The organism is Cystobacter fuscus (assembly GCF_002305875.1).
Lineage (GTDB): Bacteria > Myxococcota > Myxococcia > Myxococcales > Myxococcaceae > Cystobacter > Cystobacter fuscus_A.
Genome location: NZ_CP022098.1, coordinates 11,396,201 through 11,453,228, shown reverse-complemented (window position 1 = coordinate 11,453,228; position 57,028 = coordinate 11,396,201). Strand labels below are relative to the sequence as shown.

Genomic DNA, 57,028 nt, shown 5'->3' with positions numbered 1-57,028 from the left:
GTGCGCTCGCGAGGTTCTCGAGCAACTGTGGCCCGCGCCTTTCAGCATCGAGCAGCGCTACCGCTACTATAAGTATGCCGAGATCCTCGAGACGGTCAGTCGGGAGGAGGAGGCGCGCCTCCTCGCCGAGGGCTGCACCCGCGCGCTGTGGCGCACCATCAAACCGGACATCGTCCTTCATGCCGATCGCAACCTTCTGCGGTCGGTGCTCACCCTGGACTACAAGTTTCCTTGCCCCGACACCAACGAGCCGCGGTGGACGCGTTATGGAGAGAGCAGCGCCTATGCCGGCTTCAATCAAGGCGAGATCTACAGGCAAGCACTGGGGGGAGAGGTGTTTCTCATCTCTCCGATGACAGGGGTGATTCAATGAGGGAGAACATTCCCGTCATCCGCTTGCGGACGAAGGACGGGAGGAAGGTGGTGGCCCGCGACGGCGTCATCCTCTGTTTCTTCATGCGCCGTTCCCACAAAGAGGTAGCCCCCGCCGTGTGGCGGGCCTTGCAGAACTACCTTCGCGCCATCCCTCCCCAGTCTCTGAACTGGTATGTCTCGGATGATGGAGACATGGTCCCGCTCGATGACAAGGGCTGGGAGGTCATCCGCAAGCAAATACTCGAACGCCCCTGGGGACTGGAGTGGCTCGTTGATCTCTCCGAGGATCCTGGCGAAGCGGGCGGCTATCACTTCAATTATGACGGCCGGAAGCTCGAGGATCTCATCTTCACTCGCGACGAGGGGGCCACTAGTGCGGTGAGCTTCACCTTTCCCACCGAGTACCTCCTGGAGCACGGCCCTGCCCATCTGCGTGCCCTGGCCCTCGAACTCGCCCGCGAGCTGCCCTTCAGCTTTGGGTATGCCAGCCTCGCCTTCGTCGGTCATCAGGGGTCCTGGTACGCCGGTCGTCGGGAGCTCTCCGACCTCCTCGAGCGTTATCCGGGTCTGGATCTCTATCACCTGGGTGACACCAGCCGGATCATCGGTACCCGTGCCCGAGGTGCCTACTGGCTCACCTTCCTGGGTCAGCCCCTGCTTGGCGAACTCGGAGGTATCGAGCGTCTTCGCCACGAACTCTCCTTTCCTGGTGTCTCCTTCCATCCCCTGGAGGGCGAGCGCCTGCTGCTCTCCCTCGGCGAGTGGCCTGATGCCATCGATACCGCGAAGGAGCACCACCTGCCCCAGTACCTGGCGCTGGCGCACCTGCTGGAGCCGTTCCTCTACGAGCAGCACACCAACAGGTTCTCCGTGGACAGGGACATCATGCGCCACTGGGTTCGCCATCTGTCCCGGATTGTTGGCGAAACCTGAAGGATGACCAGCCAGGGGCCTCCCGGACAGTCACGTCAGATGACGTAGTCGCCGACGAACACCTTGGCCATGCGCACGTCGGCATGCACGAGGTCTCCCTCGACGACGCCCAGCTTGTCGAACTCGGCGCGCGGCACCTCGACGGCCATGCTCTCCCCGGTGGGCAGCTTGAGCAGCACCTTCACGTAACCGCCCACGGGCTTGAGTCGCTTCACCAGGCTCGTCGCGGGCTCCTCCGCGCCCTGCGCCGGTTTGACGAGCTTGATGTCATGCGGGCGGACGAAGGCCTGAACCGTCTCTCCCTCGCGCGCGCTCTGGGGCGCCTCCACCTCCAGCGAGCCCACCCGAGCCCGGCCCGACCGCACCTGTCCGCGCAGCACGCTCGTGCCCCCCACGAAGGAGGCCACGAAGGGCGTGGCGGGGCGATCATAGATTTCCTCCGGCGGCCCCTCCTGCGCCACCCGCCCCTCGCTCAGCACCACCACGTGCTGGGAGATCTCCAGCGCCTCCTCCTGGTCGTGCGTGACGAGCAGCGTGGTGACACCCGTGCGCTCGTGCAGGGACTGGAGCCACTCGCGCAGCTCCACGCGTACGCGGCTGTCCAGCGCGCCGAAGGGCTCGTCCAACAGCAGCAGCTTGGGCCGGATGGCGAGCGCCCGTGCGAACGCCACGCGCTGGCGCTGTCCTCCCGAGAGCTGCCCGGGGTAGCGCTCGCCCAGCTCCTCCAATTGCACGAGCTTGAGCATCTCCTCCACGCGCGCCTCCACCTCGGCGCGCGGCAGCCGGCGCGTCTCCAGCCCGAAGGCCAGGTTCTTGCGCACCGTCATGTGCTTGAAGAGCGCGTAGCTCTGGAAGACGACCCCGATGCCGCGCTGCTGCACGGGCATGTTCGTGCAATCCACGCCCTCGATGAGCACGCGCCCAGCGTCCGGCAGCTCCAGCCCCGCGATGATCCGCAGCAGCGTGCTCTTGCCCGCCCCCGAGGGGCCCAGCAGCGTGGTGATGGCCCCCGAGGGCGCTTGGAAGGACACGTCCGACACGGCGGGTGTCCCACCTTGCGTGAACTGCCGGGTCAGGTGCTCGACGATGACACTCATGGGGACTCGGCCCTCCACTCGACGTACTTCTTGATGGCCAGGGTGATCAGCGCGAGCAGCGTGAGCAGCGAGGCCACGGAGAACGCTCCCGCGAGGTTGTATTCGTTGTAGAGGATCTCCGCGTGCAGCGGCAGGGTGTTGGTCACCCCGCGCACGTGTCCGGAGACGACCGACACCGCGCCGAACTCGCCCATCGCGCGCGCGTTGCACAGCAGCACGCCGTAGAGCACGCCCCACTTCACCTTGGGCAGCGTCACGTGCCAGAAGGTGCGCCAGCCACTGGCCCCCAGCGACAGCGCCGCCTCCTCCTCGTCCTGCCCCTGTGCCTGCATGACGGGCAGCACCTCGCGCACCACGAAGGGGAAGGTGACGAACACCGTGGCCAGCACGATGCCGGGCACCGCGAAGATGATTTGAAGTCCCCGCTCGGCCAGCCACGGGCCGAACCAGCCCTGCCGGCCGAAGAGCAGCACGAAGATGAGCCCCGCGATGACGGGCGACACGCTGAAGGGCAGGTCGATGAGCGTGAGCAGCACGTCCCGCCCCCGGAAGCGGAAGTGCGCGATGAGCCACGCGGCGGCCAGCCCGAACACCAGGTTGAGCGGCACGGCGATGGCGGCGGCCAGGAGCGTGAGGCGGATGGCGGACACCGTCTCGGGATCGCCCAGGGCCGCCAGGTACGCGCCTACGCCCTTCTGCAGGGCGTAGGTGAACACGGCCACCAGCGGCACGACGAGGAAGACGCCCAGGAAGGCGAGCGCCCCGCCGATGAGCAGCCAGCGCGTCAGCGCGGGAGCCGCGAGGGTGCGCCGGGCGCGCTGCGGAATGACGGTGGCCGGGTGCATGGGCGCGGCGCTCCTCCTACTCGGGCCGGGCCTCGAGCCGGCGATGGCTCCAGCGCTGGAGCAGGTTGACGACCAGCAGCAGCGCGAACGACACGAGGAGCATGACCCCGGCGATGGCCGTGGCGCCCGCGTAGTCGTACTGCTCCAGCCGGGTGATGATGAGTAGCGGCGCGATTTCCGTCTTCAAGGGCATGTTGCCGGAAATGAAGACGACCGAGCCGTACTCACCGATGGCCCGGGCGAAGGCGAGCGTGAAGCCGCTGAGCAGCGCGGGGAAGACGGCCGGCAGCAGCACGTGCGTGAACGTCCTCCACGGCGAGGCGCCGAGCGTGGCGGCCGCCTCCTCCACGTCCGCGTCGAGCTCCTCGAGCACGGGCTGCACCGTGCGCACCACGAAGGGCAGGCCGATGAAGGTGAGGGCCACGCCCACGCCCAGCGGGGTGAAGGCCACCTTGATGCCCCAGGCCTCCAGGTAGCGCCCGTACCAGCCGTTGTGCGAGTAGAGCGTGGTGAGCGTGAGCCCGGCCACGGCGGTGGGCAGGGCGAAGGGCAGGTCCACCAGCGCGTCCACGAGCGCGCGGCCCGGGAAGCGGTAGCGCACGAGCACCCACGCCACGAGCAGTCCGAAGACGGTGTTGACGAGCGCGGCGAAGAAGGCCGCGCCGAAGCTCAGCCGGTAGGCGGCGAGCACGCGGGGCGAGGCCACGGTGGCCCAGAACTGCTCCCACGTCAGGCTGAACGTCTTGAGGAAGAGGGCCGACAGCGGAATGAGGACGATGAGGCCCAGGTAGAACCAGCTCAGGCCCAACGTCAGGCCAAAGCCCGGCAGGACGCGGCGGCGCGCGGAGGCTTGCATGGGCGCGCTCACTGGGCCTGGGGTACGTAGAGTTGATCGAACGTGCCGCCGTCCTCGAAGTGTTGCTTCTGCGCCTGCTTCCAGCCGCCCGCCACTTCCTCGAGCGTGAAGAGCTTCACCGGAGCGAGGCTCTTGCCGGCCTTCTGGGCGGCCTGGGCCGAGCGCGGCCGGTAGTGGTGCTTCGCGGCGATCTCCTGTCCCTCCTCGGTGTAGAGGAAGCGCAGGTAGGCCTCGGCCAGGGCGCGCGTGCCCTTGCGGTCCACGTTCTTGTCCACGATCGCCACGGGCGGCTCGGCGAGGATGCTGTCGGTGGGGGTGATGATCTCGAAGCGCTCGGGGCCCACCTCCTGGGTGAGCAGGTAGGCCTCGTTCTCCCAGGCGATCAGCACGTCCCCGAGCCCGCGCTCGGCGAAGGTGGTGGTGGCGCCGCGCGCGCCCGAGTCCAGCACGGGCACGTTCTTGAACAGGGCGGTGATGTACTGACGCGCCTGGGCCTCGTCCCCGCCGGACTTGCGCAGCGCATGACCCCAGGCGGCGAGGTAGTTCCAGCGCGCGCCCCCGGACGTCTTGGGATTGGGGGTGATGACGGACACGCCCGGGCGCACCAGGTCCTCCCAGTCATGGATGCCCTGGGGGTTGCCCTTGCGCACCACGAAGACGATGGTGGACGTGTACGGCGCGCTGTGCTCGGGCAGGCGCGACTGCCAGTCGGCTGGCAACAGCTGCGCCTTGTCGTGCAGCATGTCGATGTCGTACGCGAGCGCGAGCGTCACGACATCCGCGTCCAGCCCATCGATGACGGCGCGCGCCTGCTTGCCCGAGCCGCCATGGGACTGCTTGATGGTGGGCTTCGCCCCCGTCTTCGCCTCCCACTGCCTGGTGAAGGCGGCGTTGATGTCCGCGTACAGCTCGCGCGTGGGATCGTACGAGACGTTGAGCAGGGTGGGGGCGTCGGACGACGCGGCGCCCGGCTTCGAGCAGCCCGTCCAGACGGACAGGGCGGCCAGGAGCACGGTCAGCAGGGACGCGGTGAGGGGCGGATGATGAGTCTTCATGTGGTGGCCTCGGTCGGGTGACCGCGAGTTCCCGGGTGCATTCGAGGCCCGACAAGAGCCATGAAAGTCGAAGGCCCACCGTCCCTCGCGGGCGTGGGCTCTTCCTTGCTCGCCTCCGTCAGCCTCCACGCTGACGGCGGACGAGCGCCCACCGCCGGGACCGACAGCAACAGCAGACTTCCTGACGGGACGGGGTGGACATTGATGGGCCTAACGTGCCCGGCACATGTCCGTTTGTCAAGACGACTCTCCGTTATAGCGGAAGGCGGTGGATGGGGGCCTCTCTCCGTGTGGGCAGGCGGCGCGGCCGGGTGGTTCCGGAGCGCTCCGGGCGGGTCGGCTAGAGTGGACGTCATGCAAGCCGCCGCACCGCGCGCCGCGCGCTCATCCCAGTTGCTGCAGGAGTACCTGGCCCAGGACGTCGTCCCCCGGGAGGTGGCCATCGCCCGCTTCATGCGCGGCATGGTGTCGTTCAGTTGCGTGGCGGCGCTGCTGCTCTCCGGGCCGATCGGCTGGAAGCTGTCGCTGTGCCTCGCGGCGCTGACGGGCGCGTTGAGCCTCTATTACACGCTCATGCTGCGCGCCCTGGAGCAGGGCGGCTTCCACCCGGCGATGCAATGGGTGGACAGTGCCCTCACGGTGTCCATTCCGGCCGTGGTGTTCCTCGCCGACGTGTACTTCAACGGGGCCGTGTACGCGCTCACCACGCCGCCGGCGTATGCCTGGGGCACGCTCATCGTCGTGTGCGCGCTGCGCACCAACCGCAACCTGGCGTACTTCGCCGCGGCGCTCGCGGCGCTGGAGTACCTGCTGCTCTACCTGTTGGTGGCCTGGCCCCGGCTGCCCCCCGACTCGCCGGACACCCTGGAGCTGCCCATGGTGTTCCTGCGCTGCGTGTTCCTCTTCTCCTATGGCCCGCTCACGGCGACGCTCGGCACGCTCATCATGAACAAGGCCGGCGAGGCGCTGCGCGCCATCCGGGAGAAGGACGTGATGGGCAAGTACTTCCTCCACGAGCGGCTGGGCGTGGGCGGAATGGCCGAGGTGTTCCGTGCCACCTACAGCCCCGAGGGCGGCTTCGAGAAGCAGGTGGCCATCAAGCGCGTGTTGCCCGCGTACGCGGACAACGAGGAGTTCCTCGCCCTGTTCCGGCGCGAGGCGGAGCTGGGCTCGCTGCTCAACCACCCCAACATCGTCCAGGTGCTCGACCTGGGCCGGCACCAGGGCACGGTCTTCCTCGCCCTGGAGTACGTGGATGGTCTGCCCTTGAGCACGCTCCTGCAGCGCGTGCGGCGGCTGCCCCCGGCGGCGGTGGCCTACATCGGCGCGGAGATGGCCCTGGCGCTCGCGTACATGCATGGGCGCACGGGCCGCCGTGGCGAACCGCTTGGCCTCGTGCACCGCGACCTCAATCCCCCCAACATCCTCCTGTCGCGCATCGGCGAGGTGAAGCTGTCGGATTTCGGCGTCGCGCGCGCGGCCAAGCAGCTCGCCCTCACCCGGGCCCAGACGGTGCGCGGCAAGGCGGGCTACATGGCACCCGAGCAGGCCCACGGCCTGGCGCTGGATGGCCGCGCGGACCTCTTCGCCCTGGGCCTCACCTTGTACGAGGCCCTCACCGGCCAGCCCGCCCTTCACGGACAGAACGACGCCGAGCTGATGATCGCCTCCACCCAGCAGGACGTGCCTCCGCCCTCGCACCTCGTGCCGGACATCTCGCCCGCCCTGGACGCCATCATCGCGGGCCTGCTGCGCAGGGATCTGGCGCAGCGTACGCGCTCGGCGGAGGTGCTGGGGCGGCAGTTCCTGGCGCTCCCGGGCGCCGAGGCTCCGTATGTCCATGGTCAGCGGCAGTTGATCGACGCCCTGCGCGAGGCCACCACGCAGAACGCCACGCCCGTGCAGCCCCTGCAACTCACGCCCGACCTGGCCCTGACCGAGGCGGCCGAGGCGCTGCCCGCGCCCCATGTGAACCGACGCTGAGGCGCGCTCGGTCCCTGGCGCGTCCATGAAAGAAAACTCCCGAATCGACCATGAGCGCCTTCGGGCAACGGGGGGCGGCGGCCCCCCGTCTCACGCCGCTTCCTGCTTCTCCTGCTTGGGCTGGGGCGGAGCGGCCTCCTCCGGCGAGAGCTCGACGGACTTGGGGTAGGGAATCTCCAGGTGGTTGGCGTTGAAGCTCTCCACCAACAGCAGGTGCAGCATGCGCTTCACCTCGTAGTGGCACCCGGGCGACACCTTCGTCTCGATGCGCACCCGCAGGCAGCTCTCGTCGATGGCCTCGATGCCCATGACCTTGGGCGTCTCGACGGCCTTGCCGGGCAGCAGTTCCGGCAACCGGGCGCTGGCCTCGCCGATGACGTGAAGCGCCTTGCGCAGGTCCGACTCGTACGCGACGTTCATCTCCACCACGGCCAGCGTCCAGCCGCGGCTGTAGTTGATGACGTTCTTGATCTCTCCGTTGCGCATGATGTGCAGGCGCCCGAAGCGATCCCGGATGCGCGTGACGCGGGGGGTGATCTCCTCCACCACGCCCTCGGTGTCGCCGATGCGGATGTAGTCACCGTTGAGGATCTGATCCTCGAACAGCAGGAAGATGCCGTTGATGAGATCCGTCACGATGGTCTGGGAGCCCAGGCCCACCGTGAGGCCCACGATGCCGGCGCCCGCGAGGATGGGCGTGGGATCCACGCCCAGGTCGCTGAGCACCATCATGCAGACGCAGAAGTAGATGGCGTACTTGATGATGCTCTGCAGCAGGTTGACGAACGTCTGGCGGCGGCGCTGCACGTCATCGGCGCCCGAGGTGAAGGAGGCCAGCACCCGGGTGACCATGACGCGGCTGAGCTCGACGAGCACGCTGGCGGCGAAGAACATCGAGACGACGCGGATGAGGATGGGCCCATAGGGCGCGATGGGCTCGAGCGCCTGGAACCTGTGGACGATGAGGGTCGCCACGGAGATGTAGGTGATGGCCTCGAGGCTCTTCTGGCCCACCGGCAGCAGCCGGCGCAGGGCTCCATAATACTCCTCGAGCGGCGTGCCCCGGCTCTTCTCCTCCCAGGAGGCCACCACGCGCTCGGACAGGAAGTAGAGCAGGAACACGAGCGCCCGCGAGCCGGTGACGAGCAGCAGGATGTAGAGCGTGGTGGAGATGAGCCACTCGAGCCCCTCGGGCAGCTCCATGGCCGAGAGCGCCAGGCGCACCACGGTGTAGGCCAGCGCGAGGTTGACGACCGAGGGGAGGATGGGCAGCAACTTCTCCACGTGGATGCGCTGGGCGTCGGGCAGGGGGCGCTCGACGAGCGTCCGCTCGACCCGGGCCACCAGACGCCGGCCGCTGCGCTGCAGCGCGTAGAATCCGATGACCATGAGCACGGCCAGACCCAAGCCGCGGCCCAGCGCCTTGAGCATCTCCGGAGTGATCTCCTGCAGGGTCCGGTCGAACCAGGGCTGCAGATCGGTGCCACTCCAGACCGCGTAGCCGAGCAGGGAGATGCCCAGGAGAACGACCGGAACGGAGAGCAGGGCGGCGAGCACCCGTCCCCGCTTGTAGAGACCCTCGGACAAGGAGGCCAGGGTATGGATACCGCTCGCCCGGAGGCCCTGGTGGAGCAGGAAGCTGGACGTGACGAGCACGCTCCAGATGGCGAGCAGCGAGAACAGCACGGCGGAGCCAACGAGCAAGGCGTTGTTGAGTTCGGAGGTTTCCGCGAAACGGGGAATCAACATTGTCCTGGGACCTGCGTGGGGTTGAGAAAGAGACGGCGGGCCTCACTCTAGCGCCCCACCGCCGCGGATTCACCCGCCCCCCCGGGGCCCCCTTGGGCCGCGGGTCCTGACATGTCAGTATGACAAGTCGCGCTCCATCTGCAGCTGGCGATTCTCCTTACGCAGCCCCACCAGCTCTTCCCGCTCGGCGCCAGTCAGCGCACCAGCCGGCTCCGCACCAGGTCCAGGTCCTTGGCGAGCTGGGGCGGGTTCTTGCTGCCCTCGCGCCTTTCATCCTGTTCTATTCATGTAATTCAGGTATATAGCCATTTCTCATGAAAACCTATAATAAGTGGGCTGCATCCCTCACGCTGGTGGGGGCGACGATGGCGGTGGTGCCGGGCTGTGGAAACGGTGAGGGCGAGGAGGGGACGGTGCAAGAGGCGGTCACCTCCGCCCCCGCGGAGCTCGCGGAGTGTACGACCCGCATCACCTACGGCGACACGTGGATCCACCCGGGCCGCACGAGCATGGTGGACACGGTGGATGGGCCGGTGACGTGGGATGGCACCTGCGTCAACGAGGGCAGCAATTCCTATGCGGTGCTCTCCAATGGCTGGAAGCCGTACTTCACCGGCAAGAACGCGTGCGTGATGGCCTTCGACACGACGTGCGCGGGCGCGTCCGCGTGCACCACGCGCATCACCTACGACGCGTCGTGGATCCACTCCGGCTCGAACCAGTATGACAACGTGGGCGGGCGGGTGTTCTGGGACCGGTCGTGCACCAACCAGAGCCCCAACTCCTACGCGGTGCTCTCCAATGGCTGGAAGCCCTTCTTCACGGGCTCGAACGCGTGCGGCATGTCGTTCATGTACTCGGGCTGTGGCGGCCTCTACCAGAACCCGGTGGTGGACAGCAGCTGTCCGGACCCGGGCGTCCTCCAGGACGGCAACCGGTACATCGCCGCCTGTACGGGCGGAAACTATGCGCTGCGCACCTCGACGGACCTCGTGACGTGGACGTCCGCGGGCTCCATCTTCTCGTCCACGACCAAACCCACGTGGGCCACGGGAGACTTCTGGGCGCCGGAGATCCACAAGGTGGGCTCGCGCTACATCGCCTACTTCACCGCGCGCCACACCAATGGCGCGCTGTCGATCGGCGCCGCCACGGCGACCAACCCCCTCGGCCCCTACACCGACCTGGGCCGCCCGCTCATCAACGACACGAGCATGGGGATGATCGACGCCACGGTCATGAAGGCCAGCAATGGCACGCCCTACCTCGTGTGGAAGGCGGATGGGAACGCGGTGGGCAAGAAGACGCCCATCTACGGCCAGCAGCTCTCGGCGGATGGCCTGTCGCTCGTGGGCAGCCGCGTGCAACTCATCACCAATGACCTGTCGTGGGAGGGCGGCGTCGTCGAGGCACCGTGGGTGGTGACGCGCGACGGCTATTACTACCTCTTCTACAGCGGCAACGCCTACTACAACGGCACGTATGCCATTGGCGTGGCGCGCGCGACGAGCCCCCTGGGCCCCTACACGAAGCTCGGCGCCCCCATTCTCAAGACGGTGCCGGGATGGGAGGGCCCCGGACACGGCTCGGTGGTGACCACGCCCGCGGGTGGCTCGGCCATGGTCTATCACGCGTGGAACCAGGGCCACACGTCGCGCGTGATGCTCGTGGACAACATCATCTGGAGCGGCGGCTGGCCGTCCATGCCCGCGGCTCCCTCGGTGGGCTCGCGTCCCCGCTTCTAATGGGCTTCACCGCCCCGTGGCACCCACGGTGTGGTGCCACGCGGCGGTGTCCGTATCGCCACCCCAACAGGGCGCCTGTCCTTCCCATACGTATACGTTTCGGGCGCCTTCGATGGGCGCTCCTCCAGGAGAACTCTCGTGCTGCTCTCCCCGCCCCCCCAAGCCACCCCATGGAAGGCCGCTGCGCTGCTGCGCGTGATGGTGTGCGGCCTCTTCGTGCTCATCGCGCCGCGTGCCCACGCATCGGGGACGTTCGTCAACCCGCTGAACACCAGCGCGGACCCGTGGATGCAGTACTACAACGGCTCCTACTACCTGGCCACCACCCAGGGGAGTTCGATCAAGATCTGGAAGGCGGCGTCGATCTCGGGCCTGCTGACAGCCACGCCGACGACCGTGTGGACCGGCTGCTGCAACGTCTGGGCATCCGAGTTCCACCTGCTTGACGGCCCGAACGGCCCGCGCTGGTACCTCTACTACACCAAGGACGACGGGACCGACGTCAACCACCGCATGTACGTCTTGGAAAGCAGCGGCACGGATCCGCTGGGCCCCTACACGGACAAGGGCCGGCTCGCGACCGATCCCAACAACCAGTACTACGCCATCGACGGCAGCATCCTGCGCAAGAGCGACGGCTCGCTGTACTTCCTCTGGGCCGGGCACCCGGGGCACCTGCTCTACATCGCGCCGATGAGCAACCCGTGGACCATCAGCGGCGCCCGGGTCAACCTCCCCGCGTCGGGCTTTGGATGCACCGAGGTGCGTGAAGGCCCGGTGGTGCTCCAGCGCAACGGTCGGATCTTCCTGACCTACTCCGCTTGCGACACGGGCAAGCCGGACTACAGGCTTGGCATGCTCACCGCCAACGAGAGCAGCAACGTGATGAACCCCGCCTCCTGGACACAGACGGCCAACCCGGTGTTCCAACGCAACGATGCCAACGGGGCCTTCGGGCCCGGGCACCATGGGTTCTTCAAGTCGCCCGATGGGACCGAGGACTGGATCATCTATCACGCGAAGACCACCACCGAGTTCACGTACAACGGCCGCACGACCCGAGCGCAGCGCATCACCTGGAATGCCGATGGGACGCCGAACTTCGGCAGCCCGGTGTCCCTCGGAGCCACGCTGACCAAACCCTCGGGTGACAACGGGCCCAGCCCCATCACGCTGAACGACAACGCCACCGGCACGGGCCTCCAGCAGTTCGAGTACACCGGGAGCTGGAGCTACGGGCCTTCCTGCGGGGTCGGCTGCTACCAGGGAGATGATCACTACTCCAACACCGCCAACGCCTCCGTGCAGGTGCGCTTCAACGGCACGCGGATCGTCCTTTATGGCGCGAAGGACCCCTCGCACGGCATCGGGGCGGTCTCGATCGATGGGGGGGCGGAGACGCTCGTGGACTTCTACCAGTCACCGCGCCAGGGCCATCAGGTCATGTACGTCAGCCCGGTGCTCAGCGCCGGTCCGCACACGCTCAAGCTCCGCGTCACCGGGACCAAGAATGGCGCCTCCAGTGGCTACTACCTCACGATCGATCGGGTCGACATCAGCGCCAGCGCGACCGATGCCACCCGGTACGAGGCCGAGCACGCGCAGTTGACGAATGCCCGTGTCGCCAGCATCGCGAGCGCGTCGAACGGGCAGAAGGCCGGGTACATCGACTACGCGGACAGCGCGGTGCGCTTCACCGTCAACGTTCCCAAGGCCGGCACGCACGCGGTCACCGTGCGCTATGCCAATGGCTGGGGGGCCAGCAGCCACGATGTCTCGGTCAACGGGGGAGCGCCCTTCAGCGTGAACTATGCCAACGACGGGGTGGATGTCTGGAACTCGCTGACGCTGCAGGTGCCCCTGAACGCGGGGAACAACACGCTCACCTTCACGAAGGGCAGCAACTTCACCGAGCTGGACTACCTCGAACTGCCCCGCTACGAGGCCGAGAACGCGACGATCTTCCACGCCGCGATCGCCTCCCAGGCCAGCGCGTCGAACGGGCAGAAGGCCGGGTACATCGACTACGCGGACAGCTTCGTGGAGTTCCGGGTCAATGTCCCCAGCTCGGGCACCTATACCCTGCGCACGCTCTACAGCAATGGCTGGGGAGCCAGCAGCCACAACATCTCGGTCAATGGCGGCGCTCCCTTCAGCCAGAGCTATGCCAACAACGGCGTCGATGTCTGGACGGCGGCCACCACCACCGTGAACCTCAACGCGGGCACCAACACGATCCGCTTCACGAAGGGGGCCCAGTTCACGGAGCTGGATTACATCGAGATATACAGGTGATGGTCTCCAGTGACCCGGGGTGGTAGGCAGCGCTCATCAGAGGAACGCGGATCTGGAAGCCACTGCCGGCGGCGGTTTTGCTTCCCGCCGCTTCCAGTAGAGGTTGCCCGCCGCTCTGAGCCGAGCCCACTCCTAACGATGAGGCGCGAAGCGCCTTGGGGGACCAAATCGGTTCTTGTCGGACCAGATTTGGACCAAATCTGGAGGCAGAACGGCAGCGTATAAGGCGGACGAGGCCCACGGTCGTCATCGGCATGTCAGCCCCTCACAGTTCCCTCCCCAACCTTACACCGCACCGGGAGGAGCATGTTGGACATGAAAGAGCGTGGAAGCAGGACGAGGGGCACCTTTCGGCTGGCGGGTTTTCTCCTGGTGCTCGTGGCGGCCTTCGGTGCCCAGGCGGAGCCGCCTTCCTCCAAGCTCCCTGGCCGTAAGCTGGACTCCAAGGAGCCTTGGGGTGCTTTTCTTGGCAAGGCCGCACATGAGGTCATTGGCCTGGAGTACCGCGTGCAGCACCCCTCCAACCGCGTCTTTCTCAACACCGTCGACCTCTACAGAATTGTCGAGAAGGGAGAGTTGGGGGACCCCGAGCGTCTTCCGGAACTCGTGAGGCGCTTGCGCCCGGACATCACCGATACCCGCGCCCTCGTGCTGTTCGAACTCAAGCCGGACAATGAGGAGTCGCGCGAGAAAGGGAGAGAAGAGGCGAGGCGCTACCTGGCAGCGCTCAATGAGGTTGTCGAGCCTGACAAGAAGCTCGCGGGGGGCACCGGCTTCGAGGGGTCCCTCTTCCTCGAATTCGAGAAGGGGGGAGTACTCTGGCAGTTGTCCTGGCGCACGCCAGAGCCCGGAGTGACGCTGTACCGTTGGAGCTACCGGCGCAAGAAGCCCGATGCTTCCTGGAAGGAGCGGGCGGCCCAGAAGGCAGAGGAGTTGCCCAGGGAAGAAATAGAACAGCGCGGTGAGTTGGCCGAGCAGGCGCTCCGGGGCGCCTATGAAGGGGGCGAACGGCCCCAGGGCTTCCAGGGCCAAGTCTACCTGCCTGTGGACTGCCGCTGAGCGGGCGGGAGGCGTCTGCCTCCCTCGGAGCGCGCGAAGTGCCTGGCGCTTGAGGGGCGTCCGACTGCTGTGGTAGGGCGAAAAGCCATGACCCCGGAGCAGTCCCCTGTGCTCGAGTTTCCGGCGTGGCTCTACGGCACCACCGCCGCCATTCGCCGCAAGGCGAGAGCCGAGGGACGCTGGTGGGCCCGGGAGTACCTCAAGACCGGTGCCTTTCCCCTGCCCCGGCAGATGCGCCAGGTGTCGTCCGGCGAGTTGCTGGTGATGCACTCGGGGGCCGAATTCGACTTGGGCCGCACACGCTGGTGGATGCACATGTTCGGCGACGTCTTCATGGACTTGAATGAAGGCGTCCCGAAGGAGGAGCGTCAACGCATGAGGGACGCCTTCGAGTCCTTCTGCCTGGGCACCCCTTGGGGCGCCCTCGATTATACCGTGTCTCCGTCCCCGCCGCGGAGCGCGGAGCGCGTGGCGAACCGGCTCGCCTCGGTGCTCCGTTTCTGGGATGTGCTCCAGGGCCCTCGCTACGCGTTCTGGCCCGGTAAGAAGTACACGCTGGAAGAACTCATGGAGGATATCTACCGCAAGACCCTGGAGGCGTGGTGCCCCGGAGGCCCTGCCTCGGTCCGCGAGCACATGGCCATGACGGTGAAGCGCATGGCTCGCGCTACCCGAGAGGACTGCCTGGAGGCCGTGCTCCGGTTGATGCCTGTCCTGGTGGAGGAGGACACCGAATTCAAACACCGCGAGGTGCTCAGGGACACGGACTTCCTGCGCGAGCGCCTCTCCGCGCTTCCCCCGAAGAAGTTCGAGTCGCTCTCCAGCGCCGACAAATACACGGTGACCGTGCAGTTGGCTGCCTGGGACAGGGAGTTGGGGCGGCATTAGTACTACCTGGTCAGACGCGAGAAGGCCCGAGAGGAGGAGCACGGGCGCCGACGCTACGCAGACAGAGAGGGCACATCCCGGGCGGCTATGGCCTACAGAACTCCGTCGAGCTGACCAAAGAGACTCTCGTCGCCCCACACTCGCGCTGGTTCAGCGGAAATACCGTAGGCGACGGGGAAGCCCCCCATCGGGACGACCCATCCACGACCCCGCATACCCTCGAAGTCCAGCGCAAGGTCATACGCGACAGAGTCATCGATCCCAGCGTGCTCTGCGAGCTTTGGAAGAAAGGGAATCCGTGCTGAGACTTCTCTGCGTCAATAGCCGCAGCGGGAAACAAATTCGTGAACGTGATGGCCTCGATCTTCTTGATCGGCACCTTCGGGACCGCAGATACCTGCCGCCACACCTTCGATGCTCTCGCCAGCCGAGCGCTCAAGCCCGATACACTCCTGGGGCTCCGCGCTTCGCTCATTGCCGACGGTGTCGAAGATTGTGCAGTCGCTGAAGTTCCCAATGTCCTGCATGAACTGGACAATCGGTTGAGAAAACTGCTCCTCCAGCTCTCTCCACCAAGAGCCGTCGGCAAGGGGGATTCTCAAGAACGAGCCCGGTTTGTAGATTCGCGGCATCCTTGGTACCCCGTGTAAGCTTGTAGCGTTCGAATCTACGGAATCTTATGAGTGGCGAATAGGGCGGCCAGCAAGGCGGCAAGACGCCCGGGAAAGCATCGTCCTGTTGTGCTTCTACTTCTGGGCGGCCTTCCACTACCTGTTGGCCTCGTTGGGTCTGGCGCGCAAGTAGGCTCCACGCCGAGCTTGCTTCGTGGGGCCGGCTCAAACCTCATCCACGAACAACGGCTCGCCGGATTTGGAATGGAATGTACAAGTCATTCCAACCAGGTCCATGACCCACGTACAAACGCCGGCGGCAGCCAGTTGTCTCCCGAGAGCGTCAATCCACCCCGCGCCGCCCCGCCTGCCTGGTCTCCTTTGGAGGACAGCTTCAGCGCGAGCGCCGTGCGTCGCTCTCGCGCATGAAGGCATCGAGGAGCTGGTTGAACTCGTCGGAGATGCTTTGGGGGAAGTGGTTCTCCGAGGCAATCACCCGCCGCTGGCCCCCGCCCAGGGCGACCGCGGCATCCGCGGCGGCCTCCAGCGCCGGGCTCCACCCTCCCGTCACGACCAGCAGGGGAATGCCCTCGCGGCGCACGGTCTCCATCTGACTCCGCAGCGTTTCCGGCGAGGGGACCTTGAGCTGGAGCAGCGCCCGCCCCACGCGCTCGAGTTCCTCCGGCGAGGCGCCGCTCCCGGTCTCGCGAGGTACCCGCATCAGCCGAAAGAAGCGCCGGGCCCGCGAGGAGGCGGAGAGCGAGGAGAGCATGGTCCACGCGGCCCGCAGGACGAAGCGCCGCACGCGCCAGTCCTTCGGGGCCAGGTTCTGCAGCGCGGGCTCGATGAGCGTCAGGGAACGCACGGCCTGGGGACGCCTCGCGGCGGCGGCCAGGGCGACACACCCTCCGAAGGAGTGGCCCACCAGATGCGCCCCATCCTCCAGCAGGTCGGCGACCCACGCCCCATCCGCCTCGGCATCATCGGGACGGCCGGGCGCCGGACTGCGCCCGTGGCCGGGACGATCCGGAACCACCAGCCTCCACCCCCGCTCGCCCAGACGCTCCTGGACGGCGAAGTGGAGGTCACCCCCCACCGCACTGCCTTGCATGCTTCCATGCACCAGGACGACCCGGGGACCGGACTTGCCCCAACGGGTGATGTGTACCGATGCATCGCTCACGAGGGACTCCTTCTAGAACACCGACCGATTTAAAAACCACATCATCCCACCTGCTGCTGGGACAACTCTAGATGGCGTTGCCATGTCTCCAAATTCTGGATGCTGGCCGCACGTCGTAGATCAAAGACGTTCTTACGCACGCCCCGATAGCGCGCACGACGCCCCTGTCGTCGCGCTATATGGGCTTGTCGATGTTCCACCCCTACTCGCTTCCTGAGTCGCTCTCGCCCAGCAGGTGTCTTCATTAATTTGCGCAACTTGTGCTGGAGCGCTTCATCTTCACTGATTGCCACAGTCCGTCCTTGTCCTATCTGGGCTTGTGTACATTTCTCGCGCAATGGACAAGTCTCACAGTCCTTTGTCGCGAATTCGACTGTCTTTCCCAGTTCGAAGCGCATTGTCTTCCCCTCCGGACACGTGATGGTCCGGCTTCGCATATCTATTTTGAAGTCTGACTTCGCGAACAACTCCCCATTGCGTGCCTTCCACGGCTTGCTCAGCACTTCCCCTCCCTCCTCGAGCACGCTGTCCACGATACTGCTGTTGATATACCCCCGGTCTATGTGTAACTCGTCAATCTTCACTCCTTGCTTCTCCATGTCCTTCTCAAGCGCCGGTGTTGCCTCCGCTTCAGGTCGGTTGGCGGGCGTCACAGCACATGCCAGGATGAGTTCTTCGTCCAGCGCCGTGGCCACATGCTGCTTGAATCCGTTGAAGCGCTTGCTTTTGCTCTTGCGTCCATGACGCATCTCCCCATCTTCTACCGACACTCGTCTCTCTTCCGCCACTTGCTGGCGAACGCGGACACCTCCTCCTTCTGGGTCCGGCTCCAGGTCCTGCTTGCGAATCTGCTCGAGAGTCTGAACGTGTTCCCTCAAAGGCTCCTCTTCCATCTCCTCTGCCAGATTCTTTCTTAGCCAGGACATCATGCTTTCCACTTGCTCGAGCAGGGCTTGCAGCGCTTTCTTTTTCTGCCCCGCTTCGCTCCAGTCCACATCCAATCCCTTCTTGATACTTTTTTCCAACAACAAGGGAATACCCGCCTCTCGGCAGGCCTGCTGCTTGGAACATCCCAGCAGCTTCGCCACGCACATCATCACCTTGCGCGCTGCGTGTCCTACCAGGTTGATGGTGTCCTCTACCCGGCCAGCTCCCTCCAGTGGCTTTGAGTCAATCGCCACTCGCAACAGCGTCTTGAGCTTTCGCTCACCGAACTCTTTCTGTTCCCGCGCCACCTCGACTGTCTTCTCCAGGAGGCGCCGGTCCATTTGGTTTCTCATCAGCCGCTGACGAAACTCATACAACGAGCCCTGGGAGAACGCCGGCTCGCTGTGACCCAACCAGCCCAACACCATCTGCACTCTCAAGTCGAAGACCGTCAGTTCCACCAGGGTGGCATCCGACACTCCCATGTATCCCTGTAAGAGTATTGCCATTGCCATCAGCCCGGGTGCTATAGCCACTTTCCCTGCTCCTGTCTGGCGGTACATGGAGGCCAGTTCCGCCTGAAAAGCCTCATCCATCAGCTTGTGCCGATTCAGACGCAGAAAAGCGAACAGCTTGCCGTTACGGCTCATCCGTTCGACAATCTGTTGCTCTTGCTCGTTCAACTCCCGCGGAGGAGTCCATCGAGCTATCTCTCCGGTCACCTTCGGCGGACTGACGGCTAAGGTCATGTGCCGACCTGATCAAATTCAGCCCCTGTTGTCCACCCCCTCACGTAAATCCCTGATTTTACTAAAAAATCAAATCGGTCGGTGTTCTAGACGGCTGAAGAGGATAGTCGCCCGCGCCGGTGGAGCAGTGCGAGGAACAGCGGCCCGCCGAGCACGGCCGTCACCACGCCCACGGGCAGCTCCTGGCCGGCATGCCCTCTATGGGCGCTGCTGGGCGAGCAGCCACTCATAGAGGTTCGGGGTATGCCACGAGTGGTCCGTCGCGTATGCCCGGCCCCACGCGGCGTGTCCGAGGTTGGGATAGACGGTCACCACCGGTGCGGGCACTGGCGCGGGGGAGCACGCATTCAAACGGTCCACGAACTGGGAGGCCGTCCAGCCCCAGCCATCGGTCGCGCCGTAGAACAACCAGACCTTCACGCCCGCCTGCGCGATGTAGCAGGTGTTCGTGAGGACGGAGCCCAGGTCCGGGGTCCAGATGTCGGGGCCATAGTTGGCGCCATCCGTGGGAGCGATCGCCGCGATGCGCTGGGCGTTGGCCAGGGAGAACTCCACGAAGGCCGTGGTGCCGAAGCCCCCGAGCGACAGACCCGTCACGTACACGCGCTTCGGATCGATGCGGTAGTTGGCCAGTCCGACGTCGAGCATCCGCTCCACCTGGTAGGGGTGCCACCCCGAGGGGCCCGGAGGAATCTGGGGGATGAGCACCACGAACGAATCATTCGCCCCGTTGACGGTGAACTCGAGCTGGTGGCCCGCGTTGATCTTCTCCGGCAGCCCCGTCTCCAGCACCTTCGGCAGTTCCGTCGTGCCGTTGCCCCGCTGGCCATCGCCATGGAGGAAGATGAGCAGGGGCCACTGGCGGTTGGGGTCCGTGTCATAGCCGCGCGGCAGCGACTCGTAGTAGCCCATCGAGCCGTTGTAGAGCTTGGGAACGGTGGTCATCCTGGGCGTGAGCGTCCGGGACGTCGGCGTCGGCGTCGGCGTGGCGTTGCGCCGGTGCTGGAGCAGCCACCGGTAGATGTTGGTGGTCTCCGCCGCGTTGGGGTTCACGACCCCGCCCAGGATCCAGTGGTCGCCGGTGGTCGGGCGCGTGTAGCGGGGCGCCGGGTCCGCCGCGGGCGAGCAGGCGTTGAGCGCGTTCACCGCGTTGTCCGTCGTGCTCACGTTCACCGTGTGGTCATCCACCGCGTGGAACGCCCACACCGGGACGTCCTGGTCCGCCAGGCGGCAGATCTGGGACGCGCCATTCACGCTGTAGATCCGTCCACCGGCGATGGGGGCGACCGCGGCAATCTGGCTGGCGTTCGTATCCGAGCGCTGCGGGAAGGTCCACGTGTGGAACGCGCCCAGCGAGTAGCCCACCAGGTAGATGCGGTCCAGGTCCACGCGGAGGTTGGCCCGGGCCGTGTCGATCATCGCCTGCGTAAAGAAGTCCTGCCAGTCGCCGTAGGACTCGTGCAACTGCGGCTGCAGGACGATGAAGGACTCCGTCACGCCGTTGACGTTGAACTCGAGCGGCGCGGTGTCCCGGATGGGGGTGAGGTTGCCCAGCACGCCAGGCAGCGTCTCCGGGGTGCTGCCCCGCTCGCCGATGCCGTGGTGGAAGATGATGAGCGGCCACTTGCGGTTCGGGTCGGTGTTGTAGCCCCGGGGCAGCGACTCGTAATAGTGGATGACCTTGGCGTTGGCGGTCACGGACTTCCCGGTGAGGGTGCGCTGGATGGGGCTACCAGTGCCGGTGCTCGGCACCACGGACACGCTCACGTCATCGGACGCGCTCGCGCCCTGGGCATCCGTCGCGGTGAGGCGGAAGACGTAGGTGCCCTGCACCAGGTTGCTCGCGATGAGAGGGCTCCAGGGGTTCTGGTAGAGCCGCGCGGTGTTGGGGCCGGAAACCTGGGTCCACTGGAAGGTGGTGGATTGCCCCTCGGGGTCGGAGATCGTCTGTTGGATCGCCACCGTGTTGGAGGGCAGGGGGATGCTCCGGTCCGCGCCGGCGTTCGGCACGGGGGGTTGGTTCACCACGCCACCGTCCTGCTCGATGAGCTCCAGGACGCCCAGGTAGCCGAAGACGGCGCCGGGCTTCATCGTCAGGGTGATGTCCAGCGCGCCGTGGGTGGGCGCCAGTCCGGACAGCTGGGCGTAGCCGTCGATGTTGTTGCGCGCCTGCAACTCCACCGTCTGGGTGCCCACGGTGTACAGCGTGGTCCGGTCCGACGTCTGGTCGTCCGTCATCCGGGAGGCATAGAAGCGCAGCGAGTACGTCCCGTTGATGGCCAGTCCGGAGATGCGCAGCCGGGCCAGCTCGTCGGTCGAGCCCTCGTTGGTCCCGATGAAGAACGTATCCTGGGTGGCCGTCGCCGGGTAGAGCGTGCTCGCGGTGGTGCCAGCGCCGTTGTACGCCCCCACCCAGCCCTGCCAGAACCCATCGGTTATCTGAAGCGACAGCCCCGAGGTGACACCCGTCGAGTCCACCAGCCCCGACAGCTCCGAGCCGGTGTGGCCGAAGTAGATGTTGTTCCATCCAGGGGTGGATGATGGTTCCGCGCCGAAGTCGATGAGGAACCGTCGCTCGGCGGCGACTGCTTCGGGTGCGCCCCATACCTGCAGGAGCAGTGAAGCCGCCGCGAACATGGGAAGGCCGGACTGGGCCCAGCGGGAGACGAACATGATGGAGAACCTCCTTGTTTCACCATCATGCTATCCTGAATTGACTGCTAGTTCCTGTTTTTCTGGTTGCCACCATGGGTGGCGATGGGGCCGTGTCCGGGACTGGGCGGGCTACTGGGATTGGGTTTGGAACTGGGGCACTCCACCCGCGGCCCACACGGACACGATCTGCCCGGGGAGCGACCACATGCTGCCGAGGTCGAGCTCGCCGTTCCCCGCGTAACCCTGCTCCAGCGCGGTCAGGAGGCTCGTGAAGCCGGCGGTGAGTTGCTTCTGCGCGGCCGCGAGCCCACTGCTCCCCGGGGTGGGGTAGGTCTTCAGCGGGCCGTCGAGCTTCAGCATCGCCTGCACCATCCGGAAGCGCGCGAAATGGCTGAACCGATCCTCGACATCATTGGAGTCCTCGGGGCGGAGGTCCGAGTCGATGACCGGTCCCCGGCTGCCCTCTCCCTGCCCGATGATGGCCTGGATCACCGCGTTCGCCTGCTTCCGCGCGGTGTCGCTGTCCTGACTGTCGATGATGCTGCTGAAGCCGGTGTAATCGTCGCCTGGGTATTCCGGGTTGGTGAATTCGCTCTTCTGCCGGTGGTCCGCCTTGGGCTGGTAGAGTTCGCTCCAGCGCTGATTTACCCCCTGCTCGATGGCCTTGTAGAACTGGCCGATGGAATCGTAGGTCTCCTGCGGCCCGTTCGGCGCGCCATCGGTCGCTGGCTCGGGGGTTTCGATGGCGGCCAGGAGGGACATCTGCTCGGGGTTCACCGGTCCGAGCTGCACGGGCTTCTCGACCGCGATCCAGGAGGGGAACTTGTCGTAGCGGGGCGCCCAGTCGCCCGTGAACTTCGGCGTGTGTCCCTTGGGAGCGAACAGCGCATTGAAGAGGTTGCTGGCCAGCTCCAGGTGCAGCATCTCCTGCACGGCGACCGAGTAGATGTTGTTGAAGGCGAGCTGCTCCCGGCTGCGCTTGGGGTTGCTCTTGCCGCGGAGGCTCTTCAACTGGGGCGGATTCTGGGCGTCCGAGCCGGGGACCTGCAAGGAATAGGCGGCCGCCAGGTAGAGGGGGAGGGTCCACAGCTCCAGGTAGACGGCTTTCTGGAGATGGTCGAGAAGGGCGGCGTCGGTCCAGGTGTTGTTTTGCACGAGGCGCTCGGAGGTTGGGGGGACGCTCGGGCGGACAGCAACATTCGCGCCAGGAGCCCGCGAAAGACAGGCTCCAGTCGTTTCAACTCCTTCCGGTGATGCTCCCCCTCCGAGGCCAGGGAAGGCTCGTGTCAATGACATGTCAGTGACACGGATTGACATGTCAGCCAACGCGTCGGGTCAGACTTCTCACCATGCGGGCAATAGTCGTGTTAGATGCGAGGCTTCGGGCCACCGAAGCGGACGCCCAGCTCGAGCCCCACCATCCCCAGCAGGTCTCTGACGTTGGCCTCCCCGATGACTCCCACGTAGAAGCGATCGAAGAGCGTCGCGCCCACTGCGGCCTGAGCGCCCAGACTGAAGCCCTCCCCGAACATCAGGGGCAGCCCGATGCGCGCGTAGACGGGCCCGGCGTCGAGCCGGGCGGCGGGCGTCACCGCGAGCCGGAAGTCCGGAAACCCCCACGCGTCCTTCACGGGCACCATCGCCGACAGACCGAGCTCGGCGGCGAAGAGTCGTGACAGACGGTAGGAGGGAGCGACGTCCACGACGACCCAACCCCCGTCCCGAAGCGTGTGCGTCCTGATGGCGCTCACTCCGCTGAGACCGATGAGCGGCCGGGCGCTGAGCCCCAGCCTGAGAGCGAAGGCGTCCTCGGCTGGAGCGTGGGCCTCCCCTCCCGCTGATTGGGCCAGCACTCGCGGCGCTGCCAACAGCACGAGCATGCAGATGAAGTGGCGCATCGTCATAGCCTCTCCCCGAACCACTTCCAAATGAACTCATCCGACTCGGCCCGGTGGGTGGCATCGATGTCGTGGCCCGCGCCTTCGAGGTACTCGACGTGGACCTCCTGCCCGAGCAATCGAGCCGATACCGCGAAGGCTCGCTGCACCTCGGGGAGGACGAGGGTGTCCGCCGTCCCCTGGAGAATCAGCAGTGGCACCCTGGGCCCGTGCCCCATGTAGGTGAGGTTGCTGACATCAGCGAAGACCTCGGGCGAATCCTTTACCTTCGCTCCATCCGGCAGCGCGAGGAACCGGGTGACGTAGGGTTTGATCCACCAGTCCGTCGTCTCATAGACGGACGCGGGGTCACCGGCGCCGCACATGGACACCACGGCCTTCACCTCGAGGTTCTCGCTGTAGGGGCAATAGTCTGGCTCGAAGCGTGCTTCGTTCCGGGCGTACGCCGACATCATCGCGAGGTGCCCGCCAGCGGACCCGCCGATCACCCCCACTCGGGCCGTATCCACTTTGTACGTGGCGGCATTCGCGGCGAGCCACCGGAGCGCACACCGCACGTCCTGCAGTTGCGCCGGCCAGGGGTGGAGGGCCTTGCCGTGTCCATCATCGAGGTTCGCGAGCCGATAGTTGATGGTCACCCCGATGAAGCCCCGTCGGCTCGCTTCGTGGATTCGATCTCCGAAGTCGTCCAGATCTCCGATGACCCATCCGCCACCATGGATGAAGACGATCGCGGGAAAGGGACCCGGCCCCTCTGGTACTGCGATGTCGAGTGTCAGCGGATGCACCCCACCGGGCTCACTCGGGCTGGGCACCTCCGCGTACGTGACCTCGCCTTCCGCGCCACCTGTGGGCGCACCACATCCCGTGATGGCCAGCAGCAAGGCCGCGGGTAACAACCACCTCGTCTTCATGACTTCCTCCTCGCTATCCACCACGCTTCTCCGGGGACTTGGGTCACCCGGAGGGAGCATAGGAGAACGACGGGAGGAGGGAGCCCCAACATGCCGTCCGCTCGAGAGATCCAGCCGGGGGGCCACCTGGGCCGGCGTGTGCCCCATGGGGCTGCATCGCCTCTCCACTGGCCTGGCGCACAGCCCGCGTGGCACCCCTCATCAGTCCTCCTCTACCCCTCGGCTCCAGCTCTCTCCCTCCACACGGCCCCCATCCCGCCTAGTACGTGGAAGGGCGTGTTCTTGTAGAGCTGGCCGTTGCGCAGCAGCTTGAGCATGGGCCAGCCGTGTCCGCCACGGCGAAGCCACTGTCGCCGAAGTGCCGCGCGAGGTGTCCGGTGAGGGCCACGAGCCCCGAGGATGCGAGTGCGGGCGCTGCGAAGGTGTCAGACGATTTGTACGAGACGGTTCGTCTGACTCGGGCGGGCCCGTGGGAGACCCCTCCCAGGAGAATGGCGTCTCGCCAACGGGACCAAGGGAGCGGAAGCGGACATCCACGGCCTGCTGGCTCCCCGCAGGGTACTGGCGCGCAAGCTGCCCGAGTGGGTGGGCCTGTTCGCCCAGGTGCAGGCGGCTCCAGAGGGCGCCGAACCTCTGCGGGTGGTCATCCGTTACCTGCTGTGGACTGGGGACAAGGCCGTCCACAACGCTACAGGTCAGGTGCTACATTCAGTCCTGGATGAGCAACGCACGGAGGAGTTGATGCGGAGCTATGGCGAGGAACTCATCGAGCAGGGACGCCAGCAGGGCCTGTCGCAGGGGCTGGAGAAGGGGTTGGTGCGAGGCAGGGAAGAGGGTCTGGCACGGGGACGTGCCGAGTCCATCCTGAGGATTCTCGCCCTCCGGGGGATTCACGTGGAGGAAGGAGCCCGGCAGCTCATCCTCGACTGCACGGACCTGAACACGCTCGATAACTGGTTCGACCGGGCCCTCCAGGCCACGACCCTGTCCGAGGTGCTGGACGGCGGGGCCCACGCGTCAGGGCGAAAGGACTCGTGACACGGCCTTCGCTCGCTCAGACGACTCGTGTGGGTAGGCCCCCACCTGACACACCGGGTACCTCCTGGAAGTCGGGCGCGGTCCATGCGAACACCGGCCTTCGGCCTCCAGCACCCATGCGCGACGAGGCGCTCACGGCAGCCGAGGTGCCCACTCTAAAATTGGAAGCTCCTCTTTTCGACGCACGCGGGAGCTTTCGATGACGATTCTTCTTCGAGGTGGGTGGTTCGCGGCTGGGGTGGTGGGCCTGCTGGCGGGGTGTGGTTCGCTGGAGGTCCAGGAAGAAGCAGGGCCCACGGACGCCCTCGCCGAGGCGCTCACCAACACCTGTCAGAATCCCGGGCGCGACTACACGTTCGTGTGCGCCACCGTGTACGTCTACAAGACGGCCACCTCCACCACGCCCATCGACACGATCCCCTGTGGCGGCGCCTACTGGGTCGCGAACCTGGTGGAGTCGTGCCCCTCGAATGGGCGCTTCCTGGCGGACTACCGCAAAGACTTCGATCCCACTCCCGCCCGGGGATGGATCGACCGGACTGTCCTCGCGCCGGCGCCTTGAACGCGCGTTCCCAGGAAGGGTGTCAGACGACTCGTGTGGGCACACTGGGTTACCTGACGGAACCAAACGCAGTGCGCGTCTGGCACTGCCCCTCAACACGGCCCCCATCCCTCCTATACGTACGTCCTCCATCGTGCACTTCGAACCGTGCCGGGTTGCGCTCCCGGCTCCAAGCCCTGCTCCGAAGACGTGTCCGATGAAGCAGGCTCGGGTGCTTTCAGGTAGGGCTCCGCGGAGGGGAGGCGCACCGTGAAGCAGGAGCCTTTGCCCAGACCCTCGCTCAGCGCCTCGATGCGCCCTCCGTGGAGTTCGACGATCTTCCGGGCGATGGCGAGCCCCAGTCCACTCCCACCCGAGGCATCGGTGCGGCTGCGAGCCTTGTCCGCCTTGTAGAACCGATCGAAGACGAAGGGCAGGTCCTCCCGCGAGATGCCAATCCCCGAATCCGTGAGCCGCACGAGGGCCTGTCCGCCCTCGAGCCGCAGCTCGATCCCCATCCTTCCGCCCGCGGGAGTGAACTTGATGGCGTTGTGGACGAGGTTGGTCCAGACCTGATTCAGCATGTCCTCGTCCGCGGTCTGGTACACGGCGTCCAGGTCCGCCTCGATGTCGAGCCCCTTGGCCGTCCACTGAGGCTCGGCGGCCAGGACCACTTCGCGCAGCTGGCTGTCGAGCCGATAGCGCCGCGGGACCGGGGCATGGGCCTTCGAGTCCAGCGAGCTCAGCCTCAGGAGGTTCTCGCTCAGCCGTGAGAGACGCCGGCTCTCGGCCTCGATGGTGGCGAGGTAGTGCTGACGGGTCTCCTCGGACAGCCCGCCTTCTCTCAGGGCCTGTGCGAAGCCTCGGATGGAGGTGAGGGGCGATTGGATCTCGTGGGAGACGTTCGAGATGAACTCCTGACGCATCGCCTCCATGCGCTGGAGGGCCTCGGCCACCTGGTTGATGTTGACGGCCACCTCGAGGACCGGGTTCTTCCGCGTGTCATCGCCCGTCTCATCCACCGGTACGCTGACGGAGAAGTCCCCTCGCGCGATGCGGCTCAGCGCGTCGTTCAACACGGTGAAGATGGTCATCCGCCAGTGGAAGAAGGCCTTTCCGATGAACCTCATGATGAAGCCGAACAGGAAGAGCGAGACCACCAGATCGATGACCTGGCTGACGTAGGGAGAGAGCCGTACACCGAGGGCCGTCAGGGCGGCATCCTTGAGCCAGGACACCAGCGTCCACTCCGCGACCAGCCCTGCCAGCATGGCCAGGGTGACCAGCCCTGCCCCGAGGCGAGGCGTGCGCTTCAGGGCGGGCCACTTCACTGTGCGAGCTCCAGCCGATAGCCCAAGCCGCGGATGGCGGTGATGCGATAGCCGAAGCGCTCCTCGGGAAACCGCTCGCGCAGGCGGTTGACGTGCACGTCCACGGTGCGATCCGTCCCCTCGAAGTCCGGGCCCCAGATGGCCTGGATGAGCTGCTCCCGGCTGAACGTCTTCCCCGGCGAGCTGCCCAGCTTGAAGAGCAACTCGAACTCCTTCATGGGAATGGTGAGGCTCTCCTCGCCAGCCTGGATCAGGTATGTCTTCCGGCTGAGGAAGAGCTTGCCGACCTGCACGCTCTGCGACGCCTCGATGCGGTAGCGCTTGAGCAGCGCCTTGACGCGGGCCGCGAGCTCCGCGGGCTCGAAGGGCTTCACCAGGTAGTCATCGGCCCCGAGCTCGAAGCCCTTGAGCTTCTGCGAAGTCTCCCCCTTCGCCGTGAGCATCAGGATGGGGACGTCTCGCAGACGCTTGAGCTCCTGGCAGAGCTGCCAGCCGTCCATCTTCGGCATCATCACGTCCAGCACGAGCAGGTCCACCTGGGTCCGCTCCAGCAGGCTCAGGGCCTCCCGGCCGTCCGAGGCCTCGACGACGTCGAAGCCCGCGGTCCCGAGGAAGTGTCGGACCACCTCGCGGATGTGGGGGTCGTCATCGACGACCATGATCCTCGCCATGCGCCCTCCTGGGTTCGCATTCTACAGGGAACACTCCGCGAGTCAGGCGCGTGCCTCGCGGCTGTCGTGGGAGCGGAGCTGCTGCTCGGCGAAGCTCCGGTAGAGTTCGTGGCTGTCCACCAACTCCGAGTGGGTGCCGCGCCCCGTCAACCGCCCCTTCTCCACGAAGAGGATGAGGTCCGCATCGATCACCGTGGACAGGCGGTGCGCGATGATCAGCGTCGTCCGGCCTCGCATCAGGTTCTCCAGGGCCAGCTTGACGAAGTGCTCCGAGGTACTGTCCAGGCTGGAGGTGGCCTCGTCGAGCATGAGGATGTCGGGGTTGCGCAGGAACGCCCGGGCGATGGCGATGCGCTGCCGCTGTCCACCGGAGAGCTTCACGCCCCGCTCGCCCACCTCCGTGTCATAGCCGTTGGGCAGGCCCTGGATGAACTCGTCGGCATAGGCCAGGCGAGCGGCCTCGATGAGCTCTTCATCGCTCGGCTCCCGGTCGAGGCCATAGGCGATGTTCTCGCGGATCGTCCCCGCCATGAGCGGGCTCTCCTGGGGGACGTAGCCGATGCGGCGGCGCCACGAGGCCAGGGAGAACTCCCGCAGCGGCTTCGAGCCGATGAGGATGGTCCCGGAGTCCGGCTCATAGAAGCGCTCCAGGAGCGAGAAGAGTGTCGTCTTGCCCGAGCCGCTCGGGCCGACGATGGCCGTCACGGTGCCGGGCTCCAGGCAGAAGCTCAGCTCCCGGCTCACGGGCTCGCCCGGCAGGTAGCTGAAGCTCACCCGGTCGAAGCGGATGGGCAGGCGGGCCGCCTCGAGGTGCACTCCCTCCTCCGGCTTCTCCTCGGGCGTCTCCAGCAGGGTGATGATGCTCTGCGTGGCGCCGCGTGCCTTCTGGAGCTGGACGAAGAAGGCGGTCAGCTGGCCCACGGGGATGATGGCCTGAATCAGGTAGAGGATGAACGCGACCAGGTCTCCCGCCGAGAGCTGCCCGGACGAGACGAGCAGCCCGCCATAGCCGATGACGAGGACGAGCATGCCCATCATCACCAGGCCCATCATCGGCCCGACGAGCGCCTGGACACGGCCCTCCTTGAGGCCGAACTGGAAGAGCCGCTCGACGGTCTCCTGGCCCTTGCGGTACTCGCGGCTCTCGGCGTTGGAGGCCTTCACCAGGCGGATCTCCGACAGCACCTGGGCGAGCAGGGTGGTGAAGCGGGCGTTCTCGTCCATCGTCCCCATGGACACCCGGCGCATGCTGCGAGCCAGGGGCGCGATGACGCCGATGCCCACCGGCAGGGCCACCAGCATGACGAGGGCCATCTTCCAGTTCAGGGAGATGAGCAGGCTGACCGAGCCGACCATGGCGAGGATGCCCGAGACGAAGCTCGAGAGGTTCTCGGTGATGAGCGCCTTGACGACGGCGGTGTCGTTGGCCATGCGGGAGATGAGGTCTCCGGTGCCGTGCGCGTCGAAGTAGCGGATGGGCAGGGCCAGCTGCTTCTTCCAGAGCCGGTCTCGGATGCCGACGACGATCCGCTGGCCCACGAAGGTGAGCAGGTAGAGCGAGATGCCGCTGGTGGCGGCCTGGAGGGTGAAGGCCGCGGCGATCAGCGCCATCTGGCGGTAGTCGAGGGAGGCGAGCGAGAAGCCATCCACCAGGCTCTTGGTGAAGAGCGGAACGAGGAGGCTCACCAGCGTCGAGCCCACGCTCAGCACCAGGGCGGTGATGAGCAGGGGCAGCGATGGCTTCGTCGATGCGATCAGGTTGAAGAAGCTCTTGAAGGACGCGGGGCCGGAGGACGCGGTCCCATCCATTTTCAGGCGGTTGCGTGGGTCCATGGGAAGGACCCTACGCCCCATTTTTAAACGGACGATAAACCGCGCGCCGGGCGATTCTCCGGAGGGCTCAGGGCTGGAGACCCTCCGCTATAGTTGGGGCATGTGGAGACGTCTCCTGTGGTTCTGGCCGCTGGTCCTCGCCATCCCCGTGGCCATTGGCGTGGTGATCCACACCAACCAAAGCACCGACCGGTCGGGCGGTGGAGGTTGGCTGGTGACGGGCCTGTTCTCCTATACGCTCTACTACTTCGCGCTCACCTGGCCGGTGTGGTTGGTGCGCATGTCCCAGACACGCAGGATGGTCATCAGCTCGCTCGTGCCTGGGGTCCTCCTGCTCATCCTGGCCGTGCTGCCCCTGCCCCGAAGAGTCCCCTTCCTGGATGTCACGGTGCGCGTGGCGTCCTTCGGCGTGTGGTTCATGCCCGGGGAGGCCCTCTACGGCAAGCTGACGGGGTTCGCGTTCGCCTCGCCCTGCGAGGTTTCCCTGTGGGAAGCTGGCCAGCATGGGTTCAGCACGGAAGTCCTGGGGGTCACGTACCAGCCCGATGGCAGGATCCTCATCCAAGGCTTCATCTCCAAGGAAGGAACACGGAAGAACGGCATGAAGCTCTCCCGGCTCCTGCCGGATGGGAGCATCGATCCCACCTTCAAGGGACAGGATCGCTGCTCGAGCCTCACGCCCACGCATCCAGGCCACGTCTGGCTTCAGTCGGATGGAAAAATCCTCCTGGGATCAGGGTCGATCTCCAGCTCTCCGAATCACAAGGACGAGCTGGCCCTGATCGTCAGCCCGGAGGGAGAAGAACTCCGCCGGGTGTCCATCCCCAATCTCCCGGCCGAGCAGCACGTTGAGGGCCTGGTCGCGGAGGTCCAGCTCCAGTCGGATGGCGGGCTGCTGATGTATGGAGGCTTCCGTCGTGAGGCGGATTCCAAGTCCGGGAGCCCCATCCTGCGGATCACTCCCGAGGGACTGCCAGACCTGTCTTCATGGAGGGAGATGCCAGAGCTGGGTGTGGCCGATTCCATTCCCGGCGCAATCGGTGCCGATGGGCGACGTTTCATCGTCGCCGACAATCCCGAATATGCGGAGTCTCTCCTCCCGGCTGTCTACTCCATCAGCGCTGAAGGGCAGCCTGATGAGGTCTTTCATGAGCGGCTTTTGGGGATGCAGCGCGAGAAGGAGTTGCGCCAGGCAACAGCCCTGGCTGTTCAGGCGGACGGAAAGCTCGTCACCGCTTTTGTGACGGGTGAGGCTCGTTCCGAGGTGATGCGTCTGAACCCTGACGGAACCCTGGACGACACCTTCCAGCGGGAGGAGCTTCCCTTCGAAGCCAACCACCTGAGCGCTCTTGCGGACGGAGGCTTCATCGTCGCCCGAGTGGGTCTCTTGAACGCGTTCGAAGAACGGACTCCAGTGGTGCTGGCACGCCTGGACTCGAACGGGCGGGTCGACAGGGCGGTCGCCGAGCGTTTCCGTTCGGCGTTCGCCGCGCAAGGGATCTCGAGCATTCTCAAGCTCACGGTGGGGCCCAACGGCACCGTGCTTCTCTATCGCTTCGCGCCTGCCTCGGCTGGCGGAAAGACGTTCCACCAGCTTGTTCAGCTTCTGCCAGACGGCAGCCTGGACACCGGCTTTCATCCGCCGCTTTAGGGGTTGGCAGGTCGCTGCCGAGAAGCGCCTCCGAGGACGGGGACCTTGCTGAAGGCGGAGCTCCCGAGGACCCCGCCAACCCAGCTCCACCTACTGGTAGAAGTAGCGCACGGTCAAGGCACCGTCGACGGTGGTGGAGCCGCAGTAGCCACCGCCCGACACATCGACGACCTGGTCATGCGAGGACCTGGTGGAGCCGCCAGCGGCGTACCAGCCGTCCGTCTTCCACGTCGCGCTCACGGCGAAGGGCAGCCCGCGCAGGTCCACGTTGGCCCGGCCCGTCGAGGAGTCGTACGTGACGCAGTCTCCCGCCTCGCCATAGGCTGCGTAGTACTTGTTCCACCCCGGGATGCTTCCGGTGGACGTGGCGAACCGGGCGTCGTTCACGTCGAGCGTCATCGCCACCGGATCCAACCGGACCTTGGCCCACCTGGTGGAGACCGACGTTCCATCCACCTCGAGGTACTGGGAGAAGTTGCTGCCGCTTCCGATGGCCCGCAGGGTCAGATAGGTATTGCCGCTGCTGTGGCAGTAGGCGAGGTAGGGCTTGCTGGGGTCCAGGCCGAGGTACAGCGTGTAGTCCTGGTTCAGGGTCCCCCCCGCGGCCGCCACGGTGGCGCAGGAGTCATAGCCCACGTAGCGCACGGTCAAGGCACCGTCGACGGTGGTGGAGCCGCAGTAGCCACCGCCCGACACGTCGACGACCTGGTCATGCGAGGACCTGGTGGAGCCGCCAGCGGCGTACCAGCCGTCCGTCTTCCACGTCGCGCTCACGGCGAAGGGCAGCCCGCGCAGGTCCACGTTGGCCCGGCCCGTCGAGGAGTCGTACGTGACGCAGTCTCCCGCCTCGCCATAGGCCGCGTAGTACTTGTTCCACCCCGGGATGCTTCCGGTGGACGTGGTGAACCGGGCGTCGTTCACGTCGAGCGTCATCGCCACCGGATCCAACCGGACCTTGGCCCACCTGGTGGAGACCGACGTTCCATCCACCTCGAGGTACTGGGAGAAGTTGCGGCCGCCTCCGGTCGGCAGGTTCAGATAGGTGTCACCGTCGGCATCGCACCAGGCGATGAAGGGCTTGCGGAGGTCTCCGTTCACGAACAGCGTGTAGTTGCGCTCCATGGGCTGCCCCACGGCCTTCAGTCTGGCGCAGGAGTCGGCGGTCAGCGCCATGGCCTGGATGCCCACTTCGTCCAGCACCTCTTCCTCTTTCTGTCCCTGCTGTTCGTTGGAGGGTCCGCACGCGCCGAGCACCAGGCCTCCGGCGAGTACAGTCACGGCCAGGTAACGGCGGGTGGAATTCTCATGGATGGAAATCATCATCGGGTCTCCCTTTCGTGGGTGTGGAGCAGGTTCTTCCTGCGTCCCGCCCATCCATCCGCAGGCCGGGAAAAAGACCCGACATGGGTCCGCTCATTTTTTTCGGTGACCTCTGGCTGCCACGTGGTCTCGCTCCTACCCACTGCCTTGCTCTTTTGAGAGATTCACGGGTCATGGCACGCGACGTCACGCAACTCCTGGAGGACGCCGGCCGCGGCGAGGAGCGCGCCGCCGGGGAACTGTTCCCCATCGTCTATGACGAACTGCGCCGGGTCGCCGCGGCGCAGATGGCCCACCTCCGGCCCGGGCAGACGCTCCAGCCCACCGCCCTCGTCCACGAGGCCTATCTCAAGCTCGTCCGGCGCAGTGATCCCGGCTGGAGCGGTCGTGCCCACTTCTTCGGCGCCGCGGCCCAGGCCATGCGCGAGCTCATCGTCGACCACGTGCGCCGCAAGGCCGCGCACAAGCGGGGTGGTGGGCAGCCGGGCGAGGCGCTCGAGGCGGCCTTCGAGGTCGCCGCGGAGGGCCTGCCCACCGAGGACGTGCTCGCCGTCGATGCCGCGCTCGGGCAGCTCGAGGCCGAGCATCCGCGCAAGGCCCGTGTCGTGCTCATGCGCTACTTCGGCGGCCTGTCCGAGGAGGAGATCGCCCAGGCGCTCGGGGTCACCCCCCGTACCATCGAGCGCGAATGGCGTTTCGCCCGCGCCTGGTTGCACGAACGGCTCTCGGCCTCGAAGGAGTGAGCGTGGCGGTGGATCCCAGAAGGCTCGAGGAGCTGTTCGACGCCCTGGTCGACCTGGAGCCCGCGGACGCGGCGCGGCGGCTCGACGAGTCCTGCGCGGGCGACGTCGCGCTCCGTGAGGCGGTGGAGAAGCTCCTCGTCCACGACCGTGCGGCGGGAGCGGGCTTCCTCGCGCATCCACCCGCCGTGCTGGCCGAGGCGGTCCTCGCGCGGGAGCCCTCCGTGGTCACCCATCCAGAGGAGTCCGCCGGGCTCGGGCGATTCGCCGTCATCCGCAAGCTGGGTGAGGGTGGAATGGGCACCGTCTACATGGGATATGACGCGCTGCTGGACCGGCGCGTGGCGCTCAAGCTGCTCCAACGGGACACGGTCGCGCGGGAGTGGCTCCTGCGCGAGGCCCAGGCGCTCGCGCGGCTCTCGCACCCGAACGTCGTCGCCGTTCACGAGGTGTCCGAGCACGAGGGCCGGGTCTTCATCGCGATGGAGTTCGTCGATGGCCAGAACCTGCGGGAGTGGCTCGCGGGCGCGGTGCGCTCCGTTCCGGAGGTGCTGGCGATGCTGGCGCAGGCCGGCCGGGGCCTCGCTGCCGCACACGAGGCCGGACTCGTGCATCGTGATTTCAAACCCGAGAACGTGCTCGTCGGCAAGGACGGGCGGGCGCGGGTCGCCGACTTTGGCATCGCCGCGCTCGCGGTGCGCCCCGGCGAGGGCTCCTGGAGCGTTGCTTCCCCCGGGGAGGAGCGGCGGCCCGGCGCGAGTCCGAGTGCTCTCGCGAGTCCTCTGACACACCGGGGCACCTTGATGGGCACGCCCTCGTACATGGCGCCGGAGCTGTTCCTGGGCGAGCGGGCGACACCCGCGAGCGATCAGTTCGCGTTCTGTGTCGCGCTCTACACCGCGGTGTACGGGGCGCCGCCCTTCGCCGGAGAGGATCTCTCCGCCCTGTCCCGGAGCGTGCTCGACGGCCAGTTCCGGCTACCCCCCGTGCGCCCGGGCATTCCCGGGTGGCTCGCGCTCATCCTCCGTCGGGGCCTCGCGAGAGAGCCGGCCGAGCGCTTTCCGTCCATGGCGGCGCTCATCGCCGCGCTCGAGGAGCACCTCGCGAGCCTTCCCGTGCGGGATCCGGAAGTGGTGCGGCGGGAGCGGTTGAGCATCGCCGGTATCTGCATCGTCTTCATCCTTGGATTCTGCGCCACCGTCCTCGCCCGCCTCGGCACGCGGCTCGAGCCGGGTCCCAGGGATCTCTTCTTCATTCCCGTGGGGATGATCGTCGCCTCGATCGTTGCCAACGTGGTGTTCCGCGAGCGGATCTCCAGGCTCGCTCCTGGCAGGCGGTCCGCCAGGCTCTTCCTGGTTGTCGGTCCCACGCTCCTCGCGCACCGGATGCTCGCGCTCCGGTTTGGCATCGCGCCGCTCCATATCGTCGCGGTGGATCAACTGTTCCTCGCGGCGATCTTTGGTGTCGCGGGGCTCACGCTGGACTGGGCGCTCGCGGCGTTCGCGGTCATCGCGCTCGCCGGCGCCTGCGTCGACGCCTACGTGCCCGAACGGGCTGGGGCCGTGTTCGTGGTGACATGGCTGCTCGCCATGCCGCTGGCCCTGCTGCGCTGGGCGCTCCGGGAGCCGGCCTGAGGGTGGCAAGCGTTCCAGATCCAGGGCTGGCATCTGGAGGGGGCCCGCGGGGAGGACATAGCGCCGCATTCCAACGGCATGTTTCCATTGCACGGTGGCCTCCCCCAAGCGAGGGCAGGGCCTGAGCGCCATGTTGAAGCACCTGGAGTTGCCCACGCGGCCTGTGCAGTGGGCTGCAGCGCAGGGGCGAGACCTGGTGGGTCTGGGTGGTCCCGGTCACGGCGAGCGCGCTTCCCGCCTGGGCGAGGTTCTCGGTCGTCGGTCCGGCCAACTCCGTCCTCGTCGTACCCGGCTCCTCGCCGCCACAGGCGGGCAGCAGGGACAGACCAACAATCGCCAGACTCTTCCAGGGCATCCTCGTCATGGTGTTCTCCAAAGCCAGATGGCTGGCGAGGCGTTCATCGCCTCGACGTGGAGAACTGTGCCTGAGAGGGTTGGCGAGGGCCGTGATCCGTCTCACTGCGTTCGTGTGAATGCAATCACATTCGTCGGCTGGGGGTGATGGCGCCTTGCGTGGAGAGGGACGCAGCCGAGGCTACGCATCGAGCGGCGGCGGAAGACCCTTGAGGGCGAAATAGACCCGCTTCGCCGCTCCATAGAACTTCGCGTCTTTGGGGACCATCGTCCGGAAGCAGTCGGACGCCTGGTTCTCGAGCTGGTGCAGCAGGAAGTTCCTGGGCTGCCGGCGGAGGTACTCGGCGAAGTACTTCACGACCTCGACCTTCGAGTATGCGCGCCCGTTGTCCGCGTACTTGGCGACAACCGGCGTGAACCACGGGTACAGGCTGTCCATCCCATGCAGCGTGGTCTTCATGAAGTTGCCGATCAGCAGATCGTCGAAGACCTCGTACTCGACCGCGGTCATCAACGAGCCCCGTGGCGCTTCGAAGGTGACACCGTACTTCGAGCGCTTGTCGTTCAGATCGACGGTGAAGTCACGCCCCCCCACTCGCAAGCGCACGAAGCCGAGCTTGCTGGCCAGCGCCTGCATGTTCTTGAAGTAGGCGGCGATCTTCTTGCGATCTTCCTGGCCGAGCGGTTCGCTCCAGTCGTCGCCGAACTCCCCGGGCTCGCGGGGCCTCCTGTCCGAGGGGGGGCGGCCGGAGCTCGAGCACCGCACCCGTCTCACAATCCACCCGAACGAAGGGGGACAACACCTCGGCGCCAGGCAGGTCGAAGCCTTCGGCGTACGCGTCGATGGGCGTGGTGTAGGCCTCCGCCCAGAGACTGTCCTGGCGGCGGTAGCAGTGGAATGAGCTGAAGGGAATGAAGTAGCGCGCATTGTACCGACGCATGGGACCGACCAGTGTCCGGCCCACCGGGTACTTCTTCGCGGCCCAGGGCTCGATGCGTTCCCCGTCCTCCGTGAACAGGTTGAGCATGTCCGCGTCGCCGTAACCGCTCAGCTTCAGGAGGAAGTTCCCCTCATACTGGGAGGCCACCCGCGCGACCTCCGCAGCCCAGCCATGATCGACCGCGTCATTGAGATTGATGACGAGTCGATTGCCAATCTTCACCAGCAGGATGGAGTCCTGGAAATAGTCCGTCATGCACATCACTTCGATGTTTTTGGAGATGCGCGTTCAGGTTCGCTCCGGGAGGATGGTGACGTTGAACCCCTGGGCCCTCAGCGCCTCGTAGATGCGGCTGCCCACATGATCGCCCAGGAGGACTTCTTGCCGGAGAGCGCGGGCAGCGAGTCGCCGTTCAGATGGTCTGGATGGCCATGTGAAAACCAGACGTATTCGCACTCCTGGATGTGGCTCCGTTGCTCCGGTGGAATGGAGTAGCTCAGCCCCCAGCTCCCGAAGTAGGCGGTATCACTGAGCCACGGATCCGTGACCAGCTTTGGTTTGCCATCAAAGGCGATGAGTGTGGCATTCCCAATGGTCTCGAATCCAAGCATGAGTCTTTCCCCCCACTCCACGGCCAGAATGGACGGGGACTCTATCCTTGATGAGCAGAGCCCGAATCAGCCCACCGAGGTGAGGGAGCCGTTCGAGAGCAGATGCTTCGCGAATGAAGTGCCCCCCCTTGCACCAGACACCCGCCTGGCTTCCTTCACGTACGCCAAAACCCTTCGTTATCGACTGACGCGCTCAGAACAAGATGGAAGGCAGGGCGGCGCCGGGGCTGGCATACTTGACGGCACCCGACGGGGTGCGCGCCATGTTGAAGCACCTGGAGTTGCCCACGCGGCCTGCGCAGTTGGCTGCAGCGCAGGGGCCATCCACGTTCGTTCTCTTGCATCGTTGAAAGGTCCACTTCATGAAGAGCATTTTCGCTGGCGTGAGCATGTTGATGTTGGGAGCGGCCCTCGTGGTTGGGTGTGGTGGCCCCGAGGTCTCGCTGGAGGAGACACAGACCTCTGCCCCCACGCAGACCTCGGCTCCCGAGAATCCAACCACCACTTTGGAGGTGCCCTCGCCCTGGACGGACGGACAGACCGGCGCGGGGAAGGTGGGGGAAACGGGCGTCTGTTGTTACGTCAAGTGCTCGAAGTGGCATGGCCCGTTCAAGCAGGTCGTCTACGACAACTGCGCGCAACCATGCTTCGCATCGTAATCCTCGTGGATGCTGTCGGTGCGCAGGTTCCCCTGCGCATCCAGCCAGGCATATTCGGCATCCACGGAGGGAGCCTCGATGTCCTGAGCCCGGTGATGGTCGTAGACGAACCCGACCGTGGCGTAGCCCCGCAGGAGCATGGGCTTGATGAGAGTGTGAAGCGGGTGGGTTTCCTTCAACTCGAGCAGTCTTCGCCGGAGCACGTCGGGGTGGGAGTCGTCGTGAGGAGAGGGCATGGTCTGGGGAGTGTTCGTGTGAGAGGGGGGAGTGCGAAACTCGAACTTAGAGCACCATCGCGGTGGCGAAGCCGCCCCAGGCGCGCTTCCCCTCCGTCTCTTTCCCGAGGGTCTGGTGCTCGCCGAGTGAGAGTCCGCAAGACCGGAGCAGCTCGGTGAGGCGCTCGCTCAACGGTGGACTGCAATCCACGCCGAATTTCAGCGTTTCACCGCTGGCCTGGGTCGTTGCTCTCGCCATACGCCAGTAGAGCGCCCGCGATTCGAGCGGCTCGGTCGTGAAATAGTCGAACGCGACGACGCTCCCCCGGGCGGTGCTGGCGATCTTGCGCAGGGTGTCCTCGACGGCTTGCCTCTCCAGGTACATGGTCACGCCCTCCCACAGGAAGAGCGCGGGCCTGCCGGCGTCGAACCCCGCGTCCTCGAGCCGCTCGAGCCAGTCCTCCTTCTCGAAGTCCGCGGAGACGAACGTGACTCGGGCCGATTCGATTCCGGCCTTCTCCACCATCTCCCGCTTGAGCGCCTGGGTCTTCGGCATGTCGACCTCGAAAGCGCGGACCCTCCCGTCCTTGGGAAGCCTGAAGGCGCGCGTGTCGAAACCCGCTCCCAGGATGACGAACTGGTCGAAGTCCGCGAGGTATCGGTCCACGGCGGCGTCGAAGAACGGGATCCGGGCGGAGGCCTGGTATCGTGGGGGCACCTCGCCCTCGAAGGGGTATCTGAAGGCCCTGGGCACGTAGCCCGTCAGCCGGTGGGCGAACAGCATGGGGCCCGCCGCGAGGCGTGGGCCCAGGGGAGGCACACCGGGCAGGAACTTCATCAACAGATCCGCCGGCTCGTCCTTCCGGGTCCCCAGGTGGTGCTCGAGCCAGCGTGCGGACAGGGGGCCCTGCGCCGTTGTCGATACACCCGATCCGCGCCGGACGAAGAGACCGCCGGTCCAGAGGACGTAGCCGAGCAGCGTCACGGGGGACAGAAGAACGTTGAGGCTGGAGAAGACGCTCGCCGCGATGAGACGACGCATATGAACGGCTCCTTTCCTGACTGCGGGAACGGACAGGTGCGTGGAGCATAGGCGCACTGGGGGCCTTGTTGAGGGGGCGGGCTGGTGCAAAGGGGTCGAGGAGGGCCGCTGCCGGAGCGAGCAAGGCCGAGCGCCGCTCCGGTGCAGGCCAATCTCGCGACAGTTCCTTGGCCAGCAGTGGGCCGCGAGGGCGCTCAGCCACACATTTCCCTCAACCCTGCCAGGGGCTGCCGCCGTCACGGCCTCCCGCGAGTCGCGGTGCCGGTGCGGCCGCTCCGCACTGTCGGGCTTGGGCGGGGAGGCTCGGGCGAGCGAAGACGCCTCGCTCAAGCTTCCGTCTACCACGGTCCCCGTGGCCTCGCGCGGCGTGTAGTGCAGGCTCATCCCCCGGCCAGGCGGTGGCCTCCGTGAGGCACAGGCGTTGGACATCAGGGCCAGGGCGAGCCGACATGGCCGTGACCGAGACGGCCGAGGCGCTGCCCGCGCCTCGTGCCCACCGGCCCTGCGCCGCGCTCAGCCCTTGCCGGGCTCCTGCTCACGCACGCGCTCGGCCTTGAGCGTCGTGGTGCCCTGGAGTGTCAGGTAGGGCTTGAGCTGGAGGAAGCGCTTCTTGCCGAAGCCCTTCACCCGCACCAGCTCCTCCACGCGCTTGAAGGGCCGCTTCTCCCGGAAGGCGATGATGCGCTGGGCGGCCTTGGCTCCCACGCTCGGCAGCGCGTCCAACTGCTCGCGCGTCGCCTCGTTCAGGTTCACCTGGCCCGTGTACCGGGTGCGCCACTTCGCGCCCGCCGCCTCCGCGTCCGCCGCCCCGAGCACCCCCACCAGTGCGAGCACCACCGCGCACCAGCCCGCTCGCCTGCTCACGAGTGGCCCCCCGCCGCCGACAGCGCGTCCAGTCCACCCTCCACGCCGTAGCGTCCGCCCCCGCCCGTTCCCGCCGAGTCCTTCTTGTCCGCCGCCTCGCGCACGTGCAGCTTGCCGTCCAGCGGCAGCACGTCCAGCAACACGTTGAGTGAGCCGTCCTTGTTCACGAACGCGCTGCCCGCGCGCACCCAGATGCTCCCGCCCTTGCCCTCGCGGATGGAGAACACCGCCAACCGCTTTCCCGCCGTCAACATCGTCTGATCCTTTGTCCTGCTCCCGCGCCTGGAGTGGCACGGTCCCTCGCCCCACAGCAGCGGTCATGCCAGCGCGGCCCACCTCGGAGGACACCCGCGCGAGGTGTACACGCCGGCTTCTTCCATCCCGGCGTTTGGACGGAGCCGGCGCGCGCTCCCTCCCTCTGGAGTGCCGCTGTGTGCTCCCGCGTCCCACCGCGTCATGGGGGCTAGCGCGGTTGAAAACCGTGCACATCTTGGTGCCCTCGCCACATGCGCTGGAGGCAGGAACCGTGCACCTGAAGTTCTCCACCCTCGCGTCGCAGTTCCTGGATGATCCCCAGTCCGTGCGGCGCGCGGTGTGCTGGCCGGTGCTGGTGTGGGAGGCTACTCCCGTGGGCGTGGGTCCTGCCTTTTCCCGCAGGACGATGACGGGGCTGTCGCTGCGCCGTCCCACGGTCGCCGAGCCGCTGGTGCTCGAGGTGCGCAGGCGCTCGCATGTGGTGACGCCCTCCACGGGCATCGTCCTGGGCCGCACGCTCGACAGCGACATCATGGTGGAGGACCCCACCGTGTCGCGCGTGCACGCCTCCTTCAACGAGGAGGCGCAGACGGGCATGTGGTACGTCTCCGACAGCGGCAGCCACAACGGCACCTGGCAGGATGGCACCCTGCTCATCCCCGGCCGGCCGTCGCCCCTCTTCGAGCGGGCCTCGCTGTGCTTCGGGGACGTGATGGCCACCTTCCTCCAGTTCTCCGCCTTCAATCAGTTCATTCTCGACTGGTTGGCACGTCACTCGCGCGCCACGCCCACCCCCGTGCCCGAGAGCTTCTTGACGCGCCACGGGGAAGCCCCCTAGGAAAGGCACGCCCCTGGGGGCCCATGCCGGGCCCTCGTGCGGGAAGGCGGGCCCATGCGGTGGTCTTCCCTCGCCGGGTGTCTGGTACTCGGCACGAGCGCGTCCGTCCTCGCCCAGCCTCCCGAGGCTCCTGGAGGCGAGCCCTTCCGCGTTCCCATCGTCGAGGTGGAGGAGGCGCGTCCCGTCTCCGAGCCCGCGGACTCCGCCTCGCGGCGTGATCCCAGCGGGGCCCTGACGGTGATCGACGGGGAGGAGGGCGCGGGCGCGGCGCGTGACACCGCGGCGCTGCTGTCCACCGCGCCCGGGGTCGTGGTGCAGGACTCGGGCGGCTACGGACAGAGCAAGGGCGTGGTGGTGCGCGGGGCGTCCTCGAATGGGACGCTGGTGCTGCTCGATGGCATTCCGCTCAATGGGGCCGGAGGCATCGCGGACGTGTCGCGCGTGCCCGTGGCGCTGGCCGAGCGCATCGAGGTGCTGCGCGGCGGCGCCGGAGCGCGCTACGGCTCGGGAGGCCTCGGCGGCGTCATCAACATCATCACCCGCCGCCCAGGTGAGAGCGCGCGCGTGGCGGGTGAGCTGTCGTATGGGAGCTGGGACACGGCGGTGGGCTGGTTGTCCGCCACGGGGCCGATCGCGGGCAACGAGGTGCTGCTGCTGCTCCATGGCGGCCTGTCGCGTGGGAACTTCCGCTACCTCTTCGATCCGAGCCCCACGCTGCCCGGGGACGCGCTCGTGGAGTCGCGGCGCGCGAACAACGATGCCCACGGCGCGGGGGGACTGCTGCGGCTGCGGCGCGAGCTGGGTGGCGGTTTCTCCGTGGACGCGCTGGGCGAGCTGTCCCTCGACGGGCGTGGGCTCGCGGGCACCGCGCAGAATCCGAGCGTGGATGCGCGGCAGTCCGCGCGTCGGGGCTCGGCGACGGTGCGGCTCGCGGGCGTGTTGCCGGGAGGCGGGAGCGTGGAGGCGCGCGCGTACTACCGGCGGGACTGGCTGGCGCTCGACGGAGGAATGTGGAGCGGGGTGTCGGCGCAGGTGCAACAGGTGGGCGGCGTGGAGGCGGAGGGGCGCAAGCGGTGGGGGCGGCACGCGCTGTCCGCGCTGGTGGGCGTGGGAGGCGAGGCCGTGTCCGCCGCGGAGACGGCCGCGGCCTCCGGTGGCGAGCCCGCGTGGTTCCGCGCGAGTGTCATGGCGATGGACGAGGTGCGGGCATGGGACGAGCGCCTGACGATCGCGCCCTCGATGCGCGTGGAGCGGGCGGGGCCCTACACGTTGTGGTCGCCGAAGCTGGGTGCCTCGCTGCTGCTGCCCGCGGGACTCGAGCTGCGGGCCAACGCGGGACGGGCCCACCGCGCGCCGTCCTTCCTGGAGTTGTACGTGCGCCAGGGCACGCTCCTGCCCAACCCGGCGTTGCGCCCCGAGAGCGCGCTGTACGCGGACGCGGCGGTGGTGCACCGCACGGAGGTGTCCTCCGCCTCGGTGGGGGGGTACGCGAGCCTCTATGAGGATCTCATCTCCTACGAGGCCTATCCGCCCGGAGCGGCCCGGCCCTACAACTTCGTCCGGGCGCGCGTGGTGGGGCTCGAGGCCGAGGGCGAGTGGCGGCCCCATCCGTTCCTCTCGGGCGCGTTGAGCTACACGCTCACCGTGTCGAATGATCTGCAACGCGACGGGCGCTTCTACCTGCGCGAACTGCCCTACCGGCCCCGGCACAAGCTGTTCGCGCGGGTGCTGGCTGGTCCCCGGTGGCTCACGGGGCGCGTGGAGGTGCTGGCCCAGTCGGCCCACGCGCTGTCGCGGGACGGGGTGCTGACCCTGCCCGGTCGGGCCTTCGTCCACACGGGAGTGTCCAGCACCTTCGGCTCGCGCCCGGAGCTCACCGTGTCCCTCGAGGTTCGCAACCTGCTCGACGCGCGCGTCGAGGACTTCGTGGGCTATCCCCTGCCGGGCCGCGCCGTGTACGTGTCCGTGTCGGGCGCGTTCGAGCCGGGAAGGAAGACGCCATGACGCCGATGCGATGCGGAGGGCTGGTCCTCGCGGTGTTCCTGTCCCTCGTATTGGCGGGGTGTCCGGACGAGGGGCCGCTGTGTGCCGAGGGCCTGAGCGCCTGCGGAAATGAGTGCGTGGATCTCTCCAGCTCCTCGTCCCAGTGTGGTGCGTGCGGGGTGGCCTGTTCCGCCACGCAGCAGTGTGTCGAGGGAGCCTGCCAGTGCCGGGCGGGGGCGGCGCTGTGCGGCGGGGAGTGTGTCGTGACGGCGTCGGACCCGGCGCACTGTGGCGGGTGCGCGGGCGCGGGTGGCGTGGCGTGTGGCCCCGAGCAGGTGTGCGAGCGGGGCGAGTGCAAGGTCGCGTGTACCCTGGCGTCCTCCTCGCTCTGTGGGCGCTCGTGTGTGGACGTGCGGACGGATGCCTTCCATTGCGGCGCCTGCGGGAGCGTGTGCGCGGACGCGCGGAGCTGTCACGGGGGCCTGTGCACGGATGATGTCGTCGCCGCGTGTTTCAACACCGGGCAGGTGGTGGGCATCCAGGCGGGAGCGGACGTGCGGGGGCCCGCGGTGCGGGTGGGCACGAGCCCCGTGTCCCTCGCGCCCATGCAGGACGTGCTGCTCGTGGTGGATGTGTCCTCGCGGCTGCTCCAGGCCCGGCTCTCCGACTACGGCGAGCTGCCCGCGCGCACCCAGACCGGACAGGTCCCCAATCAGGTGCTCGTGCGCGAGCCCTTCGTCTTCGTCCTCAACTCCACGAGCAACACGTTGCAGGTGCTGCGGCGCGACGGCGAGCCCGCTCCGGGTCCGGGCCCCCGCTTCCCCACGGGCATTCCCCTCACCAACGTGGGCAGTGTGAACTTCGGCGCCAACACCAACCCGTATGCCTTCACGCTCGAGGGGCCGGACGCGTATGTCACGCTCCTCGGCAATCTCCAGGGGGACGCGTCCGCGGGAGGCCGGGTGGTGCGCGTCTCGGTGGCGGAGCCCACCGCGCCCGTCATCACGGACACCTTCGTGCTGCCCTCGGGCGAGGCCCTGCGCCCCTTCCCTGGCCGCACCACGCTCCCCGCGCCCGCGGGCATCACCTCGCTCCAGGGCCGGGTGTACGCCGCGCTGGGCAACCTGGATGCGCGCAGCTACTCCGCCGGAGGCCCCGGGTTCCTCGCCCGGATCGATTCGGGCACTCGCGCGGTGGAGCTGCTCGCGCTGGGCGAGGCATGTCTCAATCCCTTCTGGGTGCTCCCCGTGGGCGAACGGCTGCTCGTGAGCTGTGGCGGCGCCGCCACCTATGACGTCGACTTCAACCTCACGGACGTCCGGGGCACGGGCCTGGTGCTGCTCGGCGCGGAGGGCCGCGTGCTGGACTCGCTCGCGCTGGGTTGTCCGGAAGCGACGTCGTGTCCGCTGCCCTCGGCGGGACGCTTCGCCGTGGTGGGCTCTCGGGCCTACGTGGGCGACAACAACGCGGGTCGCGTCTTCGTCATCGAGGTCGTGGGCGACACGCTCGTGGCGCGCAAGGAATTGGCCATCTGTCCCCGAAGCTCGGGCCCCTCGCTCGTCAGTGATGTCATCGCTCTACCGTGAGCGGTCCTGATGGGTGTGTTGTGTTGCGCTCGCGGCGCCACGCGTCACGGATAACCGATTTGACAAAGGTGCCTCCGCGACCCTATCCCCGCTGCCGTCCTTGGTTCTTCCACCGGGTGGTGGAGGCTTGAGGGAATCCGGTGCGACTCCGGGACTGCCCCGCAGCGGTGAACGGGAACGAACGCTGTCAGAAGGCACTGGCCCTCCGGCGAGGGCTGGGAAGCGACGGCCGGTAGGAAGGGGGGCTCTGTCGAGAGCCGCCCATGCCCGTGAGTCCGAAGACCTGCCAGGGACCCGTGCCAGTGGGCACGGACCATACCGATGCTTCCGAGGGGGGGCGCGGATGAGTTCTCGTGTGCGTCCTCTCACGGGCCGCGCCCGAGCGCTCATTTCGCATCCACTCCCGTCGTGAAGCCGTTGTGCCCGAGGGGGCAAGGAGCAGGACGCGGATGATGACGGAGATGAAGAAGTCGCGCTCGCTGAGCCAGGTCGTGATGGCGGTGGGGGCCGTGGCGTTCGGATGGATGGTGACGGGTTGCAGTGGTCCGGAGTGCGTGGATCGCTTCGACTGCCAGAACAGCAAGGGCGCCCCGCCGGAGGGCAAGCAGTACGTGTGCGAGGCCGACACCTGCGTGGTGAAGGACGTCGCTCCTCCGAATCCCGGGAACGGTTCGGACGCGGGGACGGACGCGGGGACGGAGCCCGGGCCAGATGCGGGGACGGACGCGGGGACGGAGCCCGAGCCGGACGCGGGGACGGACGCGGGGACCACGTGCGCGGATCTGCCGCATGACGCGCAGCTCGGTACCCTGCAACTCCAGCCGGGCTTCACCGTCGTCGAGTCCGCCCCTCTGCCCGAGAGCATCGGCGCCATCACGGCGGTGGCGGGTGCCGCGGGCTCGTACACGCTGTACGGTGTGAACTCGGACGACAGTGTCTACGCGCTCGGCACCTGGCCGAGTGTCGCGGCCAGCACCACGCCTCTCTACCCCATCGTCCCCGCCGATGTGACGCAGACCGCCTATGTCAACGGCTACCTCGTCAACGATGGTGTCCGCTTGATGGGGGGCTATACCCTGGGTGACTTCTCCGGCAAGGTGGCCATCCACGATCTGGCGTCCACCACGTCCACGTACGTCTCCGCGGCTGGCAACTTCTCCGCCGTGGGTCTGGATGGAGCCTTCCTCATCAATGGGTTGGGCCTGGAGGGCGTGAGCGGCACGGGCCTTGGTGTCTATGCCGTGAAGACGCAGAGCACCCCCTTCCAGATGTCGAAGCTGGCCACGTTCCCGAGCACGGGGAGCTTCAGCGGTTTCTCCGCGCTGGCGACGAACAAGATCGTCGCCCTCGGCTATGCGTACTCCACGCCCACGCCGGACAACGAGTACGCCTCCACCAATGCCCTGCGCGCGGTGTCCCCCGACACGTACACGCCCGCCCTGACGGCGGGGACGACCCTGGACCTGTCCGGCGCCAACATGCCCGAGGTCTACTCGGGGCTCGACCTGCGTGATGCCGCTGGCTTCGGGGCGGGAGTGGCGCTCAAGCGCAGCTCCGGCTCCGCCGACTTCACGAACACCCGCGACGTCGCTCGCATCGCGCTGACCCCCACGCAGGATGGGCTGGGCGTCACCGTGGGGCAGCTCCAGCAGGTGCTCACCCAGGCCAACACCTGCACCAAGGTGGTGACGATGGCTCCCCTGGCCGAGGACCTGCTCGTCGGCGTGCAGGACAAGAACGGCCGCCGGCTCGTGCGTCTCCACGTGGGGACGCCGTGAGTCGCTCGCTCGTTGCCCGCATGTCCAGGGGCACCTGGCTCCTCCTTCCCGTGCTCGCCGCGGGCTGTGGGGAGCCGTCCCTCCAGGACGAGCCCCAGACTCTCGCGGCGTGCCCGGCGCAGCCCCAGCCCTTCGCCGATCGGGTGGCGTCCTACTCGTTCGGCCCGAACGCGGGCTTTGGTCAGGATACCTTCCCCGGCATCGTGCTCGGGCCTCCCCATGGAGAGGGGGCGAGCTCGGGCTCGCTGGATGTCCTCTCCCTGGGTCGCGGGGGGGAAATCGTCCTCGAGTTCACCGACATCGGCGTGGTGGACGGTCCTGGCGTGGACCTGCTCGTCTTCGAGAACGCCTTCAACAGCCCCATCGGTCCCTTCGTGGAGCGGGGCATCGTCGCGGTGAGCGAGGATGGCCAGACGTGGCACGAGTTCCCCTGCGCCTCCACGGACGCGGCGGGAGGGTATCCCGGTTGCGCGGGCATCAAGCCCGTGTACTCCTCGCCGACCAATGGCGTGAGTGCCACGGATCCCTCGGTGGCGGGGGGTGATGGCTTCGACCTCGCCACCCTGGGGGTGCCCCGGGCCCGCTTCGTCCGCGTGCGCGACGCGGGGAACAACCCCAATGGCTCCCCCTCCTCGGGGTTCGACCTGGACGCGGTCGCCGTGGTGAACGGCTACGCTCTCTGCCAGACGCCATGACGCGACCGCTCCCTCCTCCCACGGCGCTCCCCCGCCGGCGCGTGCTGGGCTCGCTCGTCCAGGGAACCTGTGCCCTGGCGGCCCTGTGCGCCGGGTGTGGCCCGCGGGAGGGGGAGGGCGACTCCGACGCCGTGGCGTGTGGCGTCACGCCCGGCTCCGCCGCCGAGGGCTGGGTGGAGGTGCGGCTCGCCGACCACCCGGAATTGCGCGAGCCGGGGGGCTCGGTGGTGGTGCGGGTGCCCGAGGCGCTGCTCGACGTGGTGGTGATTCACACCGCGTCGGGCTGCTTCGTCACTGTCTGGCACATCTGCTCCCATGGGGACTGTCTGGTGGCCTACAAGCCCGGCGAGTCGCTCCTCGAGTGTCCGTGCCACGGCTCGCGCTTCGGGGAGGACGGCCGGGTGCTGCGCGGTCCCGCCACCCGTCCCCTGAAGACCTTCGCGACGGCCCGGGTGGGCGAGTCGGTGTGGATCTCCCGGGCGCGCTGATCGTGTAGGCTGCCGGGCGCGATGTGGCAGATCATCATCAACGGCCCGGGTTACTTCGATACCTCCTACGAATTGCCCGAGGGCGTCACCTACCTCGGCCGCGCGGATGAGAACGACATCGTCCTGGGCGGCGATCTCGTGTCGCGGCGGCACGCCCGGCTCGTGCTGGAGGGCGACCACCTGCGCGTGGAGGACCTGGGCAGCCGCAACGGCAGCCGCCTCAACGGCACCCTCTTCCAGGGCAGCGCCGACCTGCGCCCCGGCGACACCATCTCCCTGGGGGAGAACTCCGTGTCGGTGCGCCAGGCGCAGCAGTCGGAGAACGCCGCCACGGAGATGGTGGACCTGGGCGCCGGAGGCGTGCGCCGCTTCGGCCACGGCGACGACGTGGGCCCCTCCGTCCTGCTCGCCAAGAACATCAAGGACGTGGATCTGCTGCGGGCGCTCGACAACATCTCCACGCCCTGGGGCGACTCGTCCCCTCCCATGGCCGCGGCGCCCATCGCGCCGGCGCCGCCCACCGCGGCGCCCCAGCCCCAGCGGGGATTCGCCGAGACGCTCTTCCTGCTCTTCCGCACCGCGGAGACGCTCGCCACCGCCACGAACCTGACGTCCTTCCTCGAGTCCACGATGGACCGGTTGCTCCAGCGCATCGACGCCACCACCGCCGTGGTGCTCCTGCGCCACCCCACGGGGGTGCTGGTGCCCGCCTCCGTGCGCCACCGGGGCAAGCTGTCCCAGGGCGAGGTGCCCGTCTCGGACGCCATCATCGACGAGGCGCTGCGCCAGGGCCGCGCCCTGCTGGTGGGAGACGTGCGCGACGACCGCCGCTTCGCCAGCCGCGAGAGCGTCATCCTCTACGGCGTGGACCGGGTGCTCTGCATCCCCCTGGGCAACGAGCCCACGTTCGCGGGCGTGCTCTACATCAACACCTCGGCGCGCAGCGACACGGAGCTGGAGGTGATGCTCGACGCCTGCACCGCCGTGGCGCACCTGGTGTCCACCGGCATCCAGAAGTTCTCCGCGCCCCCAGCGTCCAGTTCCAGCCCTCCGCTGCGCCACCACCTGGAGCGCTTCCACGCCCCCGACGTGGCCGAGCGGCGCGCCACCGAGGCCCTGCGCTCGGGCTCCCGGCTCCAGGGTCTGGAGGAGCGCACCGTGAGCATCGTCCACGTGGAGCTCGCGAGCTTCAGCACGCTGAGCGCCCGGCTGGGGCCCGCGCGTGCCTCGGTGCTGCTCAACGACTTCCATTCGCGGCTGGGAGGTCTCGTCTTCAGCTTCGAGGGCGCCCTGGAGGGTCTGCTCGGCGACTCGATGCGCGCCATCTTCGGGGCCCTGCAGACCCGGCCGGATGACGCCGTGCACGCGGTGCGTGCCGCGCTTGCCCTGCGCTCCGACTGGGATCGCCACATGGCGCGCCGCCCCGCGGACGAGCGGTGCTCGCTGCGCATCGGCGTCAACACCGCCAAGGTACTGGTGGGCATGGTGGGCCCCGACTCGCGCCCCTCGCTGTGCGCGGTGGGCGAGGGCGTCAACGTGGCCACCTGGCTCGCCGGCTCCGCCGAGTCCGGCCAGCTGCTCGTCACCGGCAAGACGCTCGCCGTCACCGGCGCCCGCTTCGACGTGGTCCCCCTGGGCGAGCGCCTGCTCCGTCCCCCGCGCGACAAGGTGGCCGCCTTCGAGGTCCTGGACGAGGACGTCGGCCAGCTCACCAATCCCGGTGTGCGCTGAGGTGGGTCTGGGTGGAAAGATGGAGGTGGAGACTCGCGCTCCGCCCCGAATCAGTGCGAGCATGGAGCCCCCCTTGTTGAGCATGGCTGCCCCTCCCCCGGCATGAATCCGTCGTCCTCGAATGCGCGACTGCGCCCGTTCCGGCCGGTGCCGTTTGGCCGCTACACGTTGCTGACCCAGCTCGCCACGGGCGGCATGGGGGAGATCTTCCTCGCGCGGCTGGAGGGGATGCAGGGCTTCGAGAAGCTGTGCGTCATCAAGAAGATCCTGCCGCAGCTGGCGGAGGATCCGGAGTTCGTCGAGCGCTTCGTGGGCGAGGCGCGCACGCTGGTGAAGCTCACGCACGGCTCCATCGCGCAGGTGCTGGACATGGGGCTGCACGAGGGCGATGCGTACATGGCCCTCGAGTACGTGGACGGCAAGGACCTGCGCAAGGTGGCGGCGCGGGCGAGGGACCGGCAGATGCCGCTGCCCATCACCTTCGTGCTGTTCGTGATGGGGCGGGTGCTGGACGCGCTCGCCTACGCGCACCGCAAGAAGGGGGATGACGAGGGCGAGCTGAACCTGGTGCACCGGGACATCTCGCCGCAGAACATCCTCATCTCCTACGAGGGGGAGGTGAAGGTCATCGACTTCGGGCTGGCCAAGAGCCGGCTGAGCGCGGCCAAGACGAACCCGAGCATCATCCTCGGCAAGTTCCTCTACATGTCGCCCGAGCAGGCCCGGCACCTGCCGGTGGACCGGCGCAGCGACCTGTACGCGGTGGGCCTGTGTCTGTACGAGCTGCTGTCCGGGAAGAACCCCTTCGACTCGCTGCCGCCCGGCGAGCTGATGTCCGCGGTGGCCCACCCGAACATCCCGCCGTTGTCCCAGGTGGCGCCCGGGGTGCCGGACTCGGTGTCGCAGCTGGTGATGAAGGCGCTGGCGGTGGAGCCGGCGCAGCGCTTCCAGGCGGCGGAGGAGCTGCGCGGCCGGCTCAACGCGTGCCTGCTGGAGCTGGACGCCACCTCGGGTCCGGAGTCCATCAGCCGGTACATGCACGAGCTGTTCGCCTCGGAGTACCTGACCGAGCGGCGGATGCTGGTGATGTTGCGCGAGGTGGGACGGGTGCTCGAGCCGGAGCTCGAGGCCGCGGGCGGGCCGGAGGGCGCGTCGCCGCGGCCCGTCCCGATGTTGCCGCCGAAGACGATCCGCCTGGATGGGCCCGTCGAGCCGCTGTCCTTCAAGCCCACGCCGCGCACGCGCGAGGGTGCCGCCGGGCGTGACGATGGCGAGACGCGGCCGGCCGTGGCGATGGATGAGCCCACGGCTCCCGATGCCGTGCTGGAGGGGCCCACGCGGCCCGCCGTTGCCCGGGAGGCCATCGAGGCGTCCCGGAGCGAGCGGCCCTCGGGCTCTCTCGTGCCGACGTTGGACGAGATGAGGGCCGTGCCGGAGCCGCCTCCGGCCTTCCTCGAGGGGACGATGCCGCGCACCCTGGAGGAGGTGCCGCCGCCCATCGAGGACACGCCGGGCTGGTCCGCGTCGCTTCCTCCCGAGGAATCGCTTCCCCCCGAGGAGTCGCTTCCTCCCGAGGAGTCGCTTCCTCCCGAGGAGTCGCTTCCTCCCGAGGAGGCTCCGAGCCCCGAGCGGTGGCGGGATCCGCCGAGGTCTCCTCCCATGCTGTTCGAGACGGAGGAGCGCGCGCCCGACGCGGAGCCGGAGGAGGAAGCGGCCCACGTCGGGACCGATCTGCACGAGGACTCGGACGGAGGGCGGTTGGGGTTGGACGACACGCAACCGCGCATCCAGATGCCGCTCGAGCGGACGGATGACACCCAGCCGCGCGTGGTGCTGCGTGACGTCTACCACGAGGACACCCAGCCGCGTGTGGTGCTCGACGAGTCGCTGTTGCGCGACACGGAGCAGGACGACGTGCCGTCGTCGCACCGGCCGAAGTCTGGCGGGACGCGCATCCCCCACCGGCGCGTGGTGACGACGGGTGTCTCCCGCCTCTCGTCCTCGCGCAGGGCGATTCCGGACGACCTCGAGCCGGAGGACGGGGACGAGGAGCGCACGGAGGAGACCCCGTCCCTACCAGTCGCGCGGGAGCCCACCGCCTCCATGCCCGTGGCACGGAAGCGTGCGGCGCGACCCCAGCGGCGGTGGATGCCCCTGGTCTTCGTGCTGTTGGGCGTGGTCCTGGTCGTGGGTCTCTGGGCCGCCGTCATCTCCCAGCAGCCCGCGTCGCGCCCGCCGCCCGCGCGTTCCCTGGCGCACCCCACGCCCCATGTGGCGCCTCCCGCGGACGCTCCACCGCCTTCCGCGCCTCTGGGCGAGGAGGTTCCACCGCCCGTGACTCCGTCCTCCCCCGGGGTCGTCCCCTCCGGGTCCGCCTTGGACGCGGGAACGGCACTGGACGCGGGCGCGGAGTCGTCCGAGTCCGCCATGGAGTCGGATCTGCTCTTTCCCCTCGCGGCCCCTTCACCGGAACCCGAGACGGCTCCCAGCAAGGCCCCGACGGGGCGCAAGCCGCGCGTCACACGGGGGCCGACGGAGTTGCAGAAGGAGTGGGCCCGTACGCGCCTCGCCTACGAACGGCTCACCCGGATCATCGCGTGTGACAACCTCAGCTTCTTGTGCAGCCGCTATGAGAGCCTCGAGCAGCAGGTGAAGGAGGCCGGGGATGCCGAGGACGCGCAGTTGCTCGGCAAGGTGAGGCAGCTCCAGCGTGACCTCACCAAGAGAAGGAACGGCTCTTGAGCCTCGCGCCCCCAGCTCGTGGACGGGGGGCGCGGAGCCCGGCATTCACTCCTCGAGTTGCTCCTGGGCCATCCTCCGGGCCGAGTCCGTGCCCGAGCCCACGCCCAAGGGTCCGGGCCGGCGCTCCCGGGGCACCTCCTGGGGTCGGTCGATGACGTAGGGGCCCGGCTTGTTTGCCTGGTGGATGTCCTCGTTCGCCGGGTGATCCTTCCAGCCCTTGTCCAGGGCCACGCCCGTGCCCGCGCCGCCCGAGCCACCCTGGCCGCTCTGCGCCTCCGAGGCCGCCGGGGTCTGGTACTTCTGGTGGATGGGCTCGTTGAACCGGCCGGCCTGCTTCGACTCCTCCGATCTGCAGCCCGCCATGAGAGCGCCTCCCACGCCCACCGCCAGCATCCACCCCATCCAACGCGACATGATCCGCCTCCTGTGGAAATCCGTCTGGTCTTCCTGGCTCACAAGGTAGGCCCTCCTTCCGAGGCGAGCAGGCCGGGAGCGGGGGGTTGCCTGGCCGGTTGGCGCGAGGCGTTGGTGAAGGCATCGCGAGTGTCGGACGGTGGGAGGTTGCCCCGCGGTGCGACTAGGCCTGCCCTGGCGCGGTGATGAGGTTGTGGGCTCTCAACCCCAGCGTGCCCGAGAGCCCATGGAATCGATCGAGGAGGGTGGGCGGCCGGGGTCGTGGGCGCGCGTGGAGCGGTGGGTGTTGCGGCTGCTGGCGCTCACCAACCGGCTGCGGCTGCCGGGGCCCTCGGTGTTGCCGGTGGCGGGGGCGTTGGTGGGCCTCTACAGCGGTCTGGCCGCGGGGCTCTTCGCCAACCTCATCGGGCTGGTGAGCGGAATGGCCCTGGGCTTTCCCAGGCTGCTCGACGCGCTCGATGCCCACTCGCCCACCCGAGCGGCCCTGCGCGAGGCGTTCGCCGAGGCGCGCTGGGAGTTCGAGTTCCTCGTCGTGGGGATTCCGCTCGGGCTGATCGCGCTGGTGCTCTCGCGCCTCATCATGCCGGGAGGTCCGAGAAGCCAGGTGAAGCGCCGCCTGGAGGTGCTGGGGTTGCTGGTGCTCGGGGCGCTGTCGCTCTACTACCCGCTGGTGGCGTTGGCGGCGACCAACTCGGTGCTCGGGCACCTGCATGACGTGGGGCGCGAGGTGCGGCACCTGTCGCCCTGGTGGGTGATGCTGCTGCCCATGTTGGGGGGCATGCTGGTGGGCCGCGTGCTGCGCGACCGTCCCGAGACGCATGGCCACGGCGTGCCCGAGGTGGTGAAGGCGGTGGAGCGAGAGGGCCGACTGCCCGGGCGCGACGGGGTGCTTAAGCTGGTGGCGAGCGCGATCACCATCGGCACGGGAGGCTCGGCGGGGCGCGAGGGGCCCATCGTCTTTGGCGGCGCGGCGTTCGGCTCGGAGGTGGGCCGCACGTTGGGCTTCACGCGGCGCGAGCTGGCCATTCTCCTGGCCAGTGGCGCGGGTGCGGGCATCTCCGCGTCCTTCAACGCGCCCATCGCTGGCGCCCTGTTCGCGATGGAGATCATCCTGCGCGAGTTCCAGCTGCGTGTCTTCTCGCCCATCATCCTCGCGAGCGTCACCGCCACGTTGGTGGGCCGGGGCGTCATGGGCAGTGCGCCCATGGTGCGGCGCGTGGCGTACAGCATGGTGAGTGGCTGGGAGATTGTCTTCTACGCGCTGCTCGGGCTGGTGACGGGGCTCTTGGCGTACGCTTTCATCCGCTCGCTGCACGGCGTGGAGACGTTCTTCCATGGCCAGGGCAGGGGCCGGTGGAGCGTGCGGGTGGGGCGGCTGCCGCTGTTCGTGAAGGCGGGGCTGGGGGGCCTGGTGGTGGGAGGGCTGGCGCTGGTGCACCCGGTGGTGTGGGGTACGGGCCACGAGTCCATCAACGACGCGGCGGTGCGGGCGCTGTCCGTGTCGCTCCTGGCGTCGGGCTGCGTGCTGAAGCTGGTGGCGACGGCCATCACCCTGGGCTCGGGGGGCTCGGGCGGGACGTTCTTCCCCATGACGGTGATGGGGGCGCTGGCGGGCGGGGCCTTTGGCGAGGTGATGCACGCGGCCCTGCCCGGCATCACCGCGCCGAGTGGGGCCTATGCGATGGTGGGCATGGGCGGGGCGGTGGCGGCGCTCACGCGCGGGCCGCTGACGGGGCTGATGATGGTGTACGAGCTGAGCGGCAACTACGCCATCATCCTGCCGTTGATGGTGACGTGCACCATCGCCTCGGCGCTGTGCCACGCGCTGGTGGAGCGGCGGGCGGGCGTGGACCCGGCCACGCTCGGGCGCCTGCCCGTGGACGCGCTGGTGGCGTGGGTGGAGCCGGTGGAGCCCGGAGCGTGGGCGCCCGAGGTGCGTGAGCGGCTGCTCGTGTCGCTCGAGAAGGCGCTGCCCGTGAGGGACGCGGCGGGCACGTTGCTGGGCGTGGTGAGCGCGAGCGCGCTGGAGGCCCGGGAGTTCCGGGCCAACCGGGGCACGGTGGAGGGGTGGGTGAGACAGGTGCCCGCGATCTCCGTGGAGACGTCCGTGGGCGAGGCCCTGCGCGCCATGGACGCGCACGAGGTGGACGCGCTGCCGGTGCGGGGCGAGGGGCGGGTGGGGGTGGTGACGCGCGCGGGCCTCCTGCGCTTCCTCCAGCGCGAGCGGCGCATCCGCCAGAAGGAGCCGCCCTTCTCCCCCACGGAGCTGCCCCGGTAGGGGTGGCCTACCCCGGGGGCCAGTGCAGGGGGCGTCCGGCGAGCAGGTGCAGGTGGATGTGGAACACCGTCTGTCCGGCGTCGCGCTGGGTGTTCATCACCACCCGGTAGCCGTTGTCGGCGTGGCCGCGCTCGCGCGCCAGCTTCGCGGCGGCGACGAAGAGATGGCCCACCACCTCGCGGTCCTCCGAGGCGATGTCGTTCACCGTGGCGATGTGCTTCTGGGGGATGAAGAGCACATGCGTGGGCGCCTGGGGATTGATGTCCTCGAAGGCGAGGCACTGCTCGTCACGGTAGACGACCTTGGCGGGAATCAGGCCGTCGCGAATCTTGCAGAAGAGGCAGTCGGACATGGGCCTCGCAGTCTAACCCTCACGGTAGCCGCGAGGTCCAGTTCGGATCCGGCACGCAGCGCGTCTGGGGTAGTCGCACGAGGATGAAGGGGCCTTCCCCGGCCACGCGCTGCCCCGCGCCCTCGGCGCCCGCCATGGTGAGCACGTAGTTGTAGAAGCCCGAGTCGCGCCCCGCGGCGTGGTGCGGGAAGAGGGGGACGTCGCGGTGCAGGTAGCTGTAGCCGCCGGACCAGGCCAGGTGCACCGCCTCCACCTTGAGGCCGCACAGGTCCTCGAGCTTGCCGGCCTGGATGAGCAGACGGTTGAGGGGCCCGAAGTCGTCCCAGGCGTTCGAGAGGGCCTTGTTGGCCCCGGTGTACTGCCCCAGGTCCTGGAAGGTGAGCCGCCCCATGCGCAGGGCCGAGAAGCCCGCCACCGCCACCACCACCAGGGGCAGGGCGAGCCGCGCGGGCGAGGGAGGCAGGTGGCGCAGCAGCGTGTCCAGGCCCACGCCCGCGAGCGCGGCGAACAGGGGCAGCACGGGCAGGATGAAGCGCAGCTCCTTGTGGGGCTGCCACGCGTGGAGCGCGACGAAGACGGCGGCCACGCCGAGCAGGCCCGGGGCCCGCCGCGCGGCGAACAGGGTCAGCCCGAGCGCCACGGCGGTGGGCGCGCCCATGGACAGCCAGAGGACGTGGCCGTAGTAGGAGAAGGGGGCGGTGCCGAAGGTGGCGGCCTTGCCCTGGACGAGGTTGAAGTCCAGGTACACGCGTGCCGAGTGGAACCACCGGCCCCAGGTGAGCCAGTCCAGGAGGCCGAAGAGCAGGGCCCACCCGGCGAGCACCGCCAGCGCCTCGCCCGCGTGACGCCATTGGCGCCGCGCCACGAGCACCGCGAGCAGGCCCACGCAGAAGATGCCCGTCTGCAACCGCAGCAACACCGCCAGCCCGAGCAGCGAGGCCCCCACCAGGCGCTGGCGCCGGGAGGCGTTCGGGGCGAGCGCGAACGCCAGTCCCAGCACCACGGGCAGCGCGGAGGCGTTCTCGCTCAGGGCGCGGGGGGCGAAGTAGAGGGGCACGGCGGTGAGGGCGAACAGCGAGGCCCCCGCCGCGGCCGCCAGCGCCGAGGCTCCATACACCCGCGCCAGCCGCGCGCTGCCCCAGGCGGTGGCCGCTCCGATGAGCGCGAAGGCCCCGCGCGTCAGGCCCAGGTACCCCCGGGGCTCGCCCAGCCCCAGCCAGGTGGACAGCTTGAAGAGGACGGCCACCGCCGCCGGCAGGGCCCAGTTGCGCGCCCCATCGATGAACTCCCAGGCGCGCATCCCATAGCCGAAGACGAGCCGGTGGGCCGGCTCCAGGCTCTGGTAGATTTCGTCTGGCCAGTACACCCCATCATCGGTGAGGGCCGTCCACACCCGGAGTGCGGCTCCCACCCCCACGGCCACCAGGAGGACGGCCCGGGCGAGGAGCCGTTCGGACGAGGCTTCGGGGTGGGGGGGAGGGGTCGACATGTGGGTTGACCACGCGAAAAGGGCCGTCGGGTGATATTCCACCTGGGTCCGATGAACTCCATCCGCGTATCCCAATTGCTGGAAGACCGCGAGTACGACCTCCAGCTGACCCTGGTGGCGGGGGAGCGGGGCCTGCAGCACCGCATCAACTCCTCGCGCATCCAGAAGCCGGGGCTGGCCCTCACCGGGTTCACCGAGCACCTGCACCCCCACCGGGTCCAGGTGTTCGGCAACACGGAGGTCTCCTACCTGCGCACACTGCCCCTCGAGCGGCAGCGGGAGGTGCTCGACTCGCTCTTCCAGGAGGAGCTGGCGTGCGTGGTGGTGACCAAGGGCATCGATCCGCCGCCGGCCCTGGTGGAGGCGTGTGAGAAGGCGGGCCTGACGCTCATGCGCACGCCCCTGCTCTCCAGCGCCTTCATCCAGCAGGTGCAGGCCTTCCTGGAAGAGTCGCTCACCGAGTCGAGCAGCCTGCACGGGGTGCTCATCGACGTGTTCGGCGTGGGGGTGCTGCTGCTGGGCAAGAGCGGCATCGGCAAGAGTGAGATCGCGCTGGACCTGGTGATGCGCGGCCACCGGCTGGTGGCGGACGACATCGTGGACGTGACGCGGCGGCGCCAGGGCGTGGTGTATGGCACGGGCAACGCCGTCATCCGCCACCACATGGAGATCCGCGGCCTGGGCATCATCAACATCAAGGACCTGTTCGGCGTGGCCTCGGTGCGCGAGCGCAAGATGATCGAACTGGTCATCGAGCTGCAGGAGTGGGATCCCCACCAGGAGTATGACCGGCTGGGCGTCGAGGACCGGTTCATGAACATCGTGGGCGTGGACGTGCCGCTCTCGGTGGTGCCGGTGCGCCCGGGGCGCAACATGACCACCATCATCGAGGTGGCGGCGCGCAATCAGCTTCTCAAGCAGCGGGGACATCATTCGGCGCGCGAGTTCGCCGAGCGTCTCAACCGTGCCATCGCCGAGGGTGCGACGCGCCGCGCCCGTCGGGAGGAAGTCGAGTGAGCAACGCGCTGGCCAAGCACATCGTCGTCATCTCGGGCATGTCCGGCTCGGGCAAGTCCACCGCCATCCGGGCCCTGGAGGACGTGGGCTTCTTCTGCATCGACAACCTGCCGGTGCTGC

The 57,028-nt window shown here is 67.8% G+C and carries 49 protein-coding genes, 1 pseudogene and 1 riboswitch (2 of these 51 cut by a window edge); of the genes and pseudogenes, 23 read left to right on the top strand and 27 right to left on the bottom strand.

What is annotated here, in order from left to right; translation table 11 throughout:
- Both CYFUS_RS46350 and CYFUS_RS46345 read left to right on the top strand, forming a co-directional pair.
- Window positions 1-373: the final stretch of a hypothetical protein gene (locus CYFUS_RS46350; RefSeq protein ID WP_232537201.1), read on the top strand. Its footprint begins 503 nt before the window's first position; the window shows 373 of its 876 coding nt (coding positions 504-876); its start codon lies beyond the left edge, outside the window; its stop codon occupies window positions 371-373.
- The gene (locus tag CYFUS_RS46345; RefSeq protein WP_232537200.1) at window positions 370-1,308 is read left to right on the top strand and encodes a type VI immunity family protein; all 939 of its coding nucleotides are present in this window, start codon (window positions 370-372) and stop codon (window positions 1,306-1,308) included. Before CYFUS_RS46350 ends, CYFUS_RS46345 begins: the two co-directional genes overlap by 4 nt.
- 35 nt (window positions 1,309-1,343) lie before the next feature.
- Here CYFUS_RS46345 and CYFUS_RS46340 read toward each other — a convergent pair whose 3' ends face one another.
- Genes CYFUS_RS46340 through CYFUS_RS46325 form a run of 4 tightly spaced genes read right to left on the bottom strand, consistent with a single transcriptional unit; the run spans window position 1,344 to window position 5,161 of the window.
- Window positions 1,344-2,405 (bottom strand): sulfate/molybdate ABC transporter ATP-binding protein, encoded by a 1,062-nt coding sequence (locus tag CYFUS_RS46340; protein WP_095991061.1) that lies wholly within the window; start codon window positions 2,403-2,405, stop codon window positions 1,344-1,346.
- Entirely contained in the window at window positions 2,402-3,250 is an 849-nt protein-coding gene (cysW, locus tag CYFUS_RS46335) for a sulfate ABC transporter permease subunit CysW (RefSeq protein WP_095991060.1), read from the bottom strand. Before cysW ends, CYFUS_RS46340 begins: the two co-directional genes overlap by 4 nt.
- A 16-nt stretch (window positions 3,251-3,266) precedes the next feature.
- Complete coding sequence (gene cysT, locus CYFUS_RS46330; protein WP_095991059.1) at window positions 3,267-4,106, bottom strand: sulfate ABC transporter permease subunit CysT; 840 nt, start codon at window positions 4,104-4,106, stop codon at window positions 3,267-3,269.
- An 8-nt stretch (window positions 4,107-4,114) separates the two neighbouring features.
- On the bottom strand, window positions 4,115-5,161 hold the full coding sequence (locus CYFUS_RS46325) for a sulfate ABC transporter substrate-binding protein (protein ID WP_198316369.1): 1,047 nt from the start codon (window positions 5,159-5,161) through the stop codon (window positions 4,115-4,117).
- A 354-nt stretch (window positions 5,162-5,515) separates the two neighbouring features.
- Between CYFUS_RS46325 and CYFUS_RS46320 the strand changes: the two genes are divergently transcribed.
- On the top strand, window positions 5,516-7,144 hold the full coding sequence (locus tag CYFUS_RS46320; RefSeq protein WP_095991058.1) for a serine/threonine-protein kinase: 1,629 nt from the start codon (window positions 5,516-5,518) through the stop codon (window positions 7,142-7,144).
- Window positions 7,145-7,234: 90 nt separating this feature from the next.
- Here the strand turns inward: CYFUS_RS46320 and CYFUS_RS46315 are convergent, their stop codons facing one another.
- Together CYFUS_RS46315 and CYFUS_RS54240 are read right to left on the bottom strand one after the other, a co-directional pair.
- Window positions 7,235-8,893, bottom strand: coding sequence for a mechanosensitive ion channel family protein (locus tag CYFUS_RS46315; RefSeq protein WP_095991057.1), 1,659 nt, complete (start codon window positions 8,891-8,893; stop codon window positions 7,235-7,237).
- Between the two features lie 126 nt (window positions 8,894-9,019).
- Window positions 9,020-9,159, bottom strand: a pseudogene (locus tag CYFUS_RS54240) (IS3 family transposase); the annotation flags it as partial.
- Window positions 9,160-9,207: 48 nt separating this feature from the next.
- On the opposite strand from CYFUS_RS54240, the gene CYFUS_RS46310 reads away from it, so the two are divergent.
- From CYFUS_RS46310 to CYFUS_RS46295, 4 genes are all read left to right on the top strand, one after another.
- On the top strand, window positions 9,208-10,638 hold the full coding sequence (locus CYFUS_RS46310) for a glycoside hydrolase family 43 protein (protein ID WP_095991056.1): 1,431 nt from the start codon (window positions 9,208-9,210) through the stop codon (window positions 10,636-10,638).
- A gap of 138 nt (window positions 10,639-10,776) precedes the next feature.
- On the top strand, window positions 10,777-12,933 hold the full coding sequence (locus tag CYFUS_RS46305) for a family 43 glycosylhydrolase (RefSeq protein ID WP_095991055.1): 2,157 nt from the start codon (window positions 10,777-10,779) through the stop codon (window positions 12,931-12,933).
- A gap of 507 nt (window positions 12,934-13,440) precedes the next feature.
- A complete protein-coding gene (locus CYFUS_RS46300; RefSeq protein ID WP_095992630.1) occupies window positions 13,441-13,992 on the top strand; it encodes a hypothetical protein in 552 nt (183 codons plus the stop codon).
- A gap of 87 nt (window positions 13,993-14,079) precedes the next feature.
- Window positions 14,080-14,880, top strand: coding sequence for a hypothetical protein (locus CYFUS_RS46295; RefSeq protein WP_095991054.1), 801 nt, complete (start codon window positions 14,080-14,082; stop codon window positions 14,878-14,880).
- A 317-nt stretch (window positions 14,881-15,197) separates the two neighbouring features.
- Here CYFUS_RS46295 and CYFUS_RS52085 read toward each other — a convergent pair whose 3' ends face one another.
- The 8 genes from CYFUS_RS52085 to CYFUS_RS46255 form a co-directional block, all read right to left on the bottom strand.
- Window positions 15,198-15,512, bottom strand: coding sequence for a hypothetical protein (locus tag CYFUS_RS52085; RefSeq protein WP_198316368.1), 315 nt, complete (start codon window positions 15,510-15,512; stop codon window positions 15,198-15,200).
- A 204-nt stretch (window positions 15,513-15,716) separates the two neighbouring features.
- Complete coding sequence (locus CYFUS_RS54750; RefSeq protein WP_095991053.1) at window positions 15,717-15,926, bottom strand: DUF1398 family protein; 210 nt, start codon at window positions 15,924-15,926, stop codon at window positions 15,717-15,719.
- Window positions 15,886-16,674: an alpha/beta fold hydrolase gene (locus tag CYFUS_RS46280; RefSeq protein ID WP_095991052.1), complete on the bottom strand. Its 789-nt coding sequence runs from the start codon at window positions 16,672-16,674 to the stop codon at window positions 15,886-15,888. Before CYFUS_RS46280 ends, CYFUS_RS54750 begins: the two co-directional genes overlap by 41 nt.
- Before the next feature lie 41 nt (window positions 16,675-16,715).
- Window positions 16,716-18,350 (bottom strand): IS1182 family transposase, encoded by a 1,635-nt coding sequence (locus CYFUS_RS46275; RefSeq protein WP_095984660.1) that lies wholly within the window; start codon window positions 18,348-18,350, stop codon window positions 16,716-16,718.
- A 198-nt stretch (window positions 18,351-18,548) separates the two neighbouring features.
- Window positions 18,549-21,023, bottom strand: a complete 2,475-nt coding sequence (locus CYFUS_RS46270) for a PKD domain-containing protein (RefSeq protein WP_095991051.1) — start codon at window positions 21,021-21,023, stop codon at window positions 18,549-18,551.
- Between the two features lie 111 nt (window positions 21,024-21,134).
- Window positions 21,135-22,160: a ferritin-like domain-containing protein gene (locus tag CYFUS_RS46265; RefSeq protein ID WP_095991050.1), complete on the bottom strand. Its 1,026-nt coding sequence runs from the start codon at window positions 22,158-22,160 to the stop codon at window positions 21,135-21,137.
- 212 nt (window positions 22,161-22,372) lie between these two features.
- The gene (locus CYFUS_RS46260; protein ID WP_157759053.1) at window positions 22,373-22,909 is read right to left on the bottom strand and encodes a hypothetical protein; all 537 of its coding nucleotides are present in this window, start codon (window positions 22,907-22,909) and stop codon (window positions 22,373-22,375) included.
- Window positions 22,906-23,817 carry an alpha/beta hydrolase gene (locus CYFUS_RS46255; protein ID WP_157759052.1) on the bottom strand — a complete coding sequence of 304 codons (912 nt, stop codon included), beginning with the start codon at window positions 23,815-23,817 and terminating at the stop codon, window positions 22,906-22,908. The genes CYFUS_RS46260 and CYFUS_RS46255 overlap by 4 nt, the downstream gene beginning before the upstream one ends.
- 585 nt (window positions 23,818-24,402) lie before the next feature.
- Here CYFUS_RS46255 and CYFUS_RS46250 point away from each other — a divergent pair.
- On the top strand, window positions 24,403-24,855 hold the full coding sequence (locus CYFUS_RS46250; RefSeq protein ID WP_095991047.1) for a hypothetical protein: 453 nt from the start codon (window positions 24,403-24,405) through the stop codon (window positions 24,853-24,855).
- 199 nt (window positions 24,856-25,054) lie between these two features.
- Window positions 25,055-25,417 carry a hypothetical protein gene (locus CYFUS_RS46245; protein WP_095991046.1) on the top strand — a complete coding sequence of 121 codons (363 nt, stop codon included), beginning with the start codon at window positions 25,055-25,057 and terminating at the stop codon, window positions 25,415-25,417.
- 113 nt (window positions 25,418-25,530) lie between these two features.
- Here CYFUS_RS46245 and CYFUS_RS46240 read toward each other — a convergent pair whose 3' ends face one another.
- Genes CYFUS_RS46240 through CYFUS_RS46230 form a run of 3 tightly spaced genes read right to left on the bottom strand, consistent with a single transcriptional unit; the run spans window position 25,531 to window position 29,231 of the window.
- The gene (locus CYFUS_RS46240; RefSeq protein WP_198316367.1) at window positions 25,531-26,727 is read right to left on the bottom strand and encodes a sensor histidine kinase; all 1,197 of its coding nucleotides are present in this window, start codon (window positions 26,725-26,727) and stop codon (window positions 25,531-25,533) included.
- Window positions 26,724-27,398, bottom strand: coding sequence for a response regulator transcription factor (locus tag CYFUS_RS46235; protein WP_095991045.1), 675 nt, complete (start codon window positions 27,396-27,398; stop codon window positions 26,724-26,726). Before CYFUS_RS46235 ends, CYFUS_RS46240 begins: the two co-directional genes overlap by 4 nt.
- Before the next feature lie 42 nt (window positions 27,399-27,440).
- Entirely contained in the window at window positions 27,441-29,231 is a 1,791-nt protein-coding gene (locus CYFUS_RS46230; protein WP_232537199.1) for an ABC transporter ATP-binding protein, read from the bottom strand.
- A 148-nt stretch (window positions 29,232-29,379) separates the two neighbouring features.
- On the opposite strand from CYFUS_RS46230, the gene CYFUS_RS46225 reads away from it, so the two are divergent.
- Entirely contained in the window at window positions 29,380-30,882 is a 1,503-nt protein-coding gene (locus CYFUS_RS46225; RefSeq protein WP_198316366.1) for a delta-60 repeat domain-containing protein, read from the top strand.
- Between the two features lie 90 nt (window positions 30,883-30,972).
- Here CYFUS_RS46225 and CYFUS_RS46220 read toward each other — a convergent pair whose 3' ends face one another.
- On the bottom strand, window positions 30,973-32,205 hold the full coding sequence (locus tag CYFUS_RS46220) for a GON domain-containing protein (RefSeq protein ID WP_198316365.1): 1,233 nt from the start codon (window positions 32,203-32,205) through the stop codon (window positions 30,973-30,975).
- Window positions 32,206-32,375: 170 nt separating this feature from the next.
- Here CYFUS_RS46220 and CYFUS_RS46215 point away from each other — a divergent pair, with 170 nt between their 5' ends.
- Window positions 32,376-32,945, top strand: a complete 570-nt coding sequence (locus CYFUS_RS46215; protein WP_095991041.1) for a sigma-70 family RNA polymerase sigma factor — start codon at window positions 32,376-32,378, stop codon at window positions 32,943-32,945.
- Between the two features lie 8 nt (window positions 32,946-32,953).
- Window positions 32,954-34,576 (top strand): serine/threonine-protein kinase, encoded by a 1,623-nt coding sequence (locus tag CYFUS_RS46210; RefSeq protein WP_157759051.1) that lies wholly within the window; start codon window positions 32,954-32,956, stop codon window positions 34,574-34,576.
- A 535-nt stretch (window positions 34,577-35,111) separates the two neighbouring features.
- Here CYFUS_RS46210 and CYFUS_RS53595 read toward each other — a convergent pair.
- The 6 genes from CYFUS_RS53595 to CYFUS_RS53580 form a co-directional block, all read right to left on the bottom strand.
- Complete coding sequence (locus CYFUS_RS53595) at window positions 35,112-35,696, bottom strand: hypothetical protein (protein WP_232537198.1); 585 nt, start codon at window positions 35,694-35,696, stop codon at window positions 35,112-35,114.
- A 507-nt stretch (window positions 35,697-36,203) separates the two neighbouring features.
- The gene (locus CYFUS_RS53590; RefSeq protein ID WP_232537197.1) at window positions 36,204-36,482 is read right to left on the bottom strand and encodes an MBL fold metallo-hydrolase; all 279 of its coding nucleotides are present in this window, start codon (window positions 36,480-36,482) and stop codon (window positions 36,204-36,206) included.
- 622 nt (window positions 36,483-37,104) lie between these two features.
- On the bottom strand, window positions 37,105-37,377 hold the full coding sequence (locus tag CYFUS_RS46200; RefSeq protein ID WP_095991039.1) for a hypothetical protein: 273 nt from the start codon (window positions 37,375-37,377) through the stop codon (window positions 37,105-37,107).
- Window positions 37,378-37,423: 46 nt separating this feature from the next.
- The gene (locus CYFUS_RS46195; protein ID WP_157759050.1) at window positions 37,424-38,398 is read right to left on the bottom strand and encodes a class I SAM-dependent methyltransferase; all 975 of its coding nucleotides are present in this window, start codon (window positions 38,396-38,398) and stop codon (window positions 37,424-37,426) included.
- A gap of 513 nt (window positions 38,399-38,911) precedes the next feature.
- A complete protein-coding gene (locus CYFUS_RS53585; RefSeq protein ID WP_232537196.1) occupies window positions 38,912-39,262 on the bottom strand; it encodes a ComEA family DNA-binding protein in 351 nt (116 codons plus the stop codon).
- The gene (locus CYFUS_RS53580) at window positions 39,259-39,516 is read right to left on the bottom strand and encodes a hypothetical protein (protein WP_095991036.1); all 258 of its coding nucleotides are present in this window, start codon (window positions 39,514-39,516) and stop codon (window positions 39,259-39,261) included. The genes CYFUS_RS53585 and CYFUS_RS53580 overlap by 4 nt, the downstream gene beginning before the upstream one ends.
- Before the next feature lie 272 nt (window positions 39,517-39,788).
- On the opposite strand from CYFUS_RS53580, the gene CYFUS_RS46180 reads away from it, so the two are divergent.
- The 8 genes from CYFUS_RS46180 to CYFUS_RS46145 all read left to right on the top strand — a co-directional run bounded on the left by CYFUS_RS46180 (window position 39,789) and on the right by CYFUS_RS46145 (window position 51,358).
- Window positions 39,789-40,355 (top strand): FHA domain-containing protein, encoded by a 567-nt coding sequence (locus CYFUS_RS46180; RefSeq protein ID WP_157759048.1) that lies wholly within the window; start codon window positions 39,789-39,791, stop codon window positions 40,353-40,355.
- Between the two features lie 54 nt (window positions 40,356-40,409).
- Window positions 40,410-42,359, top strand: a complete 1,950-nt coding sequence (locus tag CYFUS_RS46175; protein WP_095991034.1) for a TonB-dependent receptor plug domain-containing protein — start codon at window positions 40,410-40,412, stop codon at window positions 42,357-42,359.
- A complete protein-coding gene (locus CYFUS_RS46170; RefSeq protein WP_095991033.1) occupies window positions 42,356-43,924 on the top strand; it encodes an MXAN_6577-like cysteine-rich protein in 1,569 nt (522 codons plus the stop codon). The genes CYFUS_RS46175 and CYFUS_RS46170 overlap by 4 nt, the downstream gene beginning before the upstream one ends.
- A gap of 84 nt (window positions 43,925-44,008) precedes the next feature.
- A riboswitch (cobalamin riboswitch) is annotated at window positions 44,009-44,230 on the top strand.
- Between the two features lie 143 nt (window positions 44,231-44,373).
- Window positions 44,374-45,702, top strand: coding sequence for a hypothetical protein (locus CYFUS_RS46165; RefSeq protein ID WP_095991032.1), 1,329 nt, complete (start codon window positions 44,374-44,376; stop codon window positions 45,700-45,702).
- A complete protein-coding gene (locus CYFUS_RS46160) occupies window positions 45,699-46,397 on the top strand; it encodes a cell surface protein (protein ID WP_095991031.1) in 699 nt (232 codons plus the stop codon). The genes CYFUS_RS46165 and CYFUS_RS46160 overlap by 4 nt, the downstream gene beginning before the upstream one ends.
- A complete protein-coding gene (locus CYFUS_RS46155) occupies window positions 46,394-46,885 on the top strand; it encodes a ubiquinol-cytochrome c reductase iron-sulfur subunit (RefSeq protein ID WP_095991030.1) in 492 nt (163 codons plus the stop codon). The genes CYFUS_RS46160 and CYFUS_RS46155 overlap by 4 nt, the downstream gene beginning before the upstream one ends.
- Before the next feature lie 21 nt (window positions 46,886-46,906).
- A complete protein-coding gene (locus tag CYFUS_RS46150) occupies window positions 46,907-48,616 on the top strand; it encodes an FHA domain-containing protein (protein WP_095991029.1) in 1,710 nt (569 codons plus the stop codon).
- Between the two features lie 102 nt (window positions 48,617-48,718).
- Complete coding sequence (locus tag CYFUS_RS46145) at window positions 48,719-51,358, top strand: serine/threonine protein kinase (protein WP_095991028.1); 2,640 nt, start codon at window positions 48,719-48,721, stop codon at window positions 51,356-51,358.
- Window positions 51,359-51,403: 45 nt separating this feature from the next.
- Here CYFUS_RS46145 and CYFUS_RS46140 read toward each other — a convergent pair whose 3' ends face one another.
- Window positions 51,404-51,772, bottom strand: coding sequence for a hypothetical protein (locus CYFUS_RS46140; RefSeq protein ID WP_157759047.1), 369 nt, complete (start codon window positions 51,770-51,772; stop codon window positions 51,404-51,406).
- Window positions 51,773-51,998: 226 nt separating this feature from the next.
- Between CYFUS_RS46140 and CYFUS_RS46135 the strand changes: the two genes are divergently transcribed.
- On the top strand, window positions 51,999-54,050 hold the full coding sequence (locus CYFUS_RS46135; protein WP_095991026.1) for a chloride channel protein: 2,052 nt from the start codon (window positions 51,999-52,001) through the stop codon (window positions 54,048-54,050).
- Between the two features lie 7 nt (window positions 54,051-54,057).
- Here CYFUS_RS46135 and CYFUS_RS46130 read toward each other — a convergent pair whose 3' ends face one another.
- Entirely contained in the window at window positions 54,058-54,402 is a 345-nt protein-coding gene (locus tag CYFUS_RS46130) for a histidine triad nucleotide-binding protein (RefSeq protein ID WP_095991025.1), read from the bottom strand.
- Window positions 54,403-54,421: 19 nt separating this feature from the next.
- Window positions 54,422-55,891 (bottom strand): hypothetical protein, encoded by a 1,470-nt coding sequence (locus tag CYFUS_RS46125; RefSeq protein WP_095991024.1) that lies wholly within the window; start codon window positions 55,889-55,891, stop codon window positions 54,422-54,424.
- Window positions 55,892-55,942: 51 nt separating this feature from the next.
- Here CYFUS_RS46125 and hprK point away from each other — a divergent pair, with 51 nt between their 5' ends.
- Together hprK and rapZ are read left to right on the top strand one after the other, a co-directional pair.
- Window positions 55,943-56,908 (top strand): HPr(Ser) kinase/phosphatase, encoded by a 966-nt coding sequence (gene hprK / locus CYFUS_RS46120; RefSeq protein ID WP_095991023.1) that lies wholly within the window; start codon window positions 55,943-55,945, stop codon window positions 56,906-56,908.
- Window positions 56,905-57,028 carry the start of an RNase adapter RapZ gene (gene rapZ / locus CYFUS_RS46115; protein ID WP_095991022.1) on the top strand. The gene runs 740 nt beyond the window's last position, so 124 of the gene's 864 nt are visible here — the first part of the coding sequence; the start codon lies at window positions 56,905-56,907; its stop codon lies beyond the right edge, outside the window. The genes hprK and rapZ overlap by 4 nt, the downstream gene beginning before the upstream one ends.

Bases quoted from the DNA above. Each gene is read 5' to 3' on its own strand.
- CYFUS_RS46345 (WP_232537200.1), top strand. From the start codon at position 370: ATGAGGGAGAACATTCCCGTCATCCGCTTGCGGACGAAGGACGGGAGG.
- CYFUS_RS46340 (WP_095991061.1), bottom strand. From the start codon at position 2,405: ATGAGTGTCATCGTCGAGCACCTGACCCGGCAGTTCACGCAAGGTGGG.
- cysW (WP_095991060.1), bottom strand. From the start codon at position 3,250: ATGCACCCGGCCACCGTCATTCCGCAGCGCGCCCGGCGCACCCTCGCG.
- cysT (WP_095991059.1), bottom strand. From the start codon at position 4,106: ATGCAAGCCTCCGCGCGCCGCCGCGTCCTGCCGGGCTTTGGCCTGACG.
- CYFUS_RS46325 (WP_198316369.1), bottom strand. From the start codon at position 5,161: ATGAAGACTCATCATCCGCCCCTCACCGCGTCCCTGCTGACCGTGCTC.
- CYFUS_RS46320 (WP_095991058.1), top strand. From the start codon at position 5,516: ATGCAAGCCGCCGCACCGCGCGCCGCGCGCTCATCCCAGTTGCTGCAG.
- CYFUS_RS46315 (WP_095991057.1), bottom strand. From the start codon at position 8,893: ATGTTGATTCCCCGTTTCGCGGAAACCTCCGAACTCAACAACGCCTTG.
- CYFUS_RS46310 (WP_095991056.1), top strand. From the start codon at position 9,208: ATGAAAACCTATAATAAGTGGGCTGCATCCCTCACGCTGGTGGGGGCG.
- CYFUS_RS46295 (WP_095991054.1), top strand. From the start codon at position 14,080: ATGACCCCGGAGCAGTCCCCTGTGCTCGAGTTTCCGGCGTGGCTCTAC.
- CYFUS_RS52085 (WP_198316368.1), bottom strand. From the start codon at position 15,512: ATGCCGCGAATCTACAAACCGGGCTCGTTCTTGAGAATCCCCCTTGCC.
- CYFUS_RS54750 (WP_095991053.1), bottom strand. From the start codon at position 15,926: ATGCCTTCATGCGCGAGAGCGACGCACGGCGCTCGCGCTGAAGCTGTC.
- CYFUS_RS46275 (WP_095984660.1), bottom strand. From the start codon at position 18,350: ATGACCTTAGCCGTCAGTCCGCCGAAGGTGACCGGAGAGATAGCTCGA.
- CYFUS_RS46270 (WP_095991051.1), bottom strand. From the start codon at position 21,023: ATGTTCGTCTCCCGCTGGGCCCAGTCCGGCCTTCCCATGTTCGCGGCG.
- CYFUS_RS46260 (WP_157759053.1), bottom strand. From the start codon at position 22,909: ATGACGATGCGCCACTTCATCTGCATGCTCGTGCTGTTGGCAGCGCCG.
- CYFUS_RS46255 (WP_157759052.1), bottom strand. From the start codon at position 23,817: ATGAAGACGAGGTGGTTGTTACCCGCGGCCTTGCTGCTGGCCATCACG.
- CYFUS_RS46245 (WP_095991046.1), top strand. From the start codon at position 25,055: ATGACGATTCTTCTTCGAGGTGGGTGGTTCGCGGCTGGGGTGGTGGGC.
- CYFUS_RS46235 (WP_095991045.1), bottom strand. From the start codon at position 27,398: ATGGCGAGGATCATGGTCGTCGATGACGACCCCCACATCCGCGAGGTG.
- CYFUS_RS46230 (WP_232537199.1), bottom strand. From the start codon at position 29,231: ATGGACCCACGCAACCGCCTGAAAATGGATGGGACCGCGTCCTCCGGC.
- CYFUS_RS46220 (WP_198316365.1), bottom strand. From the start codon at position 32,205: ATGATGATTTCCATCCATGAGAATTCCACCCGCCGTTACCTGGCCGTG.
- CYFUS_RS46215 (WP_095991041.1), top strand. From the start codon at position 32,376: ATGGCACGCGACGTCACGCAACTCCTGGAGGACGCCGGCCGCGGCGAG.
- CYFUS_RS53590 (WP_232537197.1), bottom strand. From the start codon at position 36,482: ATGCTTGGATTCGAGACCATTGGGAATGCCACACTCATCGCCTTTGAT.
- CYFUS_RS46200 (WP_095991039.1), bottom strand. From the start codon at position 37,377: ATGCCCTCTCCTCACGACGACTCCCACCCCGACGTGCTCCGGCGAAGA.
- CYFUS_RS46195 (WP_157759050.1), bottom strand. From the start codon at position 38,398: ATGCGTCGTCTCATCGCGGCGAGCGTCTTCTCCAGCCTCAACGTTCTT.
- CYFUS_RS53580 (WP_095991036.1), bottom strand. From the start codon at position 39,516: ATGTTGACGGCGGGAAAGCGGTTGGCGGTGTTCTCCATCCGCGAGGGC.
- CYFUS_RS46175 (WP_095991034.1), top strand. From the start codon at position 40,410: ATGCGGTGGTCTTCCCTCGCCGGGTGTCTGGTACTCGGCACGAGCGCG.
- CYFUS_RS46170 (WP_095991033.1), top strand. From the start codon at position 42,356: ATGACGCCGATGCGATGCGGAGGGCTGGTCCTCGCGGTGTTCCTGTCC.
- CYFUS_RS46165 (WP_095991032.1), top strand. From the start codon at position 44,374: ATGATGACGGAGATGAAGAAGTCGCGCTCGCTGAGCCAGGTCGTGATG.
- CYFUS_RS46155 (WP_095991030.1), top strand. From the start codon at position 46,394: ATGACGCGACCGCTCCCTCCTCCCACGGCGCTCCCCCGCCGGCGCGTG.
- CYFUS_RS46150 (WP_095991029.1), top strand. From the start codon at position 46,907: ATGTGGCAGATCATCATCAACGGCCCGGGTTACTTCGATACCTCCTAC.
- CYFUS_RS46145 (WP_095991028.1), top strand. From the start codon at position 48,719: ATGAATCCGTCGTCCTCGAATGCGCGACTGCGCCCGTTCCGGCCGGTG.
- CYFUS_RS46140 (WP_157759047.1), bottom strand. From the start codon at position 51,772: ATGTCGCGTTGGATGGGGTGGATGCTGGCGGTGGGCGTGGGAGGCGCT.
- CYFUS_RS46135 (WP_095991026.1), top strand. From the start codon at position 51,999: ATGGAATCGATCGAGGAGGGTGGGCGGCCGGGGTCGTGGGCGCGCGTG.
- CYFUS_RS46130 (WP_095991025.1), bottom strand. From the start codon at position 54,402: ATGTCCGACTGCCTCTTCTGCAAGATTCGCGACGGCCTGATTCCCGCC.
- CYFUS_RS46125 (WP_095991024.1), bottom strand. From the start codon at position 55,891: ATGTCGACCCCTCCCCCCCACCCCGAAGCCTCGTCCGAACGGCTCCTC.
- hprK (WP_095991023.1), top strand. From the start codon at position 55,943: ATGAACTCCATCCGCGTATCCCAATTGCTGGAAGACCGCGAGTACGAC.